Source organism: Pseudomonas donghuensis (assembly GCF_000259195.1).
Lineage (GTDB): Bacteria > Pseudomonadota > Gammaproteobacteria > Pseudomonadales > Pseudomonadaceae > Aquipseudomonas > Aquipseudomonas donghuensis.
Map to the genome: position 1 here is coordinate 32,276 of NZ_JH650765.1, position 50,419 is coordinate 82,694.

At 63.0% G+C, this 50,419-nt stretch carries 46 protein-coding genes and 3 pseudogenes; 18 read left to right on the top strand and 31 right to left on the bottom strand.

Features of this window, described 5'->3' with window-relative positions; all coding sequences use genetic code 11:
* Together UW3_RS26970 and UW3_RS0113630 are read left to right on the top strand one after the other, a co-directional pair.
* Positions 1-2,006, top strand: a 2,006-nt coding sequence (locus UW3_RS26970) for a type I secretion system permease/ATPase (protein ID WP_237716754.1), incomplete at its 5' end; no start/stop codon positions are given.
* 12 nt (positions 2,007-2,018) lie between these two features.
* Positions 2,019-3,374 carry an HlyD family type I secretion periplasmic adaptor subunit gene (locus UW3_RS0113630; RefSeq protein WP_010223051.1) on the top strand — a complete coding sequence of 452 codons (1,356 nt, stop codon included), beginning with the start codon at positions 2,019-2,021 and terminating at the stop codon, positions 3,372-3,374.
* Between the two features lie 122 nt (positions 3,375-3,496).
* Here UW3_RS0113630 and UW3_RS0113635 read toward each other — a convergent pair whose 3' ends face one another.
* The 4 genes and pseudogenes from UW3_RS0113635 to UW3_RS0113645 form a co-directional block, all read right to left on the bottom strand.
* Positions 3,497-4,096 carry a tRNA-uridine aminocarboxypropyltransferase gene (locus UW3_RS0113635; protein ID WP_010223052.1) on the bottom strand — a complete coding sequence of 200 codons (600 nt, stop codon included), beginning with the start codon at positions 4,094-4,096 and terminating at the stop codon, positions 3,497-3,499.
* Positions 4,097-4,174: 78 nt separating this feature from the next.
* A pseudogene (locus UW3_RS30235) lies at positions 4,175-5,149 on the bottom strand (methyl-accepting chemotaxis protein); the annotation flags it as partial.
* A gap of 279 nt (positions 5,150-5,428) precedes the next feature.
* Positions 5,429-5,779 (bottom strand): annotated as a pseudogene (locus UW3_RS30240) (PAS domain-containing protein); the annotation flags it as partial.
* Positions 5,780-5,876: 97 nt separating this feature from the next.
* Positions 5,877-6,770, bottom strand: a complete 894-nt coding sequence (locus UW3_RS0113645; protein ID WP_010223054.1) for a LysR family transcriptional regulator — start codon at positions 6,768-6,770, stop codon at positions 5,877-5,879.
* 222 nt (positions 6,771-6,992) lie between these two features.
* Here UW3_RS0113645 and speB point away from each other — a divergent pair, with 222 nt between their 5' ends.
* Both speB and UW3_RS0113655 read left to right on the top strand, forming a co-directional pair.
* Positions 6,993-7,943: an agmatinase gene (gene speB, locus UW3_RS0113650; RefSeq protein WP_010223055.1), complete on the top strand. Its 951-nt coding sequence runs from the start codon at positions 6,993-6,995 to the stop codon at positions 7,941-7,943.
* Between the two features lie 145 nt (positions 7,944-8,088).
* A complete protein-coding gene (locus UW3_RS0113655) occupies positions 8,089-9,468 on the top strand; it encodes a sodium:solute symporter family protein (protein WP_010223056.1) in 1,380 nt (459 codons plus the stop codon).
* Positions 9,469-9,522: 54 nt separating this feature from the next.
* Here the strand turns inward: UW3_RS0113655 and UW3_RS30085 are convergent, their stop codons facing one another.
* Together UW3_RS30085 and ptrR are read right to left on the bottom strand one after the other, a co-directional pair.
* Entirely contained in the window at positions 9,523-9,648 is a 126-nt protein-coding gene (locus tag UW3_RS30085; RefSeq protein ID WP_010223057.1) for a PA1414 family protein, read from the bottom strand.
* Positions 9,649-9,771: 123 nt separating this feature from the next.
* The gene (ptrR, locus tag UW3_RS0113665) at positions 9,772-10,665 is read right to left on the bottom strand and encodes a putrescine utilization regulator PtrR (RefSeq protein ID WP_010223058.1); all 894 of its coding nucleotides are present in this window, start codon (positions 10,663-10,665) and stop codon (positions 9,772-9,774) included.
* A gap of 106 nt (positions 10,666-10,771) precedes the next feature.
* Between ptrR and UW3_RS0113670 the strand changes: the two genes are divergently transcribed.
* Positions 10,772-11,953, top strand: a complete 1,182-nt coding sequence (locus UW3_RS0113670; protein ID WP_010223059.1) for a YbfB/YjiJ family MFS transporter — start codon at positions 10,772-10,774, stop codon at positions 11,951-11,953.
* Here UW3_RS0113670 and UW3_RS0113675 read toward each other — a convergent pair.
* The 3 genes from UW3_RS0113675 to UW3_RS0113685 form a co-directional block, all read right to left on the bottom strand.
* Positions 11,904-12,830, bottom strand: a complete 927-nt coding sequence (locus UW3_RS0113675; RefSeq protein WP_010223060.1) for a DMT family transporter — start codon at positions 12,828-12,830, stop codon at positions 11,904-11,906. The two genes, UW3_RS0113670 and UW3_RS0113675, sit on opposite strands and share 50 nt — an antisense overlap.
* 109 nt (positions 12,831-12,939) lie before the next feature.
* Positions 12,940-13,332, bottom strand: coding sequence for a hypothetical protein (locus tag UW3_RS0113680; protein ID WP_010223061.1), 393 nt, complete (start codon positions 13,330-13,332; stop codon positions 12,940-12,942).
* 234 nt (positions 13,333-13,566) lie between these two features.
* A complete protein-coding gene (locus UW3_RS0113685; RefSeq protein ID WP_010223062.1) occupies positions 13,567-14,892 on the bottom strand; it encodes a DEAD/DEAH box helicase in 1,326 nt (441 codons plus the stop codon).
* A gap of 144 nt (positions 14,893-15,036) precedes the next feature.
* Here UW3_RS0113685 and UW3_RS0113690 point away from each other — a divergent pair, with 144 nt between their 5' ends.
* Complete coding sequence (locus UW3_RS0113690; RefSeq protein ID WP_010223063.1) at positions 15,037-16,338, top strand: mechanosensitive ion channel family protein; 1,302 nt, start codon at positions 15,037-15,039, stop codon at positions 16,336-16,338.
* Here the strand turns inward: UW3_RS0113690 and UW3_RS0113695 are convergent.
* From UW3_RS0113695 to UW3_RS0113705, 3 genes are all read right to left on the bottom strand, one after another.
* Entirely contained in the window at positions 16,279-17,157 is an 879-nt protein-coding gene (locus UW3_RS0113695; protein ID WP_010223064.1) for a carboxylate/amino acid/amine transporter, read from the bottom strand. The genes UW3_RS0113690 and UW3_RS0113695 overlap by 60 nt on opposite strands.
* A gap of 213 nt (positions 17,158-17,370) precedes the next feature.
* On the bottom strand, positions 17,371-17,970 hold the full coding sequence (locus UW3_RS0113700; RefSeq protein WP_010223065.1) for an FMN-dependent NADH-azoreductase: 600 nt from the start codon (positions 17,968-17,970) through the stop codon (positions 17,371-17,373).
* A 109-nt stretch (positions 17,971-18,079) separates the two neighbouring features.
* Positions 18,080-18,394: a hypothetical protein gene (locus UW3_RS0113705; RefSeq protein ID WP_010223066.1), complete on the bottom strand. Its 315-nt coding sequence runs from the start codon at positions 18,392-18,394 to the stop codon at positions 18,080-18,082.
* A gap of 49 nt (positions 18,395-18,443) precedes the next feature.
* Here UW3_RS0113705 and UW3_RS0113710 point away from each other — a divergent pair, with 49 nt between their 5' ends.
* The 4 genes from UW3_RS0113710 to UW3_RS0113725 all read left to right on the top strand — a co-directional run bounded on the left by UW3_RS0113710 (position 18,444) and on the right by UW3_RS0113725 (position 22,642).
* Positions 18,444-19,367: a PA3225 family LysR-type transcriptional regulator gene (locus UW3_RS0113710; RefSeq protein WP_010223067.1), complete on the top strand. Its 924-nt coding sequence runs from the start codon at positions 18,444-18,446 to the stop codon at positions 19,365-19,367.
* A 14-nt stretch (positions 19,368-19,381) separates the two neighbouring features.
* Positions 19,382-20,194: an alpha/beta fold hydrolase gene (locus tag UW3_RS0113715; RefSeq protein ID WP_010223068.1), complete on the top strand. Its 813-nt coding sequence runs from the start codon at positions 19,382-19,384 to the stop codon at positions 20,192-20,194.
* A complete protein-coding gene (locus UW3_RS0113720; protein ID WP_010223069.1) occupies positions 20,188-20,745 on the top strand; it encodes a peptidylprolyl isomerase A in 558 nt (185 codons plus the stop codon). The genes UW3_RS0113715 and UW3_RS0113720 overlap by 7 nt, the downstream gene beginning before the upstream one ends.
* 64 nt (positions 20,746-20,809) lie before the next feature.
* Entirely contained in the window at positions 20,810-22,642 is a 1,833-nt protein-coding gene (locus UW3_RS0113725; RefSeq protein ID WP_010223070.1) for an ABC transporter ATP-binding protein, read from the top strand.
* Positions 22,643-22,708: 66 nt separating this feature from the next.
* On the opposite strand, the gene UW3_RS0113730 is transcribed toward UW3_RS0113725, so the two are convergent.
* The 6 genes from UW3_RS0113730 to hrpA form a co-directional block, all read right to left on the bottom strand.
* Positions 22,709-23,833 carry a GNAT family N-acetyltransferase gene (locus tag UW3_RS0113730; protein ID WP_010223071.1) on the bottom strand — a complete coding sequence of 375 codons (1,125 nt, stop codon included), beginning with the start codon at positions 23,831-23,833 and terminating at the stop codon, positions 22,709-22,711.
* A gap of 84 nt (positions 23,834-23,917) precedes the next feature.
* Positions 23,918-25,231 (bottom strand): OprO/OprP family phosphate-selective porin, encoded by a 1,314-nt coding sequence (locus UW3_RS0113735; RefSeq protein WP_010223072.1) that lies wholly within the window; start codon positions 25,229-25,231, stop codon positions 23,918-23,920.
* A 198-nt stretch (positions 25,232-25,429) separates the two neighbouring features.
* Positions 25,430-25,660 (bottom strand): anti-sigma factor family protein, encoded by a 231-nt coding sequence (locus UW3_RS0113740; protein WP_010223073.1) that lies wholly within the window; start codon positions 25,658-25,660, stop codon positions 25,430-25,432.
* Positions 25,654-26,265, bottom strand: a complete 612-nt coding sequence (locus UW3_RS0113745; protein ID WP_010223074.1) for an RNA polymerase sigma factor — start codon at positions 26,263-26,265, stop codon at positions 25,654-25,656. Before UW3_RS0113745 ends, UW3_RS0113740 begins: the two co-directional genes overlap by 7 nt.
* A 111-nt stretch (positions 26,266-26,376) precedes the next feature.
* On the bottom strand, positions 26,377-27,498 hold the full coding sequence (locus tag UW3_RS0113750; RefSeq protein WP_010223075.1) for a beta-ketoacyl-ACP synthase III: 1,122 nt from the start codon (positions 27,496-27,498) through the stop codon (positions 26,377-26,379).
* A gap of 206 nt (positions 27,499-27,704) precedes the next feature.
* Positions 27,705-31,610, bottom strand: coding sequence for an ATP-dependent RNA helicase HrpA (gene hrpA / locus UW3_RS0113755; protein WP_010223076.1), 3,906 nt, complete (start codon positions 31,608-31,610; stop codon positions 27,705-27,707).
* Positions 31,611-31,797: 187 nt separating this feature from the next.
* Here hrpA and UW3_RS28990 point away from each other — a divergent pair, with 187 nt between their 5' ends.
* The 3 genes from UW3_RS28990 to UW3_RS0113765 all read left to right on the top strand — a co-directional run bounded on the left by UW3_RS28990 (position 31,798) and on the right by UW3_RS0113765 (position 34,761).
* Positions 31,798-31,962, top strand: a complete 165-nt coding sequence (locus UW3_RS28990) for a hypothetical protein (RefSeq protein WP_162967603.1) — start codon at positions 31,798-31,800, stop codon at positions 31,960-31,962.
* Between the two features lie 96 nt (positions 31,963-32,058).
* A complete protein-coding gene (locus tag UW3_RS0113760; RefSeq protein WP_010223077.1) occupies positions 32,059-33,423 on the top strand; it encodes a glutamine synthetase family protein in 1,365 nt (454 codons plus the stop codon).
* Between the two features lie 30 nt (positions 33,424-33,453).
* Entirely contained in the window at positions 33,454-34,761 is a 1,308-nt protein-coding gene (locus tag UW3_RS0113765; protein ID WP_010223078.1) for an NAD(P)/FAD-dependent oxidoreductase, read from the top strand.
* A gap of 97 nt (positions 34,762-34,858) precedes the next feature.
* Here UW3_RS0113765 and fadD1 read toward each other — a convergent pair whose 3' ends face one another.
* Both fadD1 and fadD2 read right to left on the bottom strand, forming a co-directional pair.
* The gene (gene fadD1 / locus UW3_RS0113770; protein ID WP_010223079.1) at positions 34,859-36,556 is read right to left on the bottom strand and encodes a long-chain-fatty-acid--CoA ligase FadD1; all 1,698 of its coding nucleotides are present in this window, start codon (positions 36,554-36,556) and stop codon (positions 34,859-34,861) included.
* A gap of 306 nt (positions 36,557-36,862) precedes the next feature.
* The gene (gene fadD2, locus UW3_RS0113775; protein WP_010223080.1) at positions 36,863-38,551 is read right to left on the bottom strand and encodes a long-chain-fatty-acid--CoA ligase FadD2; all 1,689 of its coding nucleotides are present in this window, start codon (positions 38,549-38,551) and stop codon (positions 36,863-36,865) included.
* A gap of 208 nt (positions 38,552-38,759) precedes the next feature.
* On the opposite strand from fadD2, the gene UW3_RS0113780 reads away from it, so the two are divergent.
* Complete coding sequence (locus UW3_RS0113780) at positions 38,760-39,704, top strand: alpha/beta hydrolase (RefSeq protein WP_010223081.1); 945 nt, start codon at positions 38,760-38,762, stop codon at positions 39,702-39,704.
* 35 nt (positions 39,705-39,739) lie between these two features.
* Positions 39,740-40,210 (top strand): MaoC family dehydratase, encoded by a 471-nt coding sequence (locus tag UW3_RS0113785; protein WP_010223082.1) that lies wholly within the window; start codon positions 39,740-39,742, stop codon positions 40,208-40,210.
* Positions 40,211-40,213: 3 nt separating this feature from the next.
* Here UW3_RS0113785 and UW3_RS0113790 read toward each other — a convergent pair whose 3' ends face one another.
* From UW3_RS0113790 to UW3_RS0113840, 10 genes are all read right to left on the bottom strand, one after another.
* Positions 40,214-41,449: an RNA polymerase sigma factor gene (locus UW3_RS0113790; protein ID WP_010223083.1), complete on the bottom strand. Its 1,236-nt coding sequence runs from the start codon at positions 41,447-41,449 to the stop codon at positions 40,214-40,216.
* Complete coding sequence (locus UW3_RS0113795; RefSeq protein ID WP_010223084.1) at positions 41,449-41,940, bottom strand: SRPBCC family protein; 492 nt, start codon at positions 41,938-41,940, stop codon at positions 41,449-41,451. The genes UW3_RS0113790 and UW3_RS0113795 overlap by 1 nt, the downstream gene beginning before the upstream one ends.
* 19 nt (positions 41,941-41,959) lie before the next feature.
* Positions 41,960-42,304, bottom strand: coding sequence for a YciI family protein (locus tag UW3_RS0113800; protein ID WP_010223085.1), 345 nt, complete (start codon positions 42,302-42,304; stop codon positions 41,960-41,962).
* 86 nt (positions 42,305-42,390) lie between these two features.
* Positions 42,391-42,825 (bottom strand): YybH family protein, encoded by a 435-nt coding sequence (locus UW3_RS0113805; protein ID WP_010223086.1) that lies wholly within the window; start codon positions 42,823-42,825, stop codon positions 42,391-42,393.
* 654 nt (positions 42,826-43,479) lie between these two features.
* A complete protein-coding gene (gene aac(6') / locus UW3_RS0113810; RefSeq protein ID WP_010223087.1) occupies positions 43,480-43,929 on the bottom strand; it encodes an aminoglycoside 6'-N-acetyltransferase in 450 nt (149 codons plus the stop codon).
* Positions 43,926-44,411: a GyrI-like domain-containing protein gene (locus UW3_RS0113815; protein WP_010223088.1), complete on the bottom strand. Its 486-nt coding sequence runs from the start codon at positions 44,409-44,411 to the stop codon at positions 43,926-43,928. The genes aac(6') and UW3_RS0113815 overlap by 4 nt, the downstream gene beginning before the upstream one ends.
* 298 nt (positions 44,412-44,709) lie before the next feature.
* Positions 44,710-45,369, bottom strand: a complete 660-nt coding sequence (locus UW3_RS0113825) for a LysE family translocator (protein ID WP_026001317.1) — start codon at positions 45,367-45,369, stop codon at positions 44,710-44,712.
* An 81-nt stretch (positions 45,370-45,450) separates the two neighbouring features.
* On the bottom strand, positions 45,451-45,783 hold the full coding sequence (locus UW3_RS0113830; protein ID WP_010223090.1) for a type II toxin-antitoxin system HicB family antitoxin: 333 nt from the start codon (positions 45,781-45,783) through the stop codon (positions 45,451-45,453).
* The gene (locus UW3_RS0113835) at positions 45,780-46,034 is read right to left on the bottom strand and encodes a type II toxin-antitoxin system HicA family toxin (RefSeq protein ID WP_010223091.1); all 255 of its coding nucleotides are present in this window, start codon (positions 46,032-46,034) and stop codon (positions 45,780-45,782) included. Before UW3_RS0113835 ends, UW3_RS0113830 begins: the two co-directional genes overlap by 4 nt.
* 57 nt (positions 46,035-46,091) lie before the next feature.
* Positions 46,092-47,048: a threonine dehydratase gene (locus UW3_RS0113840; protein ID WP_010223092.1), complete on the bottom strand. Its 957-nt coding sequence runs from the start codon at positions 47,046-47,048 to the stop codon at positions 46,092-46,094.
* Positions 47,049-47,135: 87 nt separating this feature from the next.
* On the opposite strand from UW3_RS0113840, the gene UW3_RS0113845 reads away from it, so the two are divergent.
* From UW3_RS0113845 to ada, 3 genes are all read left to right on the top strand, one after another.
* Positions 47,136-48,479 carry an aminotransferase-like domain-containing protein gene (locus UW3_RS0113845; RefSeq protein WP_010223093.1) on the top strand — a complete coding sequence of 448 codons (1,344 nt, stop codon included), beginning with the start codon at positions 47,136-47,138 and terminating at the stop codon, positions 48,477-48,479.
* A complete protein-coding gene (locus UW3_RS0113850) occupies positions 48,479-49,108 on the top strand; it encodes a DNA-3-methyladenine glycosylase family protein (RefSeq protein ID WP_010223094.1) in 630 nt (209 codons plus the stop codon). The genes UW3_RS0113845 and UW3_RS0113850 overlap by 1 nt, the downstream gene beginning before the upstream one ends.
* Before the next feature lie 76 nt (positions 49,109-49,184).
* Positions 49,185-50,246 (top strand): bifunctional DNA-binding transcriptional regulator/O6-methylguanine-DNA methyltransferase Ada, encoded by a 1,062-nt coding sequence (ada, locus tag UW3_RS0113855; protein ID WP_010223095.1) that lies wholly within the window; start codon positions 49,185-49,187, stop codon positions 50,244-50,246.
* A 6-nt stretch (positions 50,247-50,252) separates the two neighbouring features.
* Here the strand turns inward: ada and UW3_RS29545 are convergent.
* Positions 50,253-50,419 (bottom strand): annotated as a pseudogene (locus UW3_RS29545) (lytic polysaccharide monooxygenase); the annotation flags it as partial.

The following is a 50,419-nucleotide window of genomic DNA, read 5'->3' on the forward strand; positions in this document are numbered from 1 at the left end:
GCCTGAGCCTTGAGCTGCTGCCCCGGGCAGCGGCACGGGCCGGGCTGCAGGCACGTGTCCTGCGCCGTGAGCTGGGGGCGATCTCGGCGCTCAACCTGCCTGTGCTGTTACTGCTCAAGGACGGTCGCTGCGCAGTGCTGCGCCGCTGGGGCGATGACGGCCGGGCGTTGATCCTGCCGTGTGAAGCCGAAGGTGGCGAGCAGTGGGTCAGCCGCCAGGAACTGCTTGAAGCCTACGCTGGGGAAGCGCTGTTCGCCCGCCCCCGCCACGAACTCGAAGACCTGCGTGCGCCGTTGATGCCGCGGGTCAACGCCTGGTTCCGCGACACCCTGAAGCTGTCCCGCTGGCTCTACAGCGACGCCATACTCGCCAGCTTGCTGATCAACCTGTTGGGGCTGATGGTGCCCTTGTTCGTCATGCAGACCTACGATCGGGTGGTGCCCAACCAGGCCACTTCGACCCTCTGGGTGCTCACTGCCGGCCTGCTCATCGGCACCCTGTTCGAATTGACCCTGCGCGTGGTCCGCGCCCACTTGCTCGACCAGGCCGGGAAAAAGACCGACCTGATTCTCTCTGCCACCCTGTTCGAACGCATCACCGGCATGTCGATGAAAGCCCGCCCCGCGACCGTTGGCGGTTTTGCCCAGAGCATTCACGACTTCCAGGGCTTGCGTGAATTTCTCACCGCCGTAACCCTGACCAGCGTCATCGACCTGCCCTTCGTGGTGCTGATGCTGGCGGTGATCGGCCTGCTCGGCGGCTGGCTGGTGGTCATCCCGCTGATCGCCTTCCCGCTGACCATCCTCTTCGCCTTGTTCATTCAGGTGCGCCTGCGCGATACCGTGCAAAAAAGCCTGGCCCTGGGTGCCGTGCGCCAGGCGCTGCTGATCGAAACCCTCGGCGGCCTGGAAACCCTCAAGGCCTGCAGCGCCGAAAGCGAGCGCCAATACCAGTGGGAAAGCACCCATGGCGCCCTCACCCGCCTCGACGCCCACGCCCGCAACCTGTCGGCCATCGCCACCAACGGCACCCTGTTCATCCAACAGTTTTGCGGCATGGCCACCATCGTTGCCGGGGTTTACAGCATCATTGCCGGCAACCTCAGCGTCGGTGCCCTGGTTGCCAGCTACATGCTCGGCAGCCGGGTACTGGCACCGCTGGGGCAGATCGCCGGGCTGATCACCCGCTACCAGCAGGCACAACTGACCATGCGCAGCACCGATGCGCTGATGGCCTTGCCCCAGGAACGCCAGGCCGGCCAGCAGCCGCTGGAACGCACCCACCTGCACGGCGCCCTCGACGTCAACCACGTGAACTTTCGCTACCACGGGCAAAACGCCGCCGCCCTCAACGACATCAACTTCAGCGTCAAGCCGGGCGAGCGCATCGGCATCATCGGCCGCAGCGGCTCCGGCAAAAGTACCCTGGCACGCCTGCTGATGGGCTTCTATGCCCCGGATGAAGGGCAAATCCTGCTCGACAACATCGACCTGCGCCAGCTGGACATCGCCGACCTGCGTCACCAACTGGGCTATGTCGCCCATGACCTGCCGCTGCTGGCCGGCAGCCTGCGCGACAACCTGACCCTCGGCGCCCGCTATGTCAGCGATGCGCGCATGCTCGAAGTCGCCGAACTGACCGGCGTCAGCGAACTGGCCCGCCAGCACCCGCAAGGCTTCGACCGCCCGGTGGGCGAGCGCGGTCAACTGCTCTCCGGTGGCCAGCGCCAGGCCGTGCTGCTGGCCCGGGCGATGCTGCTCGAACCGCCGATCATGATCCTCGACGAACCCACCAGCCACATGGACAACAGCAGCGAAGACCAACTGCGCCAGCGCCTGCATGGCTGGGTGCAGGGCAAGACCTTGCTGCTGGTCACCCACCGCACCTCGCTGCTCAGCCTGGTCGACCGCCTGCTGGTGCTGGACAACGGCAAGATCGTTGCCGACGGGCCGAAGGACGCGGTCATCGATGCACTGCGCAAAGGCCGCGTTGGCGCGGCACTCTAGGGGGGTCCATCCATGTCCGTAAGCCAAGGCCTGCGCAGTTACTTCCAGAGTTTCGGCAAGACCGCCGAACGCGAGTTCATGCCCGACGTGGCGGGCGCCACGCTGCAGGATTCGCCGCGCCTGTCACGCATCACCGTATGGCTGGCCGCAGCGTTGTTGCTGGTAGCGCTGCTCTGGGCCAAGTTTGCCGTGCTCGATGAAGTGACCATGGGCGAAGGCAAAGCCATTCCGTCGAGCAAGGTCCAGGTGATCCAGAACCTTGAAGGCGGCATCGTCACCGAAATCTTCGTGCGCGAAGGGCAGATGGTGAACAAGGGCGATACCCTGCTGCGCCTGGACGACACGCGCTTTTTGTCCAACAAGGGCGAGAGCGAGGCCGACCGCTTTGCCCTCACCGCCCAGGTCGAGCGCCTCTCGGCCGAAGCCGAAGGCCGGCCGTTCCAGCTCTCCGAAGAGGTACGCAGCAAGGCACCACAGGTGGCGGAAGACGAGCTGGCGTTGTATCAGTCGCGCCAGCGCCGCCTGAACAGCGAGAAGCAGACCCTCAACGAACAACTGCGGCAGAAAACCCAGGAACTGGCCGAGTTCCGCTCCAAGGTCGAGCAGTACCGCTCGGCCCTGGCGCTGCTGCAGCAAGAGCTGAACATGTCCACGCCCCTGGTCGGCACCGGGGCAATCTCGCCGGTAGAGATCCTGCGCCTCAAGCGCAGTACTGTGGAAGCCCGCGGCTCGCTCAACGCCACCAGCCTGGCGATCCCCCGCGCCGAAGCGGCAGTGGCCGAAATCAAGAGCAAGATCGAAGAGTCTGAAGCCGGGTTTCGCTCGGAGGCCGCCAAGGAGCTCAACGAAAAACGCACCGACCTGTCGAAGATCACTGCCTCGAGCATCGCCATCGACGACCGGGTGACCCGCACCACGGTGGTTTCGCCAGTACACGGGATCATCAAGCTGCTCAAGGTCAACACCATCGGCGGCGTGGTCCAGCCCGGCAGCGACCTGCTGGAAATCGTGCCGCTGGAAGACAACCTGCTGATCGAGGCCAAGGTACGCCCACAAGATGTTGCCTTCCTGCACCCCGGGCAATCGGCGATGGTCAAGTTCAGCGCCTATGACTACACCATTTATGGCGGCCTCAAGGCCAAGCTCGAGCTGATCAGCGCCGATACCGTCACCGATGACAAGGGCAATGCCTTTTACCTGATCCAGGTACGTACTGACCGCAACCATCTGGGCGGTGACAACAAACCGCTGCTGATCATCCCGGGCATGACGGCCACGGTGGACATCATCACCGGGCACAAGAGCGTGCTCGACTACCTGCTCAAGCCGGTGCTCAAGGCACAGACCGAGGCGATGCGCGAACGCTGAGGCGTTCGGGAACTGCTGAGTGCAGCTCATCGCCGGCAAGGCCGGCTCCCACAGTGAGTGTGTCTACCGGTCTTGTGGGAGCTGGCCTTGCCAGCGATCGAGCGCGAAGCACTCGCAACAGGTCAGCGCAAATGATTACGCTCGTACGTCTCGCGCCCCATCGCCGCGATCTGCCCCTCGATCAGCGCCTCGAACGGCTTTAACAACGCATCGAAACCCTGCGGCGCCTCCAACACGTTCAATGCCTGTACCACCGCCTCCAGGGTCGACAACGCGCCCGGCTGCGGTGCCTTGCGCAGGCGATAACGCGACGGCAGCACTTGCGCCAGGGTCACCCGCGGCAATCCGCCCAGCAACGGATTCAAATGCAGCAACTTGCTCGCCTTGCGCCAGGTGCCATCCGGCACCACCAACTGCCACGGGCGATCATCCTGGCCGTCGGCATAAGCCTCCAGCGGCAACGCCTCATCCCCCGGAAACAACAACGCACTGCGATACCCCGGCGCCTCAAGCAGCTCAGGCAGGTCCTCGAACACTTCCCCCACCCGCAACTGCGCATTACGCAAGCCAAGCGCCGCCAGCTTGGCGGTATTGAGGGCATGGCGCACTTCACTGGGATGCTGCAGCAACAGCACGCGGGTGCGGCTGCCCAGGGACGGGATCAACGGACAAAGACAATGAGCTTGTGGGCGCAAACAGCGCTCGCAGTGGATTCTGGACATCGGGTTCTCCTGAGCGGGCAAAGTGTGCCACAGCAGCCCCGAAAAAAGCCCACTTCCCTGTGGGAGAGACGCAAAGCGTCAGCGGTTGAAACGTTCAGCCAGGCTGTACAGGTAATCGGCCATGCGTTCGAGGTCCTGGCTGATTTCGGCGCCCTGCTTGGCCTGCCCGGCGCTGTGATCGCAGAGCTGGGCGATGCGGGTGATCTGTTGGTTGATGTCCTCGGCGACATGGCTCTGCTGTTCCGAGGCGGTGGCCATCTGCTGACTCATACCGGTGATGCGGCTGACCGCCTGGGTGATGCCCACCAGCGCCGACTGCACCGCCTCGACGCTGTGCACACTGTCGCGAGAAATCTGCTCGCCTTTGCTGGCACTGGAGACCGCCCGCTCGGCGCCGGCGCGCAACGAGGCGATGATCTGGTGGATCTCCTCGGTCGAGGTGCGGGTACGCTGAGCCAACGAACGCACTTCGTCAGCGACCACGGCGAAGCCCCTGCCCTGCTCGCCGGCCCGCGCCGCTTCAATGGCGGCATTGAGCGCCAGCAGGTTGGTCTGCTCGGCAATCGAGGTGATGACATCGACCACGCTGCCGATCGACTGGGTCTGGTCGGCCAGGGCATTGACCGCCTGACCGATGTCGCTGACCGCCTCGGCCATGCTGCCCATGGCGCGCAGGCTCTGCTGCGCCAGGTCACTACCCTGCTGAGCCAGGTGGTCGGCGTCAGAAGCGGCGGTGGCGGTGTTCTGCACATTGTGGGTCACTTCCTGGATGGTCGCCGCCATTTGCGCGATGGCCGTGGCCGACTGGTCGGTTTCGCTGCGCTGGCGGTCGAGCATCTGCGCCTGGGCGCCAGACAAATCGGACGACTGCGCGGCACGCGCCTTCACCCCCACGCCAGCATCCACCAGCCGGGTCAGTGCCGTTTGCAAGCGCGCTTCTTCACTGAGGATTGCCAGGTCCAACTGGCCCTGCAGGCCGCTGCTGTCGCTATAGGTCAGGGCCACCAGAGGGCTGGTGAAGGCTTTCGGGTGCTCGCCCAGGGTACGGCGGATCACCCGGTTCTGGCGTGCCTCGATCAGGTACCAGGCGCTGAGCAAACTGGCCATCAATACGCCCAGCGCAGCGTACTGCGGTAGCCACAGGTAGCTGATCGCCGAAAGCACACCCGCCGCCACCAGTGGCCAGCCATGTTCCAGGCTAGCGCCAAGTCGCGCCGCCAGCGGTACCGGGCTTCGCCCCTGGCGCAACCGCGCATACAGACTTGTCGCGCGGCGGATCTGCTCGCGGCTCGGTACCGAACGCACCGACTCGTAGCCGCTGATCCGGCCGTTCTCGTAAATCGCCGTGACGTAGGCACTGACCCAATAAAAATCGCCATTCTTCGAGCGATTTTTCACCACCCCCATCCAGGGTTTGCCCTGTTTGATGGTGTCCCACATGTGGCCGAACACTGCAGGTGGCATGTCCGGATGACGCACCAGATTGTGTGGCTGACCGAGCAATTCCTCGTAGGTAAAACCGCTGATGGCGACAAAGGCATCGTTGCAATAGGTGATACGGCTGTTGAGGTCGGTGGTGGAAATCAGCCGTTGTTCGCTCGGAAAGGTTCTTTCATGCTCAGTGACGGGCAAATTCATGCGCATCTGGGCGATCCCTGCAAAGGAAATGATGGGAAATTTCATCAAGCCAATACAGGTTTAGCAGAGCAATTACGGGGTTGCGGCCGATACTTTCAGGATTTTTTGCAGCAGTGACTAAATTTTTCAGTGACTGTTTCGTTCAGGCAGACGTGAGTTGCGCCTTGAGCAGATCGCGGAAGGTCTGAATCAAGGGTTCGCGGCTGCGGCCACGGCGAATGATCATGGAGAACGGCGCCTGATAGCCGAAGGTCGCCGGCGATAGTACCCGCAAATCGCCCTTATCGGCCCAGGCCTGGGCGTAGTGCTCCGGCAGGTAGCCGATATAGGCGCCCGACAACACCAGAATCAGCTGCGCCTCCATACTTTCCACGGTCGCCGCGCTGTGCTTGAAACCGTGGCGGGCAAGCTCTGCCTGGCTCCAGTAGCCGCGACCGACCATGCGCTGCTGGGTGATCACCTGCTCGGGAATGCGCCGCTCGTTGAACAGCGGATGGCGGTTGCTGCAATACAGCCAGTGCTGCTCACGGTACAACGGCTGATACACCAGGCCGCTCATGCGCGTGGAAAAGGCGCCGATGGCCAGGTCCAGGCGGTTGTCCTGTACCCCCAGTTGCAGCTCGTAGGGGCTCGATACCGAGAGGTGCAAGTGCACCGCCGGGTGTTCCTGGCTGTAGGCGCCAATGGCTTCGGCCAGGGGCAAGGCCCGATCACCCACCGTGGAGTCGATCACGCCCAGGTTGAGGGTGCCGCGCAATTCGCCCTTGAGCGCCGCCGCGTACTGCTCGAAGCCGTCCATTTCCGCCAGCAGGCGCAAAGTCTCCTGGTGGAACAGTTCGCCCTTGCTGGTCAGGCTGAAACCACCGCGGCCGCGATGGCAGAGGACGATGCCCAGCGCCGCCTCCAGCTGGCTCATGTAGGTACTGATCGCCGAGGTCGACAGGTTCAGCTCGCGCTGGGCATTGGCGAAACCCTGATGACGCACGACGCTGACAAAGATGCGCAGGAGTTTCAGGTCAGGCAAGGCAGAGGCCATCTGATCGCGGTCCGCTGAGTGACAGATGGCCGGATTCTAACCCCAACACTGGCATTAGTTCAGAAAAACCTGAACTAAGTATTTGCCTGTAGCGATTCTTTTCATCCACTACCTTTTGCAGACTCTGCCGCAATGCACCTGCTTGCCGGCATTTCAGGGGTTGCCCCGGGCCAGCCAGACAGGTTCCAACAACTAGAACAATCGAATCGATGAGGCCCGACCGTGGACAAGATTCTGCACCAACCACTGGGCGGCAACGAAATGCCGCGCTTCGGCGGCATCGCCACCATGCTCCGTCTCCCTCACCTGCAAAGCGCCGAAGGCCTGGATGCCGCGTTCATCGGCATCCCCCTGGACATCGGCACCTCGCTGCGCTCCGGCACCCGCTTCGGCCCACGGCAGATCCGCGCCGAATCGGTGATGATCCGCCCGTACAACATGGCCACTGGCGCTGCGCCCTTCGATTCGTTGTCGGTTGCCGATATCGGTGACGTGGCGATCAACACCTTCAACCTGCTCGACGCTGTGCGAATAATTGAAGAAGCCTACGACGAAATCCTCGAACACAACGTCATCCCCATGACCATGGGCGGTGACCACACCATCACCCTGCCAATCCTGCGGGCGATCCACAAGAAGCACGGCAAGGTCGGGCTGGTGCACATCGATGCCCACGCAGACGTCAACGATCACATGTTCGGCGAGAAAATCGCCCACGGCACCACTTTCCGCCGCGCCGTCGAAGAAGGCCTGCTGGACTGCGACCGTGTGGTGCAGATCGGCCTGCGCGCTCAGGGCTATACCGCCGAAGACTTCAACTGGAGCCGCAAGCAGGGCTTTCGTGTGGTTCAGGCCGAAGAGTGCTGGCACAAGTCGCTGGCGCCGTTGATGGCCGAAGTGCGCGAGAAAGTCGGCGGCGGCCCGGTGTACCTGAGCTTTGACATCGACGGTATCGACCCGGCCTGGGCGCCCGGTACCGGCACCCCGGAAATCGGCGGCCTGACCACGATCCAGGCGATGGAAATCATCCGCGGTTGCCAGGGCCTGGACCTGATCGGCTGCGACCTGGTGGAAGTCTCGCCACCTTACGACACCACCGGCAACACCTCGTTGCTCGGTGCCAACCTGCTGTACGAAATGCTCTGTGCACTGCCGGGCGTGGCTCGCCGCTAACGGTTGCACACCAGGAGTTGCAACAGGGCAGGAGCCATGACAGTCGGGCCGCAACGACGGCCCACTGAGTGGACGAATGACCCGGCGCCAGGCTTGCCTGGCGCCGGGGTCGATCTCACCATAATAAAGATAATTGGAGACACCCATGGCCTTGGACATATTCGTTGTTCTGATCTACGCGGCCGGCATGCTCGCGCTTGGCTGGTTCGGCATGCGCCGGGCAAAAACCCATGAAGATTACCTGGTGGCCGGGCGCAACCTGGGCCCAAGCCTGTACATGGGCACCATGGCCGCCACGGTCCTGGGCGGCGCTTCGACCGTCGGTACCGTACGCCTTGGCTATGTACACGGGATTTCCGGCTTCTGGCTGTGCGCCGCCCTGGGCCTGGGCATCATTGCCCTGAACCTGTTCCTGGCCAAACCACTGCTGCGCCTGAAGATCTTCACCGTCACCCAGGTGCTGGAAAAACGCTACAACCCCATGGCCCGCCAGGCCAGCGCGGTGATCATGCTCGCTTACGCGCTAATGATCGCGGTGACCTCGACCCTGGCCATCGGCACCGTCCTGCAAGTGCTGTTCGACCTGCCGTTCTGGGGCGCGGTGCTGCTCGGTGGTGGCGTGGTAGTGGTGTACTCGACCATCGGCGGCATGTGGTCGCTGACCCTGACCGACATCGTCCAGTTCGTGATCAAGACCGTCGGCCTGATGTTCGTCCTGCTGCCCATCTGCCTGTACAAGGTCGGTGGCTGGGATCAACTGGTGGCCAAGCTGCCCGCCAGCAACTTCAGCCTGACCACCATCGGCTGGGACACCATCATCACCTACTTCCTGATCTACTTCTTCGGCATCCTGATCGGCCAGGATATCTGGCAACGGGTGTTCACCGCCCGTGACGAGAAGGTCGCCAAGTACGCTGGCACCACCGCTGGGGTTTATTGCGTGATCTACGGCCTGGTGTGCGCAGTGATCGGCATGGCGGCGCATATCCTCCTGCCGGATCTGGACAACGCCAACAACGCCTTTGCCGCAATCGTCAAATCCGCCCTGCCTGACGGCATCCGCGGCCTGGTGATTGCTGCTGCGCTGGCGGCGATGATGTCGACCGCCAGTGCCGGCCTGCTGGCAGCGTCCACGGTACTGACCGAAGACCTGCTGCCGAAACTGCGTGGCGGCAAGCAGTCGAGCCTGGGCATCAACCGCCTGTTCACCCTGCTGACCGGTATTGCCGTGCTGGGTATCGCCCTGGTGGTGACCGATGTCATCAGCGCGCTGACCCTGGCTTATAACCTGCTGGTGGGCGGCATGCTGATTCCGCTGATCGGTGCCATCTACTGGAAACGCGCCACCACCGCAGCGGCGATCACCAGTATGAGCCTGGGCTTCGTCACCGCTCTGGCGTTCATGATCAAGGACGGGATGGATGCCAACACGCCGATCTACTACAGCCTGGCGATCGGCCTGGTGAGTTTTGTGCTCGTCAGCCTGATGTCGCGCCGCCCGGTAGGCGCCGTCAACCTGGCCTGACCTGCAGATGCAGCACGGCCGTCGCATCAGCAATGATGCGGCGGCCGACGTGTTTTAGCGACGTGGCTGGCGCTTGCGCTGTTCTTCGTCGGTTGGAATCGGCACCGGCTGTAGCGGTGGCGGGATCAGGCCCAAGGCAGCGGCCAGGTCGTGGAGCCAGTTGAACAGATGGTTTCTCATAACTCCCCCTTACGGGTCAGCCTGCACGGCGAACAAATCCTGCGATGCTTCATACAGATCATAGCCCGATGTCTTACATTGCGCATGTTGAAAACATACGACCAAAGCCAAGTTTGATATCCCTCAAGCACTGACCGCCAGCCCCGGCGCCTGTGCAACTGTTTCCCCTTGTTGCAAATCGATCCAGGCACTCAGGTTCGCCCCGCGCATGCCCTTGCGCCACATCAGCCAGGTGGTGGCCTGACCGAACGGCGCCTGCAGGCGATGCACCGCCACCCGCTCCCTGCCCGGCAGGCTGTCGAGCATCGACTGGGCCATCAGCGCCACCCCTGCCCCGGCGATTACGCAGGCGAGCATGCTTGGATATGACTCGATCTCCATGGCCCGGCCCATGGCCGCATGATCATGGGCATACCAGGCTTCCAGGCGCATCCGGTAGGAACAACCCTGACGAAAGGTGAACACCGCCCGCCCGGCGACATCGCGGGCACTGCGCACTGGCGCATGGCCGGGCTCGGTGATCAGCACCAGGGTTTCATCGCACAGCGGTACCCCATCGAGCCCGGCCAGGGCTAGCGGTCCATCAACCAATGCCGCGTCCAGGCGGCCACTGAGCAAGCCTTCGAGCAACTCGCCGCTGGGCGCCGCCTGCACCTGCAGGTTCACCGCCGGATAAGCGCTGTGGTACCGGGCCAGCAGCTCCGGCAGGTGAATCGCCGCAGTGCTGTACATCGAGCCGAGGACGAACTCCCCGGCGGGTTGCCCGCCCTGCACGGCGGCAAAAGCTTCATCATGCAGGGCAAGCATGCGCCCAGCGTAATCGAGCAGCACCTTGCCCGCCGGTGATAGCTGCAAACGCTGGCGTTCACGGCGGAACAGCTCGACGCCCAGTTGCTCTTCGAGCTGGCGCAGGCGGGTCGACAGGTTCGACGGTACCCGGTGCAGGCGCTCGGCAGCGCGGGTCACCGAGCCCTCCTCGGCCACCGCCTGAAAAATCCGCAACTGGCTGAGCTCCATGAGCCATTCTCCAAAACAGAATAAGTTTCTCATCATTATTCAATTTTATTGAAAGTCAACCGGCTTTAGCCTGACGGTCATCCACGCTTGTGCAGGAATCGCCGCCATGTCGCCACTTGCCCGCCTTCTCGCCTGTGCCGTTGCCCTGATGATGGCCATGGGCATTGGCCGCTTCGCCCTGACCCCGCAGTTGCCGCACCTGATCAGCGAAGGCCAGATCAGCCTGACCGCCGCCGGCCTGATCGCCGCCGCCAACTACCTGGGGTATTTCCTCGGTGCGCTGGACGCCATGTTCGCCCGCCGCCCGGGCCAGGTCAGCGCGCGCCTGCACGCAGGGCTGTGGCTGTGTGTAGTGCTGACCCTGGCGTCGTTCTGGGCCAGCGGCTTCTGGGCCCACCTGCTGCTGCGCTTTGGCACCGGCGTGGCCAGCGCCTGGGTGCTGGTCATGCTCACCAGCCTCAGCCAGCAAGTGGCGGCGGCCAGCAACCGGCCACGGCTGGGCGCCCTGGTATTTGCCGGGCCTGGCGTGGGAATTTTGCTTACCGGCATGCTGGCGCTGGTCGCCAACCTCAAGGGCCTGGGTTCGGCACCTTTGTGGCTGATCTACGCGGCGGTTGCGCTGCTGATGCTGCTGGTCGTGCTGCCAGCGCTGCCACGTCCGCAGCCAGACATGCCTGCTGGCAGCCCGGCGCTCGCCCAGCCCGCCGCACAAGGGATGGGCCGCTTGGGCGGGGTGTATGCGCTGTACGGTATCGGTTACATCATCCCCGCGACCTTCATGTCGCAGATGGCCAGCGCGCGCTTTCACGGGCACTGGCTGGCTGATCTGTTCTGGCCCGGCTTCGGCCTGGCGGCAGCGCTGGGCGTGGTGCTGGTCAGCCTGCGCCGCCCGGGCATGGGCAGTACCTCACACTGGCTGATCGCAACCCTGTGGCTGCAGGCCGCCGGCGTGTTCGCTTGTCTGCTGGGCAACGGCCTGGGCCTGGCACTCGGGGTGGTCCTCTGTGGCGGCCCGTTCCTGGCCTGTATGCAACTGGTAATGCAACGCTCGCGGGAGCTGGCGCCGCAGGCAAGCCAACGCAATGCCGGGTTGCTGACCGCCTGCTTTGCCCTCGGCCAGCTCAGCGGGCCGTTGCTGGCGGCGCTGAGCAATCAGTTTGCCGGCAGCCTGCAAGCCGCGCTGGTCATCGCGGCCAGCGGCCTGTTACTCGCAGGCATGCTGCTGTTGCGCGCGCAGGCTAGCCGAGCAGGCTGCGCAGACGTCGGCGCACCCACTGCTCAGCGCTGACCAGGGTCACCCCGAGCAGCACCATGATCGCCCCGAGGACGAAGTTCAGGCTCAGCGGCTCGCCGAGCAGCAGCACCCCGAAGGTCACCCCGAACAACGGGGTAATAAAGGAGAACACCGCCAGGTTCGAGGCCAGGTAGCGGCGCAGCAGCCAGAACCAGGTCAGGTAGCTGAAGAACGACACGATCAGGCCCTGGAACAGCAGGCTGCCGATCGATAGCGGGGTGAACTGCACGTGGGTAACCTGACCACTGGCGACGGCTATCAGCAGCAAGCCGACGAAACCGACCGCCAATTGATAGAACAGCGTCAGAGTCGCCGGGGCTTCAGACAACCGCGAAGCACGCACCACCACGGTGGTTGCGCCCCAGGCCAGGCCCGCCAGCACACCGAAGGCATCACCGAGCAACATGCGCCCGTCCAACTGCGCCAACGAGATACCACCTGCAAAAGCAAAGGCAATGCCGCCAAACGCCAACAGGATGCCCAGCCACTGCAAGGGCCGCAGCCGCTCGCTCGGCAGCATGAAATGCAAGCCCAGGGCAGTGAACACCGGTGCGGTGTAAAGGAATACCGACATGTGCGCCGCCGAGGTCAGCTTCAGGCCTTCGGCGATGAACAGAAACTCCAGGCCGAACAGCGCACCGGCCAGCAGACCACCACGCCAGGTGCTGGCTACCTGATCCCAGCCGCCGCGAAAGCACATCAGCAGGCCGACCAGCACCGCCGCCATGCCCGAGCGCATGGCCTGTTGCATGACCGGGGCGATATCCGGCGCGGCCCACTTGATCATGACCTGCTGGATACCCCAGATCAGGCACAGTACCAGCATCACTTGCAGGGCAAAGGCATCGGTATTGCGGCGGCTGACGCTCATCGGGCGCCCCCGGAATCAGGCATCGACATGGCAGGTTCTCGGCAGAAGTGGATCCATCGCCGATTATCAGCGGCAGCGGCCGCTCAATGCCAGCCTTGTGTTGCCTGCTTCAGGCAATCTGCGCCCTGGAGGCCAATTGATCGAAGGTCGTTTCGTCCAGGGGATCGTCCTGTTCATCCAGTACCTGACGCGGGTGAGCGTTGCCCGGAATGCTGCTGTCCAGCAGGCTCAACAGCCGCGAGCCGCGTTCGGTGAGGATGAAGTTCTCGCCGTTGCCGCCCTCGTCTTCCGGGCGTGACGCAAAATAACCGCGCTCGAACAGCAGCTTTTCGTACTCACATGCCTTGGTTTTCAGATGATCGAGATCGCCAGGGGCCGCACCCTCGGCCGCCAGCTGGGCCGCATGCTGCTCGGCGTAGGGCCTGGGGGTAAAACTGTGCCCGGCGCTGTTCTGCGCTTCGTGCAACAGGCGTTCGATCAGGTCCCAGTCGTAGGTGGTCATTGGCATAGCCTCAATCAGGGTAAGTAAGATTGTGACCGGTGCGCGGGGCTGCGGTTCGACTGATTTTAAGTGTGCCGCCAGCCTGCTGCCCGCTGATCGACAAGCGGTTGCAGGAGCTGAAGGCAGCGGAGAAAAAGACCTGAAATCGGGGTGAAGCTATCGCTGGCAAGCCAGCTCCCACAAGGACGACAAAGAACCTGTGGGAGCCGGTCTTGCCGGCGATGAGGCCGGCGCTTACTCCGCAGCCGGCGCCGGCTTGCGGCGCTTGAGCGGTGCCAGGCCATCGGCGCTGGCCAGCGGGGCGTTAGGCTTCGGCTTGGCGGTCGGCTTGCGCTTGGCTACGACCTTCTTGTCGCCTTTCTTGTCAGCTTTTTTCTTCTTCACACCGGCCGCCTTGCCCGAGGCCTTGACCTTCTTCGGCCCGGTGTACGTACCTTTGACTTCCTTGATCACCCGACGCTCGAAGCTCTGCTTCAGGTAGCGCTCGATGCTCGACATCAGGTTCCAGTCGCCGTGGCAGATCAGCGATACCGCCAGGCCTTCGTTACCGGCACGGCCGGTACGGCCGATGCGGTGCACGTACTCGTCGCCACTGCGTGGCATGTCGAAGTTGATCACCAGGTCCAGGCCGTCGACGTCCAGGCCGCGGGCGGCGACGTCGGTGGCAACGAGGATCTTGGCGCCGCCCTGCTTCAGGCGCTCGATCGCCAGCTTGCGGTCCTTCTGGTCCTTGTCGCCGTGCAGCACGAACGCCTTGTAGTCCTTGGCCACCAGGTGCCCGTAGATGCGGTCGGCCATCACCCGGGTGTTGGTGAAGATGATCGCCTTGTCGTAGGTCTCGTTCTGCAGCAGCCACTGCACGATCTGTTCTTTGTGCTGGTTATGGTCGGCGGTGATGATCTGCTGGCGGGTGCCTTCGGCCAGCTGGCTGACGCTGTTGAGCATCAGGTGTTCAGGGGTTTTCAGCACTTTGCCGATCATGTCGCGCAGGCCGGCACCGCCGGTGGTGGCGGAGAACAGCATGGTCTGTTCACGGTTCGGGCATTCGTTGCACAGGCGCTCGACGTCTTCGGCAAAGCCCATGTCGAGCATGCGGTCGGCTTCATCGAGCACGATGACCTGGACATGCTCCAGGTGCAGGTTGCCGGCATTGAGCTGTTCGAGCAGGCGACCCGGGGTGCCGATCAGCACGTCCGGCACCTTGCGCAGCATCGCTGCCTGTTCCTTGAAGTCTTCACCGCCGGTGATCAGGCCGGCCTTGATGAAGGTGAACTGGGAGAAACGCTCGACTTCCTTGAGGGTCTGCTGCGCCAGCTCGCGGGTCGGCAGCAGCACCAGGGCGCGAATTTCGACACGTTTTTGCTTGAGGTCAACCAGGCGGTTGAGCATCGGCAGGACGAAGGCTGCAGTCTTGCCGCTACCGGTTTGCGCCGTCACCCGCAGGTCACGCCCTTGCAACGCCAATGGGATGGCCGCTGCCTGCACCGGCGTCGGCTCGACAAATTTCAGCTCGGCCACGGCTTTGAGCAGGCGTTCGTGCAGGGCGAATTGGGAAAACACGGGTGTACCTCGGGCATGTGCAAAAAATTCAGTTGCATAGGGTAACGTTTTCCGGCGTCGGAGCCGAATTTCTTTTGGCAACTTCTTGCCAATACGCGCTCTAATGGCCTTGTTTTCGACTTGCGGACCCTCTACGACACCGTTATGGACATTCAACAGCTGTGGCAAAACACCCTGGACCTCTGGGGCACCCTCGATCAACACCCGGTGCTGCACGCCGGTATCGGCCTTGGCGTCCTGTTGGCGATTGCCCTGGTGCTGGGCCGGGTGGCGCGTTTCCTGGTGCTGCACGCCGCCCGCCTGCTCGGTCGCCAGCCGGCCCTGCACTGGGTCAACGACCTGCGCGAGAACAAGGTGTTCCAGCGCCTGGCCCAGACCACCCCGTCGCTGGTGGTGCAGTTTGGCCTCAAGCTGGTGCCGGAGCTCAGCGCCACCAGCCAGCATTTCCTCGGCAACGTTGCCCTGGCCTTCACCATCCTGTTCCTGACCCTGGCCCTGAGCGCCCTGCTCGACGCCCTGCTGGACATTTATGCACGCACCGAGCACGCCCGTACCCGCTCGATCAAAGGTTACGTGCAGTTGGCCAAGATGGTCCTGTTCGTGTTCGGCGCCATCGTCATCGTCGCCACCCTGATCGACCGCTCGCCGCTGTTGCTGCTCTCAGGTCTGGGTGCGATGTCGGCCGTCATCCTGTTGGTCTACAAGGACACCCTGCTGTCGTTCGTCGCCAGCGTGCAACTGACCAGCAACGACATGCTGCGGGTCGGCGACTGGATCGAGATGCCCCAGGTCGGCGCCGATGGCGATGTGGTGGACATCACCCTGCACACGGTCAAGGTGCAGAACTTCGACAAGACGATTGTTTCCATTCCCACCTGGCGCTTGATGTCCGAGTCGTTCAAGAACTGGCGCGGCATGCAGCAATCGGGCGGGCGGCGGATCAAGCGCAGCTTGTTCATCGATGCCGGCGGCGTGCGTTTTCTGACCAGCGCCGAAGAGCAGCGCCTGTCCGAGGTGCGCCTGCTGACCGACTACATCGCCCGCAAGCGCAACGAACTGCACAGCTGGAACGAGGCCCAGGGCCCGGTGGCGGAGCTGTCGGCCAATCGCCGCCGGCTGACCAACGTCGGCACCTTCCGCGCCTACGCCCTGGCTTATCTGAAAAGCCACCCGGACATCCAACCGAACATGACCTGCATGGTCCGCCAGATGCAGACCACCGCCCAGGGCGTGCCGCTGGAAATCTACTGCTTCACCCGCACCACGGCGTGGGCCGAGTACGAACGCATCCAGGGCGACATCTTCGACTACCTGCTGGCGGTGTTGCCGGAGTTCGGCCTGAGCCTGTACCAGCAACCCAGCGGCAACGACCTGCGCGCCGGCCTGTTACCCTCGACCTTGCCCAGCCAGCAGCGGGCGCTGAGTGCCGAGACGACTGAACCATAGCGACGCCAGGATCACCGCCCCGCCGATGAACAACCGGCCCAGCGGCTCGTGCTGGTTCCAGATCAGCAGGTTGAGCAGCAACCCGACCGGTACATGCAGGTTGTTCATCACCGCCAGGGTGCCGCCTGAAACCAGGCAGGCGCCCTTGTTCCACCAGTACAAACCCAGCGCCGTCGGGCACAGCCCCAGGAACAACAGCACCAGCCATTGCACGTCGGTGCTCGGCAGGTGCTGGGTGTTGCCGAACAGCAGGAACGCCGGCAGCACCACCAACAAGGCACCCAGGTAGAAGTAGCCGAAACGCCGGTAATGCGGCAGGTCGCTGGGGTTGCGCGCGATCAGGTGGCGGTACAGCACCTGCCCGGCGGCATAGGTGAAGTTGGCCAGTTGCAGGAGCAAAAAGCCCATGAAGAAGTCCGGGCTGATGCGGTCAAAGCGAATCACCGCCGCGCCGGCAACCGCCACCAGCGCCGCCACCAGCGCCCAGGGGTTGAAACGCCGGTTCAGGGCATCTTCGATCAGGGTCACGTGCAAGGGCGTGAGAATGGTGAACAGCAGCACCTCCGGCACTGTCAGCACGCGAAAGCTCAGGTACAGGCAGACATAGGTGATGCCGTATTGCAGCGCACCGATTAGCAGCATCGAACGCATGAAGCGCGGTTCGACCTGGCGCCAGCGAGTCAGCGGCAGGAACACCAGCCCGGCCAGCAGCACCCGCGCCAGCACGGCGAAGTAGCTGTCGACATGGCCGGCCAGGTACTCGCCGATCAGGCTGAAGGAAAACGCCTGGATCAACGCGACAATCAATAAATAGCCCATGTGTGCCCCTAGCTGTGGAGGCGGCGACCTTAGCGGTTCGCGGGAGGCCCGGCAACTGCTGAAGGCCCTGCGGGCCTTATCGCTGGCAAGGCCAGCTCCCACAGTGCTTGCATGCAATCGCGAAATAAAAAAGCCCGGTCCTGCACAAGGCAGCGACCGGGCAGGCACACCCAAAGGAGCAACAGGTGTCAGGCGGGAAAATTCATTGCCGGCTCATGCCACCGCAGCAAGCTGCGCCTTGGCCTGGTTCAGGCCCTTCTCGTGGAAATCGCCGCCCATGTTCAGGCCTTCGGCGTGGATGAAGGTCACGTCATGGATACCGATAAAGGCCATGACCTGGCGCAGGTAAGGTTCCTGATGATCGCTGCTGGCACCGGCATGGATACCACCACGGGCGGTGAGGATGTAGGCGCGCTTGCCGGTCAGCAGGCCCTGCGGCCCGGTTTCGGTGTACTTGAAGGTGATGCCGGCACGCAGTACATGGTCCAGCCAGGCTTTAAGGGTGCTGGGAATGGTGAAGTTGTACATCGGTGCGGCCAGGACCAGCACGTCGGCCGCCAGCACTTCATCGGTCAACTCGTTGGAGCGGGCCAGGGCCTGCAGCTCTTCGGCATTGCGCTGGGCTTCGGGCTTCATCCAGCCACCGAGCAGGTTGCCATCCAGGTGCGGCACCGGGTTGACGGCCAGGTCGCGCAGGGTGACCTGGTCGGCCGGGTGGGCGGCTTGCCACTGGCTGACGAAGTCACGGGTCAGTTGCCGGGAGATCGAGTCCTGCTGGCGGGCGCTGCTTTCGATGACGAGTACACGGGACATGGGGCTTGCCTCCATCGGCGAGTTCGGTAAGTCGATGGAGGCAAGATTAATGATTGACCTATCGATAAAAAAGCGTAAAAACTGGGTCCAACCTATCAGTTAAATTGTTTTATTCCGGTTTGCAGCTCAAGGCGATACGCAGCTTGATGATTTCCCGGTTGAACTTGGCCGTGGCATCGACGCTTTTTTTCGCCGGCACCAGTACGCGGCGCACCCGTGGCGCTTCCGGACCGTTGCGAAAGGACACCTTGCACTGCGCGGCAACGTCGCCATAGTTGTTCAGGGTGATCGAGCCAATGTCACGGTCGGTGTCGTAGGTGGTGTAGTCGACCTTGACGCCGTCGATGTCCTTTTCCACGTCGATGGGATAGGCCAGGGCCGTGAGCGGAAGCAGGGCCAGCAATACAGCACAATATTTCTTCATACGACGCTCTCCATGAAAGAGCGCCAGCTTAGGACAACAGGAGCCGAAGATGAAAGCGCCGCGCGTAACCCTGGACCAGTGGCGGACCCTGCAGGCGGTGGTCGATCATGGTGGCTTTGCCCAAGCCGCCGAGGCCCTGCACCGCTCGCAATCCTCGGTGAGCTACACCGTGGCGCGCATGCAGGACCAACTCGGCGTGCCGCTGCTGCGCATCGACGGGCGCAAGGCCGTGCTGACCGAGGCCGGCAACGTGCTGCTGCGCCGCTCGCGGCAACTGGTCAAGCAGGCCAGCCAGCTCGAAGACCTGGCCCACCATATGGAACAGGGCTGGGAAGCCGAAGTGCGCCTGGTGGTCGATGCCGCCTACCCCAACGCCCGCCTGGTCCGCGCCTTGAGTGCGTTCATGCCGCAAAGCCGTGGCTGCCGGGTGCGCCTGCGTGAAGAGGTGCTGTCCGGGGTCGAGGAAGTCCTGCACGAAGGCGTCGCCGACCTTGCCATCAGCGGCTTCAATATTTCCGGCTACCTGGGCACGGAGCTCAGTTCGGTCGAGTTCGTTGCCGTTGCCCACCCCGAACACAGCCTGCACCGCCTGGGTCGGGAACTGAGCTTCCAGGACCTGGAAAGCCAGTTGCAGGTGGTGATCCGCGACTCCGGCCGCGCGCAGCCACGTGACGTTGGCTGGCTGGGCGCCGAACAGCGCTGGACGGTCGGCAGCCTGGCCACCGCCGCGACTTTCGTCAGCAGCGGCCTGGGCTTTGCCTGGTTGCCCCGCCACCTGATCGAACGCGAGCTGCGCGAAGGCCTGCTCAAGCCTTTGCCACTGGATCAGGGTGGCAGTCGCCACCCACTGTTCTACCTTTACTCGAACAAGGACAAACCCCTGGGCCCGGCGACGCAGATCCTCGTCGAATTGCTGCGCAACTTCGACACCGCACCGCTGGATGTGCCCTTCGCCGCGCCCGCCCAAGCCTGACAGGAATCACGCCGATGGCCTACTTCGAACATGAAGGTTGCTCGCTGCACTACGAGGAATACGGCCAGGGCGAGCCGCTGGTGCTGCTGCACGGCCTGGGTTCCAGTTGCCAGGACTGGGAAATGCAGGTGCCGACGCTTGCCCGCCAGTACCGGGTGATCCTCATGGACATCCGCGGCCACGGCCGCTCCGACAAGCCCCGCGAGCGCTACAGCATCGCCAGCTTCAGCGCCGACCTTCTAGCCCTGCTCGAGCAACTGCAGACCGGCCCGGTGCACCTGGTCGGCCTGTCCATGGGCGGCATGGTCGGCTTTCAGTTTGCCGTCGATCACCCCGAGTGGCTGCGCAGCCTGTGCATCGTCAACAGCGCCCCGGAGGTCAAGCGCCGCAGCCGCAGCGACTGGATCTGGTGGGCCAAGCGCTGGGCCCTGGCGCGGCTGCTGAGCCTTGAAACCATCGGCAAGGGCCTGGCCGAACGGCTGTTCCCCAAGCCACAGCAGGCCGACTTGCGGCGCAAGATGGCCGAGCGCTGGGCCAGGAACGACAAGCGTGCGTACCTGGCCAGTTTCGACGCCATTGTCGGCTGGGGCGTGGCGGAACGCCTGGGGCAGATTCGCTGTCCTACCCTGGTCATCAGCGCCGACCAGGATTACACCCCGGTACAACTTAAAGAGCGCTACGTGGCCCTGATTCCACACGCACGGCTGGCGGTGATCGAAGATTCCCGGCACGCTACGCCCCTGGACCAACCTGACCTCTTCAATCAGACGCTGCTGCAGTTCCTGGCGGCGTCCACCACCTCTCAAGGATCATTGAGCCCATGCTGAAAAAACTCCTGCTCGCCACCTGCTCGGTCGTCTTCGCCACCAGCCTGATGGCCGCTGAAAAAGCGCCTCATGTAATGCTGGAAACCAGCTTCGGTCAGATCGAAATCGAACTGAACGAAACCAAGGCGCCGATCAGCAGCAAGAACTTCCTGCAATACGTGGACAGCGGTTTCTACAACAACACCATCTTCCACCGGGTGATCCCGGGTTTCATGGTCCAGGGTGGTGGTTTCACTGAGCAGATGGTGCAAAAAGACACCAAGGCGCCGATTCGCAACGAAGCCAGCAATGGCCTGCAAAACGTCCGTGGCACGTTGTCGATGGCACGCACCTCCAACCCCAACTCGGCCACCAGCCAGTTCTTCATCAACGTTGCCGACAACGCCTTCCTCGACCCGGGCCGTGACGCCGGTTACGCAGTGTTCGGCAAGGTCGTCAAAGGGATGGATGTGGTCGACCAGATCGTCAACTCGCCGACCACCGTCAACAAAGGCATGCGCGATGTACCGGTCGACCCGGTGTTCATCAAGTCGGCCAAGCGTATCGACTGACCCAGGGCTTCACAGGGACGTGAACCAGGCCTGCGGGTCGAACTGAACAGGAGTTACCGTTTTCATGCTGTTTCGCCGCTTCGAAAAGCTCATCGACATCTTCCGTGAGGCGCCTACTGCGGCGCCGCCCACCACGGTATGGCCGTTCTATGTGTACTACCTGCGCCAGGTGTGGCCAAGTTTTGCCGCGCTGCTGGTGATCGGATTCATCGGCGCATTGATCGAAGTGGCCCTTTTCAGTTACTTGAGCCGGATCATCGACCTGGCTCAAGGCACCCCTTCGCTTGATTTCTTCAGCGATCACGCTGCCGAACTGCTGTGGATGCTGGTAGTGGCGCTGATTCTGCGCCCGGTGTTTCTCGGCCTGCACGACCTTCTCGTACACCAGACCATCAGCCCGGGGATGACCAGCATGATCCGCTGGCAGAACCATACCTTCGTGCTCAAGCAGAGCCTGAACTTCTTCCAGAGCGATTTTGCCGGACGCATCGCCCAGCGCATCATGCAGACCGGCAACTCGCTGCGCGACTCGGCGGTGCAGGCGGTAGACGCGCTGTGGCACGTACTGATCTATGCGATCAGCTCGCTGGTGCTGTTTGCCGAGGCAGACTGGCGGCTGATGTTGCCGCTGATGACCTGGATCGCCTGCTACATCGGCGCACTCTGCTACTTCGTGCCACGGGTCAAGGCCCGGGCCGTGATCTCCTCCGATGCCCGTTCCAAGCTCATGGGCCGCATCGTCGATGGCTACACCAACATCGCCACCCTGAAACTCTTCGCCCACACCGACTTCGAGCAGCAATACGCTCGTGAAGCGATCAGCGAGCAGACCGAAAAAACCCAGTTGGCCGCCCGCGTGGTCACCAGCATGGACGTGGTCATCACCAGCCTCAACGGCCTGCTGATCGTCAGCACCACGGGCCTGGCGCTGTGGCTGTGGACCCAGTCGCTGATCACGGTCGGTGCCATCGCCCTGGCCACCGGCCTGGTGATCCGCATCGTCAACATGTCCGGCTGGATCATGTGGGTGGTCAACGGCATCTTCGAGAACATCGGCATGGTCCAGGATGGCCTGCAGACCATCGCCCAGCCGGTGAGCGTCACCGACTCGCCGAGCGCACCTACGCTCAAGGTCGATCGCGGCGGGGTGAAGTTCGACAACGTCAGTTTTCACTACGGCAAGGGCAGCCGCATCATCGACGGCCTGAACCTGGACATCCGCCCAGGCGAGAAGATCGGCCTGATCGGCCCGTCCGGCGCGGGCAAGTCAACCCTGGTCAACCTGCTGCTACGCCTGTACGACCTGGAAAGCGGGCGCATCCTCATCGATGGCCAGGACATCGCCCAGGTGACCCAGACCAGCCTGCGCGCGCAGATCGGCATGATCACCCAGGACACCTCGCTATTGCACCGCTCGATTCGCGAAAACCTGCTGTATGGCCGCCCCGACGCCACCGAAGAAGAGCTGTGGGAAGCGGTACGCCGGGCCCGGGCCGACGAGTTCATTCCGCAACTGTCCGATGCCCAGGGGCGCACCGGCTTCGATGCGCATGTGGGTGAACGCGGGGTCAAGCTCTCCGGCGGCCAGCGCCAGCGCATCGCCATTGCCCGGGTGCTGCTCAAGAATGCGCCGATCCTGATCATGGACGAGGCGACTTCAGCACTGGACTCGGAAGTTGAAGCGGCGATCCAGGAAAGCCTGGAAACCCTGATGCAGGGCAAGACCGTGATCGCCATTGCCCACCGGCTGTCGACCATCGCCCGCATGGATCGTCTGGTGGTCCTGGAGAAAGGCCGGATCGCCGAGATGGGTAGCCACGCGGAGTTGCTGGCGCATCAAGGCTTGTATGCGCGCTTGTGGCATCACCAGACCGGGGGGTTTGTCGGGATCGACTGACAGTAACCTCATCGCGGGTCAAGCCCGCTCCCACAGTGGGAGCGGGCTTGCCCCGCGATGAAGCCCTCAGCCTTGCCGATAAGGCAACGCTAAACGCGCCTCCTCGGCATACGCCAACACCCCCGCCCGCTCCTGCTGCAGGAACTCCTCCACCGCCCGGCGCAAGCCCGGGTGCAGCAGGTAATGCCAGGAACGGGTGATCACCGGCTCAAAACCGCGAATCAGCTTGTGCTCACCTTGCGCCCCGGCATCGAAACGCTGCAGGCCTTCGGCAATCGCCAGGTCCATGCCCTGGTAGAAACAGGTCTCGAAGTGCAGCCGGTCGAACGCATCCAGGCAGCCCCAATAACGGCCATACAGGCTGTCGCCACCGACCAGGCTGAAGGCCATGGCGACATCGCGGCCGCCCTGACGGGCGATGACCACACGAATCGCTGCGGGCATGCGCTCAGCCAGCAGACTGAAAAACGCTCGGGTCAGATAAGGTGCACGACGGCGTACGGCATAGGTATTGGCATAACAGGCAAAAACGAAATCCCACTGGGCCTCGCTCAGTTCATCACCGCGAAACCAATGAAACTCGATGCCGTGCCCCACGACCTGCTCACGCTCCTTGCGCATCTGTTTGCGCTTGCGTGAACTCAAGGTGTCGAGAAAATCCTGGAAGTCGCGGTAGCCCTGATTACGCCAATGAAACTGGCAACCCAGGCGTTCCATCCAGCCTTCACGCTCGCGCATCAGCGCATCGGCGCGCTCATCGGTGAAGTTGATATGCGCGCCGGACATCCCCTGTGCAAACAGTTCGTCCGTCAGTTGATCGACCAGCTCGGCCGCCGCATGCGGGTCGCCCAGCAAGCGCGGGCCGGTCACCGGCGAGAACGGCACGGCGCAGAGCAGCTTGGGATAATAGGCAATCCCCGCCCGCTCGCAGGCATCGGCCCAACCGTGGTCGAACACGTACTCGCCGAATGAGTGGGTCTTCACATAGGCCGGCAAGGCCGCGCGCAGTTGGCCGGCACTGTCGGTGAGCAACTGATGCGCCGGGCTCCAACCGGTGTGGCGGCTGACGCTGCCGCTGTCCTCCAGGCTGGACAGAAACGCGTGGCGCAAAAACGGCTGCTCCTGTGGCACCAGGGCATCCCAGGTGGCAGGCGTGAGTTCGGCAAGGTGTTGCAAGATGAGCTTGGGCATTGACGCAGTCTGCCTCGTCGCGCAGACGAAAAAAAGCCCCGCACAAGCGGGGCTGAAGATCTAACGGATGAGGAGCGGTATTGCTTAGAACACGTACTGCGCGCGCATGACGAAACCGTCGCCGCTGTCGTCGCCGACAGCGTTCTCGGCATTGTCGACCTTGGCTTTGACGTACACGCCGCTGAGCTTGATCGACTCGTTGGCGTACCAGTTCAGACCAACGTTATGCACCTTGCCTTCGATATCGCTGACGTTGGCGAACGCGCCATTGTCGTCATCGACGCTCAGGTGGTCATAGCGGTAGAACACTTCCCAGGCACCGATCTGCTTGTTCGAGGGTTTGATGCTGTCGAACTTGCCGAGCTTGTAGCCACGGGCTTCACCGGTGATGGTGTAGGCCAGCTGACCGTAGTAGCCGTCAGCCTTGATGTCGGAGAACGCGGCGCTGTCGGCCTGGACGTCACGCTTGACGTATTCGCCCTGAACCGAGAACGGGCCCATGGCCCAGGCCGCTTCCAGCCCCCAGGCCTTGTCGGTGTCATAGGCACCGGCCGGGGTGTTGTTGCGGCCGCCCAGGGTCAGGCGGTTGCCGTTGGTACCGGCATCCTGGCCGCCGTCGGTGCTGACGCCGCGCATGCCCAGGCGGCTGCGGATACGGCCGTCGAACGCGGTGTCGGAGAGGTCGCGCTGGGCATAGTTGATACCCAAGTGCAGGACGTTGCCGGCTTCGTGCATCGGTGCGAAGACGCCACGCAGGTTGAACTGCTTGGTGCTGTCGCCGTCCTTGTCCTGGTTGGTGGCGTCCTTGGCGAAGGCACCGACCGAGCCATACAGCGAGTCACCGGCGTTACCCGAAACCTGCAGGCCCAGGCCGCCGTTGTGGGCGTTGGTCCAGTCGACCAGGTCGTAGGCAGCGGTACGTTCCTGAGCGGTTACCCACTTGGAGCTGGTGGCTTTTTCCAGGCCGAACTCAGGGTCGAAACGACCGAACTTGATCGATACCGGGCTGAAGCCGTTGTAGGCCAGCGAGGCTTCATCGAAGTAACCGTCTTCGGAACGGTTGTCACCGCCGGAGTTGTGCGAGAAGTCGTAAGCGATCTGGTAGGCCCAGTCCTTGTACATCACGCCGCCCAGTTCCAGGTAGGCGCGGCGGAAGTAACCGGCGTCAGCGGTGTTGCCGTTGTTGGTGTAGAAACCGTCGAAACGGCTGTAGTCGGCCTGAATCCGACCGCCCAGCTTGAAGCTGAACTCTTTGTCGGTGGTAGCGACCTCGAGGCCACCCTTGGTCTTGACTACGATATCGGCGCCGTCGGTGGTCACGGTACCCGCGAAAGCCTGGGCGGTAACGGCCATGGCCAAGGCGCTGGCTGCGAAACCTGCGAAGTGCTTACGGATCATCGAAGAAGCTCCCCTACTTTATGGTCTTGATAATGTTGGAAAAACACGCGGCTCAAGCCACTTGTGCTGGGGAGGAATCTTGGCGGGGGCTTATGTCAGATCAGTGGCTTTTAGATAAATGTTTTGTGACAAGGGAACTTTTTTACTTCGAAATGAAATAAGCCGGAAAGCTCCGTTGCAGAGCCTTCCAAGCGTGATTCAGGAGTTTTTCAGCTCCCGGGCCAGACGCTCGGCCAGGGCATCGCTGTCGACCACCGGCGCCTCCGGCAAGGCCCGTACCGTCGCCTGGGCCACGCGCATCTGCTTGAGAAAGCGCCGGCAGTGGCGACAGAACAACAGGTGCTGACGCACCATCAGGCGCTCGCCCAGGGTCAGTTGTTCATCCAGGTAGTCGCTTGAGCGGGCGACGAGTTGCTTGCAGCTCAGCATTGGCCGGTTTCCTCGAAATGTTCCAGGGTCGCAAAGACCTTGAGGCGCGCCCGGTGCAGCAGCACGCGGACATTGGAGAGGGAAATCTCGAGAAGATTACAGATCTGCTCAAGCTCCAGGCCCTGCCGCTCGCGCAACACCAGCACACTGCGTTGCAGTTCCGACAGGCTCAGCAAAGTATGTTCAAGGCATTCGCGCAACTGCTCACGGCTGAGCATGGCCTCTGGCGTGTCTTCGTGCCAGGCCGAGGGCCCGTGCAGCCAGTGCCCGTCGGTGGCGAAGCGCTCGTCGCCGACCGTGCCATGAGGGCCAGGCAGGTCATCGAGCAGCACTTCGCGGCGATTCTGCTTGTAGCGGGTCTTGGCCGCGTTGGCGGTAATGGTGAGCAGCCAGGTCTTGAGGCTCGAACGCTGCTCGAAGCCCTTGAGGTTACGCACCACCGCCAGCCAGGCATCCTGTACCGCCTCATCGGCGTGCCGGCTGCCGACAATCGCGTAGGCGACTGCGCGCATGGCGCCCTGATAGGTGTCGACCAGTTCCTTGAACGCTTGTTGCTCACCCTTGAGCAGCCTCTCCAGCAAGCGGGCTTGTTGTTCGCCAGTCATCGCCATCCATCCATCGTTCTGCGGGTAGAGTCCGATTAGGCGGATTTGTTACAGCCAACGCCATCAGCGAAGTGCACCAGCACGGTGGGACACTTCGCCCTTAACTGAAGCTCAGCGCTTGCGCAGGATCACGCTACCAATCGAATAACCGGCGCCGAACGAGCTGAGCACGCCCAGCGCGCCCTGTGGCAGGTCATCCTGATGCTTGTGCAAGGCGATCACCGAGCCTGCCGAACTGGTGTTGGCATAGCTGTCGAGGATCACCGGTGCCTCTTCTTCCAGGGCATCACGGCCGAGCAGTTTCTTGACGATCAAGTGGTTCATGCTCAGGTTGGCCTGGTGCAGCCAGAAGCGCTTGACGTCGCTGACGTTGAGGTTGTTATCGGTCAGGTGCTGGCCGATCAGCTCGGCAACCATCGGGCAGACCTCGCGGAACACCTTGCGGCCTTCCTGGACGAACAGCTTGTCGGGGGCGCCGATGCCCTCTTCGCCCGCGCGGTTGAGGAAGCCAAAGTTGTTGCGGATGTTGTTCGAGAACTGGGTCAGCAGCTTGGTGCTGACAATGTCGAACTGATGCTTGGAGGTCGCCAGGTCGGCGCGTTCGACCAAGACGGCGGTGGCCGCATCACCAAAGATGAAATGGCTGTCGCGGTCACGAAAGTTCAGATGGCCGGTGCAGATTTCCGGGCTGATCACCAGCACCGCGCGGGCCTGGCCCAGTTGCACGCTGTTGCAGGCGGTCTGGATGCCGAAGGTGGCCGACGAGCAGGCCACGTTCATGTCGAAACCAAAGCCGTTGATGCCCAGGGCCTGTTGCACTTCGATGGCAATGGCCGGGTACGGGCGCTGCAGGTTGGAACAGGCAACGATGACCGCATCGACGTCCGCAGCCGTACGGCCTGCGCGTTGCAGGGCCTGTTCGGCGGCGGCCACGGCCATCTGGCAGAGGATCGACGGTTCGTCGTTGGCGCGCTCCGGCAGGCGCGGCTTCATGCGCTGCGGATCGAGGATGCCGTCCTTGTCCATGACGAAGCGGCTTTTGATCCCCGAGGCTTTTTCAATGAAGGCGGCGCTGGACTCGGCCAGGGCCTGGACCTCACCGCGCTCGATGGCGGCGGCGTTGTCGCGGTTGAACTGCTGCACGTAGGCGTTGAAGGACTCCACCAGCTCTTCGTTGGAGATGCTGTTGGCCGGGGTGTACAGGCCGGTGCCGCTGATGACGACGTTATGCACGGTCGTTCCTCTGTTCGGGGCCATTGCCAGCCCGGCAACGGCCTGTTCGGTCGGTTTGAGTTGGCACCAAAGTACCAACTTTGACTGGTAATGACCCTGACGTGCAGGGCCCCTGCGCAGTGCTGCATTCGAGAGCCGCGCACGCCCGGCAGGTAATTCCGGGGTACGCGGCGAATATCAGCCAAGTGTGCCACAACTGCAGGGGTTTAGGCTTCCACCTGACTCCACTGCTTGCTCAGTCGTTTGTCGGAAACCGGCACCTTGGTACCCAACTGCTGGGCGAACAACGACACCCGGTATTCCTCCAGCCACCAGCGGTACAGCTGCAGCTGCTCGTCGCGCTTGCCTTCCTGGGCGTGCTTGTCGAGGCGGGTCTGGTACTGGCTCCAGAGGTTGCCCAGCTCACCACTCCAGACCCGGTCCTTCTGCACCTGGGCACCGAGTTTCTCCAGGCGCAATTCGATGGCCCTGAGGTAGCGTGGCAGTTCCTTGAGCCACAGCCCCGGGGTTTCACGGACAAAGCCCGGGTAGACCAGGTTAGCCAATTGCTGCTTGATGTCGTTGAGGGCCACGGCCTGAGCCAGGTCGATCTTGCCCTTGAAGCGCTTTTGCAGGCCGTGCCAGAGCTTGAGGATCTCCAGGGTCAGGCGCGCCAGGCGTTCGGCGTGCTCGGCCCAGCTTCCGCGCTTGCGCTCGGCCAGCGAGGCCAGGCCTGCGCCATCGCGCGGCAGGGTGCTTTCGCCGTCAAGGATGCAGCTGTCGAGGCTGGCCAGGAGGATATCTTCGACCAGCGCCTCGACCCGGCCCAGTTCACGGTACAACAAGCCAAGCTCGGTCAGCCCCGGCAGCTTGCTGCGCAGGAACTTGGCCGGCTCCGCCAATTGCTGCAGCAACAAGCGCTGCAAGGCACGGCGGTGCTGGAATTCGGCTTCGGCCTGGGTCGAGAAACGCCCCTCCTTGACCGTGCCGTTGTCTTCCACCAGCGCCGGATACACCGTCATCGACAGCCCGGCAAACTTCTGTTGCGCGGTCTCGGCCACCTGGGTAAAGGCCTTGGCCTGCACCGGCTGCTGGCTTTGCGCAGTCTGCGGCACCGCCAATGCCGCCTGACTGGCAGCGGCGAAGCGTGCAGTCAGTTCAGCCAGGTCGCGGCCTTCACCAAGGAACTTGCCCTGGCCATCGACCACTTCCAGGTTCATCTTCAGGTGGCTGTCGACCTGCGAAGCGGCTTCGGCCCAGGCTTCATCGCTGACCCGCGCACCGGTCATGCGCAGCAGCTCGCGACCCAGCGCCTGGGGCAACGAGCCTTCGCCAAAGCTCATGCGCTGCAACGCGGCCTTGACGAAGTCCGGCACCGGCACGAAGTTCTTGCGCAGCGCCTTGGGCAGGTTGCGCACCAGGCCAATGCACTTGGCTTCCAGCAGGCCCGGCACCAGCCACTCCAGGCGCTCGCCCGGCAGGCTCGGCAACAGGGGCGCCGGCACCCGCACGGTGACGCCGTCTCGCGGATGGTTCGGCTCGAAGTGGTAGCTCAGGGCCAGGCTCAGGTCGCCCAGGCGCAAGGTGTCCGGGTACTGCGCGGCGGTGACTTCACTGGCCTCGCGGGCCAGCACGTCTTCCTCGCGCATGATCAACAACTGCGGGTCTTTCTGGCTGTTGACCCGGTACCAGCTGTCGAACGTTGCGGTCTGGTGGATCTCGGCCGGCAGGCGCGCTTCATAGAAGCCGTACAAGGTTTCTTCATCGGCGAGGATATCGCGCCGACGGGCCTTGGCCTCCAGCTCGTCGAGCTGCTCGAGCAAGCGCCGGTTGGCGCTCAGGCATTTGGCTTTGGACTGGATCTCGCCACCGACCAGCGCCTCGCGGATAAACAGCTCGCGGGACATCACCGGGTCGACCGGGCCGTAATGCACTGGCCGACGGCCGACCACGATCAGGCCATAGAGGGTGACCTGCTCGAAGGCCACCACCTGGCCGCGCTTCTTCTCCCAGTGCGGTTCGAAGTGGTTTTTCTTGATCAGGTGCCCGGCCAGCGGCTCGATCCAGTCCGAATCGATCTTGGCCACCATGCGCGCATAGAGCTTGGTGGTTTCCACCAGCTCGGCGGTCATCAGCCACTGCGGGCGCTTCTTGCCCAAACCGGATGACGGGTGCACCCAGAAGCGCCGCTGGCGGGCACCGAGGTAGTCACCGTCTTCGGTCTTCTGGCCGATCTGGCTGAGCAGGCCGGACAGAATCGCCTTGTGCAGGCGCGGGTAGTCAGCAGGCTCTTTATTGATGCTCAACTGCAGATCACGACAGATCAGGCTCAACTGCCGGTGAGCATCGCGCCATTCGCGCAGGCGCAGGTAGTTGAGGAAGTTTTTCCGACACCAATTGCGCAGCGGGCTGGCGGTCAGGGCCTGGCGCTGCTCCTCGAAGCCGCGCCACAGGTTGACCAGCGCGGCGAAGTCGGAGTCGGCATCCTTCCATTGCGCATGGGCCTGGTCCGCCGCTTGCTGGCGCTCCGGTGGACGCTCGCGCGGGTCTTGCACCGACAGCGCACTGGCGACGATCAACAGCTCGTTGAGACTGCCTTGCTTGGCGCCTTCGAGCAGCATGCGGCCCAGCCGCGGGTCCACTGGCAGGCGCGCCAGTTGCCGGCCCAGGGGCGTCAGCTGGTTCTCGCGGTTGACCGCCGAGAGCTCCTGCAACAGGTTAAAGCCGTCGCTGATGGCCTTGCCATCCGGTGGTTCGATGAACGGGAACGCGTCGATCTCGCCCAGGCGCAGGTGCAGCATCTGCAGGATGACCGCAGCGAGGTTGGTGCGCAGGATTTCCGGGTCGGTAAAGGCCGGCCGCGCGTTGAAGTCTTCTTCGCTGTACAGGCGCACGCAGATGCCCGGTTCGACCCGGCCGCAGCGGCCCTTGCGCTGGTTGGCACTGGCCTGGGACACGGCTTCGATCGGCAGGCGCTGGACCTTGGCCCGGTAGCTGTAGCGGCTGATCCGCGCGGTGCCGCTGTCGATCACATAGCGAATGCCCGGCACTGTCAGCGAGGTTTCGGCGACGTTGGTGGCCAGCACCACACGCCGCCCCGGATGGGACTGGAAAATCTTCTGCTGCTCGGCCGGTGACAGGCGCGCGTACAACGGCAGGATCTCGGTGTGGCGCAACTGGGCCTTGCGCAGCATCTCGGCGGCGTCGCGAATTTCGCGCTCGCCCGGCAGGAACACCAGCACATCGCCCGGGCCTTTGCCCAGGCTGCGCTCGTGGGCGGCAATCTCGTCGAGGGTGGCGAGGATCGCCTGGTCAACGGTGAGGTCGTCCTCGACGCGGTTGCCCTCCTCGTCCTGCTCACTGGTCAATGGCCGGTACCAGGTTTCCACCGGGTAGGTGCGACCCGACACTTCGATGATCGGCGCATCGTTGAAGTGCTTGGAGAAGCGCTCAAGGTCAATGGTCGCCGAGGTGATGATGACCTTGAGATCGGGACGGCGTGGCAGCAGGGTCTTCAGGTAACCGAGCAGAAAGTCGATGTTCAGGCTGCGCTCGTGGGCTTCGTCGACAATGATGGTGTCGTAGCGCTCAAGAAAACGGTCGTGCTGGGTTTCGGCCAGGAGGATGCCGTCGGTCATCAACTTGACCAGGGTGTTGGCATCGCTCTGGTCTTCAAAGCGCACCTGGTAGCCAACCAGCGCCCCCAGTGGCGTGCCCAGCTCTTCGGCGACCCGGGTAGCGACACTGCGCGCAGCAATCCGCCGTGGCTGGGTATGGGCGATCAGGCCATGCTGGCCGCGGCCAAGCTCCAGGCAGATTTTCGGCAACTGGGTGGTTTTGCCCGAGCCGGTTTCACCGGCGATGATCAGCACCTGGTGCTCGGCCAGGACCTTTTTGATCTCGTCACGCTTGGCCGCAATCGGCAGGCTGTCGTCGTAACGGATGCTCGGCACGCTGGCCTTGCGCGCAGTGACCTGGGCGCAGGAGGCCTGAACCTTGTCGACCCATTGCGCAAGCTTGGCCTCGTCCGGGCGCTTGCGCAGCTCGTGCAGCTGCCGGCGCAGGCGGTGACGCTCGGCAATCATGGCGTGGTCGAGGTTTTTCAGCAGTTGATCAATCGCGTGGTCAGTCATGGGGGCTTTTTAGTCGTGCAGGTGAGCCTGCTTTTGCATGATCGGCTTTTTCAAGGGCTGCGATTGTCGCAGATTTGCCGACGCTCGGCACGGTTGCAGGCGGCCCGGGCATTGTTTAGTCAAGACTTACCTGAAGTTGCACAAAGGCTTATTTAATGAACCTTCCCCGGCATGGGAGTATCCAGGCATGACTTCGTCTCCCGGTTTGCCCCGTCCGCTGCTGCGTCCTTCGTTCCCGAAGGTGCGGGCACGCTCTGGGGAAAATCCGCTGGTGCACATCATTCTCGCCTTCTGGGCCTTGTGGCACTGCCGCCATGCCCGCCCACCGGACGCCCGCTTCGCTCTGCACTGAACCGTGCGGCCAGCTTCTGGCCGACCTTCCTTGTCGAAGACTGCCGCCTGACCGGCTAGGCAGTCCTGTGCGCCTGACGGCGCGAGCGAGCGCACCATGCAATTTGCCCCCATCGAGCAGGCCCGAACGTTTCTGGCCGCCAACCCCGATATCGAAATGATCGAGCTGTTCATCCTCGACGCAAACGGCGTGCCGCGCGGCAAGCTGCTGCACCGCGAAGAGCTGCTGGCGGTGTACGAAAGCGGTCGGCCATTGCCCAGCACCATCCTCGGCCTGACCCTGAACGGCGACGACGTGGAAAACTCCGGGCTGGTCTGGGATGTCGGCGACATTGATTGTCGCGCCTATCCCCTGGAAAACAGCCTGGTGCGTCTGCCGTGGCGGCAGATTCCCACAGCGGCGCTGCAGGTCAGCATGCACCCCAGCGAAGGCCTGCCGGCGAGCATTGCCGACCCGCGCCATCTGCTGATCAAGGTCATCGATGCGCTCAAGGCCGACGGTTACTACCCGGTGATGGCCTGCGAGCTGGAGTTCTACCTGCTTGACCAGAAGCGCGACAGCCAGGGCCGGCCGCAACCGGCGCTGGACAGCGACGGCGGCCGCCCGCGTGGCACCCAGGTCTACGGCCTGCGCGAACTGGAACAGATCGAGCCGTTTCTCGCCGACCTTTATGCTGCCTGCAAAGCCCAGGGCATTCCGGCGCGCACGGCGATTTCCGAGTACGCCCCGGGCCAGGTGGAAATCACCCTGGAGCATGGCGACGCGCTGCTGGCCATGGACCAGGCAGTGCGCTACAAGCGCCTGGTCAAGGGCGTGGCACACAAGCACGGGATGCAGGCCTGCTTCATGGCCAAGCCGTTCGATCACCTGGCCGGCACCGGCATGCACATGCACGTGAGCCTGGCCGATGCCCTGGGCAACAACCTCTATGCCAGTGAAGACAAGGCCGGCACGCCGCTGCTGCGCCAGTCGGTGGCCGGCATGCTCAAGCTGCTGCTCGATTCGCTGCTGCTGTTTTGCCCCAACGCCAACTCCTATCGACGCTTCCAGGCCAACAGCTATGCGCCGCTGGCGCCGACCTGGGGGGTGGATAACCGCACCGTCAGCCTGCGCGTGCCAGGCGGCCCGGCCAACAGCCGGCATATCGAGCACCGCATCTGCGGCGCCGATGCCAACCCTTACCTGGCCGCGGCGGCGATCCTTGCCAGCCTGCATCACGGCATCCGCCAACAACTCGACCCTGGCGCACCGGTCGAGGGCAATGGCTATGCCCAGGCCACCGAACTGCTGCCCACCGACTGGCTGACGTCGCTGACTGCGCTGGAGCGTTCGAGCTGGGCACGGGAGGCCTTCGGCGCCGAGTTCCTCGGCGTGTACCTTGCGGTCAAGCGCGCCGAGTACCGCCAGTTCATGGCCGAAGTCGGCGAGCAGGACTGGCGCTGGTACCTGACCCAGGCCTGACTCTCTCTTTTTGCGCCAAGGATTTTTGTCATGAATGCAGCCGTAAATCCCGGCCCTGCCCAGCGCAGTGCCTCCTACTACACCGCAAGCCTCAATGACGCCACGCAGTACCCGACGCTCAAGGGCACAGTGAAGGTCGATGTGGCAATCATCGGCGGTGGCTTTACCGGTGTCGCCAGCGCCGTGGAGCTGGCCGAACGCGGTCTGAAGGTCGCCATTATCGAAACCAATCGCATCGGCTGGGGCGCCAGCGGGCGCAACGGCGGCCAGGTCACCGGCAGCCTCTCGGGCGATGAAGCGATGCGCAAGCAGATGCGCGACAAGCTCGGTGATGACGTCGATGACTTCATCTGGCACCTGCGCTGGCGCGGCCACCAGATCATCGAGCAAAGGGTGGAACGCTACGGCATCGACTGCGACCTCAAGCGCGGCCACCTGCACGCGGCGATGAAAGCTTCGCACATGGGCGAACTGCGCGCCTTTGCCGCCGAGGCCGAGCGCCACGGCATGGGCGATCAGGTCGAGCTGCTCGACCAGCATGCCATGCGCGAACACCTGCAAAGCCCGCTGTACCTGGGTGCCTTGAAGAACCGCCGCAACCTGCACCTGCACCCGCTCAACCTGTGCCTGGGCGAGGCCCGCGCCGCGCACAGCCTGGGCGCGTTGATCTTCGAGAACTCCGAGGTACTGGACATCATTCACGGCGACCAGCCGGCGGTGGTGACGGCCCACGGCCGGGTCGAAGCCAAGCAGGTTTTGTTGGCCGGCGACGTCTATCACAAACTGGAACAGCGCCAGCTCAAGGGCAAGATCTTCCCGGCCATGGGCGGCATCGTCACCACCGCGCCACTGGGTGAGCTGGCCGCGCAGATCAACCCGCAGGACCTTGCGGTGTACGACTGCCGCTTCGTCCTCGACTACTACCGGCTGACCGCCGATGGCCGCCTGCTGTTTGGCGGTGGCGCCAACTATTCCGGGCGCGACTCACGGGATATCGCCGGTGAACTGCGCCCGTGCATCGAGCGCACGTTTCCGGCGCTCAAGGGCGTGCCGATCGAGTTCCAGTGGAGTTGTGCGATGGGGATTGTGGTCAACCGTATTCCGCAGCTGGGCAAGCTGTCGGATAACGTCTGGTACTGCCAGGGCTATTCCGGACACGGCATCGCCACCAGCCATATCATGGGCGAAATCATGGCCGAAGCACTGACCGGGACACTGGAGAAATTCGATACCTTTGCCGGCTGCAAACACATCAAGGTGCCAATGGGCGATGTGTTGGGCAATCCGTTGCTGGCGGCGGGGATGTGGTACTACCAGATGCTCGAAAAATTGCGCTGAAACCATCGCTGGCAAGCCAGCTCCCACAAGGGCCAATTACACCGTACCTGTGGGAGCTGGCTTGCCAGCGATCGAGCGCGAAGCGTTCGCCTGAAACTCAGGCGATCTTCTTAAGGCCCAGCTTCTTCAGCTCTTCATCACGCAGTTCACGGCGCAGGATCTTGCCAACGTTGGTCGTCGGCAACGCATCACGGAACTCGACAAAGCGTGGCACTTTGTAGCCGGTGACATTGGCGCGCATATGCTCCATCACCTGCTCCTTGGTCACGGTCATGCCCGGCTTGACCACGATGAATATCTTGATCACTTCACCGGACTTCTCGTCCGGCACGCCGATGGCCGCACACTGCAGCACGCCTGGCAAGGCCGCCAGCACATCTTCGAGCTCGTTCGGATAGACGTTGAAACCGGAGACCAGGATCATGTCTTTCTTGCGGTCGACGATACGCATGTAGCCGTCCGGCTGGATCAGGGCGATGTCACCGGTCTTCAGCCAGCCTTCGCTGTCGAGGATCTCGTTGGTGGCATCTTCACGCTGCCAGTAGCCCTTCATCACCTGCGGCCCCTTCACGCACAACTCGCCGACTTCGCCCAGTGCCAGTTCCACACCGGCGTCGTCGATGATCTTGCACAGGGTCGAGGGCATCGGAATACCGATGGTGCCGATCTGGTTCTGCTCGGCCGGGTTGACCGCTGCCACCGGGCTGGTTTCGGTCATGCCGTAACCTTCGCAGATGGCGCATCCGGTCACTGCCTTCCAGCGCTCGGCGACACTCATCTGCAGCGCCATACCGCCCGACAGGGTGATCTTCAGGCCGGAGAAATCCAGCTTGCGGAAATTCTCGTTGTTGCACAGGGCGACGAACAAGGTGTTCAAACCGACAAAGCCGCTGAACTTCCACTTCGACAGTTCCTTGACCATCGCCGGTAAGTCACGCGGGTTGCTGATCAGGATGTTGTGGCTGCCAATCAGCATCATCGCCATGCAGTGAAAGGTGAACGCGTAGATGTGGTACAGCGGCAGCGGTGTGATCAGGATCTCGCAACCTTCGTTGAGGTTCGAGCCCATCAGCGCCCGGCATTGCAGCATGTTGGCCACCAGGTTGCGGTGGGTCAGCATCGCGCCCTTGGCCACCCCGGTAGTGCCGCCGGTGTATTGCAACACGGCCACATCATTACTGCCCGGATTGGCTTCCTGAACAGTCTTGCCGCGGCCTTTGCTCAAGACATCGTTGAACTTCACCGCTTTGGGCAGGTGATAGGCCGGGACCATTTTCTTCACGTACTTGATCACGCTGTTGATCAACAGGCGTTTAACCGGTGGCAACAGATCGGCCACTTCGGTGACAATAACGTGTTTGACCTGGGTCTTGGGCACCACCTTCTCGGCCAGGTGCGCCATGTTCGCCAGGCAGACCAGCGCCTTGGCGCCGGAATCGTTGAACTGGTGTTCCAATTCCCGCGCGGTATACAACGGGTTGGTGTTGACCACGATCAGGCCCGCCCGCAGGGCACCGAACACGGCAACGGGGTATTGCAGGACGTTGGGCAGCTGCACGGCAATACGATCACCCGGCTGCAGGTCGGTATGCTGTTGCAAGTAGGCGGCAAAGGCCCCCGACAACTCATACAACTCGCCGTAGGTAAGGGTTTTGCCCAGGTTGCTAAAGGCCGGTTTATCGGCAAAGCGTTGGCAAGACTGCTTCAATACCGCCTGAATATTCGGATACTCATCAGGATTGATTTGCGAGGCAATCCCGGCTGGGTACTTATCCTTCCAAAAATTTTCGATCATGGAAGCCCACTCCTCCAGCAGCAGCGAATTCTTCACCGCAGTCGATGCGATTATTATTGATATAAGATTACGGTTTATTGCAAACCTGATAATCCGAAGCGGGCCGAGAGTAGCAGCTTTGCCAAGGGCCGCCTAGAGCTAAAGTAGCCCAAACAGTCACGGAAATGACTCTTGATTATCACGTAGTCATTTTTAGAGTAAAAATTCTAAAGCGCACTGTGGGAGCGGGCTTGCCCCGCGATAGCGCCCTGTCTGGCACAGCACATCGCGGGGCAAGCCCGCTCCCACAGTGACTCAGCGCCGCCGTCAGGCTATATCCCGAAGCTCCCTGCGCAAAATCTTGCCCACCGCCGTCATCGGCAACGACTCCCTCAATACAATGTGCTTGGGCACCTTGTAGCCCGTGAAATTGGCCTTGCAATAAGCCTTCAGCTCTTCAAGGGTCACCCCGCCCTCGCGCGGTACCACGAACAGCTTCACCGCCTCGCCCGAACGCTCGTCAGGAACGCCGATCACCGCGCAACTGGCCACCTGCGGATGGCCCATCACCACCTCTTCGATCTCGTTCGGATACACGTTGAAACCCGAGACAATGATCATGTCCTTCTTGCGGTCAACGATGCGGGTAAAGCCATCCGGGTCGATCACTGCAATGTCGCCGGTCTTGAACCAGCCTTCGCTGTCCAGCGCCTCGGCGGTCGCCTCAGGGTGCTGCCAGTAGCCTTTCATGACTTGCGGGCCCTTGATGCACAACTCGCCGCGCTCGCCAAAGGGTTGCTCGACGCCCTCGTCGTCAATGACCTTGAACGCCGTGCCCGGCACCGGAATGCCCACGGTCCCCAGGCGCGCCAGCTGGCCATAAGGGTTGGTACTGGCGACCGGCGAGGTCTCGGTCAGGCCGTAGCCTTCGACAATGCGGCAACCGGTGATGCTCTCCCAACGCTCGGCGGTGGCGCTGACCAGTGCGGTACCACCGGAGTTGGTGACTTTCAGCGCCGAGAAGTCGAGGTTCTTGAACTCGGGGTGGTTCATCAGTGCCACGAACAGGGTGTTGAGCCCCAGCAGCGCAGAAAACTTCCACTTCTTCAGTTCCTTGATAAAGCCAGGAATGTCCCGCGGATTGGTAATCAGCACGTTGTGGTTACCGGTCACCATCATGCACATGCAGTTCGCGGTGAAGGCATAGATATGGTAGAGCGGCAGCGGTGCAATCATCACCTCCTGCCCTTCCTTGATCAGGCGCTGGCCATCGGGCCCATGCTGGGAGAAACACGCCAGCACCTGGAGCATGTTGGCCACCAGATTGCCGTGGCTCAGCATCGCGCCCTTGGCCAGGCCCGTGGTGCCACCGGTGTACTGCAGCACGGCGATGTCGTCCAGGCTCTGCGCCACCGGCTTGAGCGACTGGCCCTGGCCCTGGGCCAGGGCGCTCTTGAACGGCACTGCCTGGGGCAGACGGTAGTCAGGGACCATCTTCTTGACCTTGCTGACGATGGTATTGACCAACCAGCCTTTGGCCGTCGGCAGCATGTCGCCCATCTTCGCTTCGATGAGAAACTCGATGCCGGTGTCGGGCAGCACTTCCTGCACCAGCTTGCCGAACATGTTCAGGTACACCAGGGCCCGCGCGCCGGAATCCTTGAACTGGTGGCGCATTTCGCGGGCGGTATACAGCGGGTTGGTATTGACCACGATCAGCCCGGCGCGCAAGGCGCCGAACACGGCGATGGGGTACTGCAGCACGTTGGGCATCTGTACCGCGATGCGGTCGCCCGGCACCAGGTCGGTGTGCTGCTGCAGGTAAGCGGCAAAGGCCGCAGAATAGCGTTCGAGCTCAGCGTAGCTCAGGGTTACCCCGAGGTTGCTGAACGCCGGACGGTCAGCGAACTTCTTGCAGGAGCGTTCGAAGACTTCGACCACGGATTTGTAAGCATTTACGTCAATTTGCGAAGGAACGCCTGCCGGGCGCTTGTCATTCCAGAAATCAGCTTGCATTTATTCTTGTCCTCATACCTGAGCCGTTCCGGCCCCCTTGCCTGCTTGGCGAAGAAGGTGCTCTGCCGACGTTAGCAGGTATGTCGCAGGTGGCAAATACGCCAAGCGCTGTCATTAACATTGTGAATCTTATTGCTGAGGACCCTGCGATTGTTCGCCTGGGTTATACACTGAGCTGATTCTCCGACTTGTGTGACAAGGACTCGCCATGCACCACGACGCGTTCTGGCTTGCGGCCAGCGATCACTGCAGCCTCTACGTTTACCAATGGCTGCCGGACACGCCGATCAAAGCGGTGGTGTTGCTCGCCCATGGCATGGCCGAGCATGCCGGGCGCTATCAACGCCTGGGCGAAGCCCTGACCAACGCCGGCTATGCCCTGCTCGCCCACGACCAGCGTGGCCACGGACGCACCGCCGAACTTGGCACTTTAGGCCTGTTCGCCCGACACAATGGCTGGAACAGCGTGATCAATGACCTGGGCCTGCTCAGCCAGCACATCGGTCAACAGTTTCCGGGCACGCCGGTATTCCTGTTCGGCCACAGCATGGGCAGCTATATCGCCCAGGCCTACCTGATGCACCATGGCGCCAGCCTGCAGGGCGCGATTCTCAGCGGCTCGAACTTCCAGCCCCCGGCCCTGTACCGCACCGCGTGCCTGATCGCCCGCTTCGAAGCCTGGCGCCAGGGCCCGCTGGGGCACAGCGCGCTGATCGAATGGCTGTCGTTCGGCTCGTTCAACAAAGCCTTCAAGCCCAACCGCACGGCCTTCGACTGGCTCAGCCGCGACAACGCCGAAGTCGACAAGTATGCTGCCGACCCGTTGTGCGGCTTTCGCTGCAGCAACCGTTTGTGGATCGACCTGCTGATGGGCCTGGAACAAATCAGCCAGCCCCGCAACCTGGCGCAGATCGATCCGAACCTGCCGATCCTGGTAATGGGCGGCGAATGTGATCCGGTCAGTGCCGGCAAGCGTCTCAAGGATCTGGCCGGTGCCTTGCGCCTGGCCGGCAATCAGCACGTACAGTTGCAGCTCTACCCCCAGGCGCGGCATGAGCTGCTCAACGAAACCAACCGTGACGAGGTCACGGCCGCGATCATCGACTGGCTGCAGCAGGCGCTGACCATTGCTCGCCCCGCCCGCAGCGAATGACCGGCCGGCCGCCACGATAGAAGGAAAAACAAGTGATGACCCAGGTCACCAACACGCCGTACGAAGCCCTTGAAGTCGGCCAGACCGCCAGCTTCAGCAAGACTGTCGAAGAACGTGACATTCAGCTGTTTGCTGCGATGTCCGGTGACCACAACCCGGTGCACCTGGATGCCGAGTTCGCCGCCAAGAGCATGTTCAAGGAGCGTATCGCCCACGGCATGTTCAGTGGCGCGCTGATCAGCGCCGCGGTGGCCTGCGAGTTGCCTGGCCCTGGCACCATCTACCTGGGCCAGACCATGAGCTTCCAGAAACCGGTCAAGTTCGGTGACACCCTGACCGTGCGCCTGGAAATCCTCGAGAAACTGCCGAAGTTCAAGGTGCGCATCGCCACGCGCGTGTTCAATCAGAACGACGAGCTGGTAGTCGACGGCGAGGCCGAGATTCTCGCCCCGCGCAAGCAGCAGACCGTCGACCTGGTCAGCCCGCCACCCATCACCATCGGCTGAGCCTCACAGCTCGCGCAGACGGCGCTCGATAAAGCGCCGCTCGGGGCCCTGGCGGGTCAGTTCAAGGGCGCTGCGATAGGCCTCGCGGGCTTGATCCAGCCGGCCTAGCTGGCGGCACAGTTCGGCGCGGGCCGAATGGGCCAGGTGATAGTCCTGCAACTGCCCACGAGCCAGAATCGCCTCCACCGCCGCCAATCCCGCCTGGGCACCATCGCGCCGGGCCAGGGCGGCCGCGCGGTTGAGCTCGACCACCGGCGACGGCCAGTGCTGCAGCAGCACATCGTACAGACCGACGATCTCATGCCAATCGGTTTGCTCGGCACTGTCCGCCTGCGCATGCACGGCGGCAATCGCTGCCTGCAAGCTATAGACGCCGAACTGCTGACTGCGCAGGGCCTGCTGCACCAGTTGGCAGCCTTCGGCAATCAGCTCGCGGTTCCACAGGCTGCGGTCCTGTTCATCGAGCACAACAAGCTCGCCCTGGGCATCGCTGCGCGCTTGCTGCCGCGAGGCCTGCAACAGCATCAGCGCCAGCAGGCCGAGCACCTCCGGATCGGGTAGCAATTGCTGGAGCAAACGCCCCAGGCGGATGGCTTCATCGCTCAAGTCATGGCGCATCAGGCTCTCCCCCGAAGACGCCGAATAGCCTTCGTTGAACACCAGGTAGATCACCCGCAGCACGCTATCAAGCCGCTCCGGCAGTTCGGCCAGCGACGGCACCTGATAGGGAATCCGCGCATCGCGGATCTTGGCCTTGGCGCGGACAATACGCTGGGCGATGGTCGCCGGGCTCTGCAAAAACGCGCGGGCGATTTCTTCGGTGGTCAGGTCGCAGACTTCGCGCAGGGTCAGCGGTACCTGGGCATCGGCGGCCAGCGCCGGGTGGCAACAGGTGAAGATCAGGCGCAGACGGTCATCCTCCAGCTCTTGGTCATTCACCTGAACCTCCTCGAGCGACGCCAGCGCCTGCATCAACTGCGCCTGAGAACGGTCGAAACGCGCCCGCCGGCGCAGGCTATCGATTGCCTTGAAGCGCCCGGTGGACACCAGCCAGGCCCTGGGGCGTGCCGGAATGCCGTCGCGCTGCCAACGCTCGACAGCGATGAAGAACGCCTCATGCATGGCCTCTTCGGCGAGGTCGAAGTCGCCGAGCAGGCGAATCAGCGTCGCCAGGATACGCCGCGATTCCTGCCGGTAAACGGCCTCCAGTTGCGCCCGTACCTGTGCCAGCGCGGCCATCAGTCGGGCATCTGCGTGGTCACCACCGCCACCAGGCGATCCAGGCTCTCACCCCAGCCACGGTGAAAACCCATCTCTTCATGGGCCTGGCAATCGGCAGCACTCCAGTGCCAGGCGCGGGCGGTGTATTGGGTCTTGCCATGGACGTCGTCGAAGGTCACCACCGCCGTCATGAAGGCTTTGTTCGAAGGCACCCAGCCTGGGCCAAAGGCATCGGTGAAGACGATCCGCGCTGGCGGCACGATCTCCAGAAACACCCCCTGATTCGGGTACTCGCTGCCGTCGGGGGCACGCATCACCGTACGAAACAAGCCGCCCACCCACAACTGCATCTCACATTCCGGTGTGGTCATGCCGTTGGGGCCCCACCATTGGGCAAGCAGTTGCGGCTCGGTCCAGGCCCGATACACCTTGCTCCGCGGCGCGTCGATCAGGCGTGTCAATGACAGCTCGTGCTGCGCCTTGGGCTGCTCGGGGGGTAGAAGGCTCATGGTGTTGTTCTCCTTCGCTTCAGGGTTGCAACTCTCGGATCGGCCGCACCTCGACACTGCCGACCCGCGCAGCGGGAATGCCCTTGGCAATGTTCAAGGCCTCGTTCAAGTCTCGCGCATCGACCAGATAGAAGCCGGCCAACTGCTCCTTGGTTTCGGCAAAGGGGCCGTCGGTCAGGCTCATCTGCCCGCCGCGCACGCGCACGGTAGTCGCGGTCTGCACCGGCTTGAGCGCCTCGGCGGCAAGCATGCGACCACTGCCCTGGATCGATTCGGCGTAGGCCATGCACTCGGCGTCGGCCGGGCTGTCGGGCAGGCTGTGCAGCAGACTTTCATCACAGTAGACCAGGCACAGGTATTTCATCGTCGTCTCCACAGCTGGGGATACTATGGCGGCAGATCGCACCGCCTTAGAAAGCGCGATTCGGCATAACTCTCGGGTTTTTCAGCTCAAGGCTTGAGCGAGAACAGCGCGGCACCGGACTCCATGTCGAACGGTGCCGACCAGTGCTCATGAATGACCTTCCATTGCCCGCCGATGCGCTGGTAGCCGACGGTAACCCGCATGTAGCAGCTTTGATCCTCACCGCCTTCGCTGTTGGCCGGGCCACAACGGTTGAGCCAATGCGCCAGTGCCAGCTCCGGGGTAGCCTGGATCTGCAATTGCTCGACCTCGAAGACCATCTCGCCCGGGCAATGCTCCATACAGGCCTGCCAGTGGGCGCGGTAGGCAGCCTTGCCCTTGAACTGCAGTGCCTTGACCGCATCGAAGGCACGGATGTCATCGGCGTAAGGGGCGGTGATGGCCTCGATGTCACGGGCGCGAACAGCCGGAATCCACTGTTCGATGAGTTGGCGGATTTCGTTCTCGGCGGCACTGTTCATGGTCGTGTCCTCTGCGCGATCAGGCGCCGAACCATTCGGCGCGTTCACAGATGGTCGAATGGCAGCGGCTGAAATCGACAGACAGGGAAAATGGTTGTTCACGGAATCCTGGGGCTATGATTCTTGGGTTGGGATGTTGCAGGCTGCGGGCTTATCCATTTTGTGTGGCGCTGCTGCCGGCCCCTTCCGCCTTTACGGCGGCGCCTTGAACTACGCGCATCAAGATCAAGCAAGTCGGTGCTCGCTTTGCCAGCGAGCTTGTCCCGCTCCGGCGTCAGCTTGGCTGCGCCATAATCTGATTTCGCAGATACGCCAGTGCAGGCGCCGCCCGTAACTTCGCGACTTCAGGAGGCTGAGCGTAGGTGTCTGGAGGGGGCTGGTGCGCAGCACCCTTCGGCCCAAGCCGAAGTCGCGAGACGTAGACTTGGCGTAGCAAGTCGTAGGCCGCGATGCCCCTGGAAGGCACCGAAGCGAAGGAACCCGGAGCGAAGCGTAGGGCCGTATGCAGGAGCGAGCGGTTTTGGTTCCTTTTGCCAAGAACAAAAGGGACCCGCCGTAAGGGCGGAAGGGGCCGGCAGCAGCGCCACAGCGAATGGATTAGCTCACAGCCTCAAAAACCAACCCAAGGATCGCATCCGCGAAGCCCCCTAAAGATCAGCCCTTGGCCAAAGGCTTGAGAAAGTACACCACCCGCTCAGTTTCACTAAAGCCCAATGCCGCATGCATCGCGTGACTGCTGTGGTTGTCCAGGGCAGCATCCGAGGCCAGCTCGCTGCAACCCAGGCTGGCGCCCCACTGCTCAACCGCCGCAATCAGGTGCCCGGCAACACCCTGGCCCCGAGCCTGGGGCGCGACGAACACGCCTTCGAGAAAGGCCACCGGCGAACTGTTGCTGCCATTGACGTAATCACTGCGGATCGAGGCTTCGGCAAAACCCAAAGCGCGCCCGGCGCGGTCACGGGCCAGAAAGGCCACCAGGCGCTGGGGCTGCTCGATGATTTCGCGCACTGACTGGCGGTGTTCCTCCAGCGGGCACTGGGGCCACAGCGCCTGGCGCAGCACAAGCCAATCGTCTTGCTGTACATCGGTGCAGGTTTCGATCATTTGCTTTCCAGAGGCAGCCATATTTCCATCACGCTATTGCGGTCATCGGGGTTGAAGTCCTGGCCATAACGCTCGAACTCAGGCGCGTTGGCCACGGTTTCGCCGGACACCGGCACCCAGTCCTTCCATATGGCCTGAAAGGTGGCCTTGAGATTGTCGAGGCTGCCGTGGTGCTCAAACACTGCGTAACGTCGGGCCTTGAGTTCGACATGCTGAAAACCGGCCGGCAGCGAATCGGTGTCCTGCACCCGGACCCCGGCGATATAGTCGAAATTGCCTTGGCCATCACCGTTGCTGCACACCCCGTAGGTTTCCCCGCCTATCTGCCCGGGAACCCGGCCAATGTGCTGCTCGAAGCGTTGCCACAGGGTGGGGATTTGCTGGAGGGTGGCCTGGCCATAGCGCTCACCAAGTCCGGCAACCGTGAAGGTACGACCGTCTTCGAAACGCGCGGGTTTGATCGGGGGAGTCTGCAGAGTCATGTCCTTTGCCTCGTTCGCCAGGGTAATGGGCACAGCGTATCCGTACCCAGCGCTAGGGTAGCGGCAATTACCCATTCTCGGAATCTGCTCGAGGGCCCGCCCCTGACGAAAAGAGCCCCTTGCGGAGCTCTTGGCATTATTGCGAAAGAAAACTGCCGCCTGAGCGTTTGGCGCGTTTGGCGGCGTGTTTTTCTTTGGCGGTTTTCAGTGGTTTTTTCTTCGTCGCCTTTTTTGCATCCAGACCTTTCATCGAAGCTCCTCCTGCCTGACGGCACCTGCGCACCGGTGTCTCGAATCATTATAGACCCGGCGCGGCCGCAGGCACGGCGAGGATGAACTCGCGGTAACCGGAAAGAATCACGTAGCCGGCGAAATAGCAGAAAATGCCCGCCGACAGCAGGTACGACCAGGTCAGCAAGCGATCCCCCAACAACCGTCCGCCATGGCTGGCAATGCCGCACAACGACAGGCACCAGATCAGCCCGGCGGCAAAAAAACCGGAGAGAAACAGCCCGGCTTCGAACAGGCTGCCGCCACCGGAACGGGAAATCAGCACCCCGCCGACCGCGGCAAACCAAAGGATGGCGCTGGGCGACGACATGGCCAGGAAGATCCCGCGCATGAACTCGCGCCAGCCCGATTCCACGACCACCTCGCCACGGGTCTCCAGGTGGGCGTTGCCACGCAGCGCCGCCAGCAGCATCTTGATGGCAAACCACACCAGCAACACCGACCCGCCCAGCCACAACACCCAGCGTACCGTTTCAAATTGCAGCAGCACGGTCATCCCCGCCAATGCCGCAATGGCATACAGCAGGTCACCGACACAGGTGCCCAGCCCCAGCCAGAAACCCTGCAGGAAGCCTCGCTGCATGGCCAGGGTGATCATGGCGATATTGGCAATGCCGATATCCAGGCACAACGACAAACTCAGCAGAAATCCATTTGAAAAAGGCATCGACGTTCCGTAACCGCTGTTGAGGGCAGGCGCTATTTAAACGGTTTTTCGCCGGGCTGTATTGGAAGAAATTGCCTTTACTCAGGCTTGTGCTGCACGCTCAAACACTTCATCGGCCCATTGGTTGAGGCTCTTGCCTGCCGATTGAGCTGCGATGGTCGCCGCGGCATGGACTTCTGGCCTGATACGCAGCATGACTTTGCCGGAAGCGGGTTTTTCCGGCTTGACCCCACGCTCGGCGCAATCGGCCAGGTAGTCATCCAGCGCCAGGTGAAACGCCTCGTGCAACTGCCTGACGGCGCTGGCGTGGAAGCTGATGATGTCACGCACACCCAGGACACGACCGACGAAAATATCGTCCCGTGGATCGTATTCGACTCGGGCGGTGTAGCCCTTGTAGCTCATAGTGTTCATGGTTGAACTCCTGCCCGTAGAAGAAACTCGCGGGCTTCTTCCACCTGATATCGCTTGGCCTCTTTGCCCGGGTGCGGCCGGTGACAGCGCCAAAGCTGATCACCCAGGATCAACTTGACCCTGGAGCCCTCACGTTCCTGCACTTGCCCGCCCAGATACAGCACTAGCGCCTCGATGTCGGTAAACACCAGGCTGGCGCTGGTCGGTGTGCGGAAGATGCTGTCGAGGATCTTTCGATATCGATTGTTCATCGGAAAATGCTATCAAAATAAGATAGCACTTTTTCCAATGCTTCAATTCAGGATTTTTCAATCACCCGCCAATACCTGCGCATACCGCTGCCGATCAATATTCGCCCCGCTGAGAATCACCGCCACCTTGCGCCCCTGCTGGCGCTCGCGCTCCTGGATCAGCGCGGCAAGCCCGGCGGCCCCTGCGCCTTCGGCGGTGTTGTGGGTGTCTTCGTGGTAGATGCGCATGGCCTGGGCCACTTCCTCATCGCTGACGCGCACGATGCGCGCGGCATGCTGGCGGATGATTTCGAACGCTTCGGGCAACGGCATGCGGCAGGCCATGCCGTCGGCGAAAGTATTGGCCGTGGCGGTGGTGACGATGCGGCCCTGCTCCAGGCTCTGGGCAAATGCGTCCGCAGCACTGGACACCACGCCGACGATTTCTGTGCGCAGGCCAAGCAGGTTGCGCGCCTGGATCAGCCCGCAGATGCCCGAGCCCATGCCGATCGGCACGTAGACGCAATCGAGCGCATGCACCGCCTCCAGCAACTCCAGGGCATAGGTGGCGACGCCGCGAATCAGCTCGGGGTGAAACGGCGGCACGCTCTCAAAGCCGTGCAACTCGGCCAGGCGCGCGGCCTCTTCGCGGGCCTGGTCAAAGTCGGCGCCGTGCTCGACCAGTTGGGCGCCAAGGGCGCGCATCGCCGCATTCTTCTCCCGCGAGTTGCCCTCGGGAACCACGATGATGATCGCCAGCCCGGCAGTGCGCGCGGCCAGGGCCATGCTCTGGCCGTGGTTGCCACGGGTCGCGGTGACCAGGCCACGTACCGTGGGCTTCTGTTCCCGCAACCACTGCACATACATCAGACCGCCGCGCACCTTGAAGGCGCCAGTCGGCGCGTGGTTCTCATGTTTGACCCAGACCTCGCAGCCCAGCCGTTCGGCCAGGCGCGGCCAGGCGTATTGCGCGGTGGCGGGAACGCTGGCATGAACCAGGCGGGCAGCATCTCGCAGGGCAGGCAGGTCGAACATGAAACACCTCGGCAGGATCGGATTTGACCTGATCCTAGTCGCCGCGCATTGTATGGGTAAATTCTTATATTGCATGGCCAACAATAAATGTGGACCCCTACCCTCAGCGCCGATGCCCAGCCGCGCTACCTGGCCCTGGTCGACGCCATTGCCGCCGCCATCGAGCGCGGCGAACTGAAAGTCGGTGAACGTCTGCCGCCACAACGACGCCTGGCCTGGAACCTGGGGCTCAACCCCAGCACCACCCAGCAGGCCTACCGCGAAGCTGCAGCCCGGCATTTGGTTTCGGGGGAAGTCGGGCGTGGCACTTATGTGCTGGCCGGCAGCAAGGAGGCCACACTGTTTCGCCTCAAGCAGAAGGACCTGCAGCCGAGCCTGATCGACCTGTCGACCAATGTACCGGTGATCGACCCGGCCAACCGCGACAGCGAAACCACCTTGCAGGTGCTGTTGCAGGACGGCCAGGCGGGTTGCCTGGACCATTACCTGAGCGCCGAAGCGTTGCTGCGCGGCCGTGTGCACGGTGCCGCCTGGCTGGCCAACCGTGGCCTTGAGCTCAATGACCGGCAGTTGCTGCTGTGCGGTGGTGCCCAGCAGGGCTTGTTCACGGTGTTGCTGTCGCTGTGCCAGCCGGGTGAAGCGGTGCTGGTCGAAGCCCTCACCGCACCCGGTATCAAGGCCGCCTGCCGGCAGTTGCGCCTGCCGCTGCATGGTATCGCCCTGGACGATCAGGGCATTGTGCCAGACGACCTCGATCGGGTCGCCCGTGCCACCGGCGCGCGCATCATGGTGCTGACCCCGAGCCTGCACAATCCTACCGGTGCGTGCATGAGCAGCGCACGCCAACAGGCGATCGCCGAGGTGGTCGAGCGCCATGACCTGCGGGTGATCGAAGATGATGTCTACGGCGCGCTGACCGACCAGCCACCGCTGTGGCGGTTGCTCGGGCACCGCGGCGTGTTGATCAGCAGCCTGTCGAAAACCGTTGGCGCCGGCCTGCGCCTGGGCTGGATCGTGGCTGATCCAGCCCTGCTGGCACAGGTCGATCCCCATGCCCAGGCCACCCATTGGCAGGTGTCGCCACTGAACCTGCAGATCGCATGTCGCTGGATTGCCGATGGCACGGCGCAGCGGCGCCTGGCCTGGCAGCGCGAGGAAGTCCTCCAGCGCTGGCGCCTGGCCTGCAGAATTCTGGGTAGCCACCTGGTCAATAGCCAGCAGCCTTCCCCACACATCTGGGTCAAGGCCGGGCACAGCGCCGCCCGCTTGACCGAGGCCTGCCGGGCCAGCGGCGTGGCGGTGGTGCCAGGCGACGTGTTTGCGGTAAAACAGCATGACCTGGAGGCGATCCGCATCAGCCTGTCGGCGGCTGGCAGCCGGGCCGAACTCAAACAGGCACTGGAGCACGTGGCAAAGGCGCTGGAGGCCTGATGAGCAAGCACGCTTTGTATGCCGAGGCGCAAACCTACCTCGCCGCCCTGGACCGACGATGGGCCGCGCACATCGAGGCAGTCGGTCCTTGCCTGCATCAACCCAAACCCACCCGCGACCCGTATCAGGCGCTGGTGCGGGCCATCGCCTACCAGCAACTGCACGCCAAGGCCGGCGATGCGATTCTCGGGCGCTTTCTGGCGCTCTACCCGGACACCGGGTTTCCCAGCCCCGAGCAGGTGCTGGCAACCACCCCTGAGCAATTGCGCGGTTGCGGCTTCTCGGCGAACAAACTGGCGACCATCCAGGGCATCGCCCGGGCACGGGTCGAAGGGCTGGTGCCGGACTATCAACAAGCCTCGGCACTGGCAGATGAAGCGCTGATCGAGCGCCTGGTCAACCTGCGTGGAGTAGGCCGCTGGACTGTCGAGATGCTGCTGATCTATACCCTGGAACGCATGGACATCCTGCCGGCCGACGACTTCGGCGTGCGCGAGGGCTATCGCCGCTTGCAGGGCCTGGAGAAGCAACCGACGCGCCGGCAGATGATCGATCTGGGCAAGCGCTGGAGCCCTTACCGGACCGTGGCCGCCTGGTACCTGTGGCGGGTACCGGCCAAGCGAGTTTGAACGCAAGACCCGGAGTTCTTCCCGTGAGCCGCAGCCGTAGCCTGAACCCATCGATCAACGCCAGGAGCACCCCGTCATGAGTACAGGCAAACCACGGATCAGCGAATCCGACCCGCGCTGGCAGGCCATACTGGCCCGCGACCCGGCCGCTGACCAGGCCTTTGTCTACGCCGTGCGCACCACCGGTGTGTACTGCCGGCCGAGCAGCACCTCGCGCCTGCCGCGCATCGACAATGTCGAGTTCTTCGACAGCGCCGAACAGGCCGAAGCCGCCGGCTACCGGCCGAGCAAGCGCCGCGGCGCCGACCAGACCCATGTCGCCGAACAGCACCGGGCCCAGGTCACCCGCGCCTGTGCCTTGATCGAAAGCGCCGACCCGGCGCCGAGCCTGAACCAGCTGGCCGAACAGCTGAAGATGAGTCCGTTCCACTTTCACCGGGTGTTCAAGGCGGTGACCGGGCTGACGCCCAAGGCCTACGCCTCGGCCCACCGCGCGCGCAAGGTACGCGTTCAATTGCAGCAGTCGGCAACGGTCACCGACGCCTTGTACGAGGCCGGGTTCAACTCCAACAGCCGCTTCTACGAATCGAGCAATGCCCGCCTGGGCATGACCCCGGGCACCTATCGTGACGGTGGCGCCAACACCGACATCCGCTTTGCCATCGGCCAGTGTTCGTTGGGGGCGATTCTGGTGGCGCAGAGCGAACGGGGGATCTGCGCAATCCTGCTCGGTGACGACCCGCAGGCGCTGCTCAATGACCTGCAAGACAAGTTTCCCAAGGCCAACCTGATCGGTGGCGACGCCGGGTTCGAAACCCTGGTGGCCAGGGTCGTGGGCTTTATCGAGGTGCCGGGCATCGGCCTGGACTTGCCACTGGACCTGCGCGGCACAGCGTTCCAGGAGCGGGTCTGGCAGGCTTTGCGGGCGATCCCGGCCGGCAGCACTGCCAGCTATGCCGAGATCGCCCAGCGGATTGGCTCCCCCAGGGCTGTGCGCGCCGTGGCCCAGGCCTGCGCGGCCAACGCCCTGGCTGTGGCCATCCCGTGTCACCGGGTGGTGCGCAGCGATGGCAACCTCTCGGGCTACCGCTGGGGCGTGGAGCGCAAGCGTGAGCTACTGGCGCGCGAGAGCCAGTGAGGCGGGTTACTGGAAGTTGACGTCGAAGGCCTGGTAGAAGGCGTTGCCGGTATCGGCGACCAGCCACAGCAGGACGATCACATGATGGCCGTGCTTGTTGCTGGGTAGCTTGACCTCATGTTCGACCTTGGCCTTGAGCTTGTCCTTATGCTCGTAATACGGCGTGTAGGGAT

Excerpts from the sequence above, each read along its gene's own strand:
- UW3_RS0113630 (WP_010223051.1), top strand. The coding sequence starts at position 2,019 with ATGTCCGTAAGCCAAGGCCTGCGCAGTTACTTCCAGAGTTTCGGCAAG.
- UW3_RS0113635 (WP_010223052.1), bottom strand. The coding sequence starts at position 4,096 with ATGTCCAGAATCCACTGCGAGCGCTGTTTGCGCCCACAAGCTCATTGT.
- UW3_RS0113645 (WP_010223054.1), bottom strand. The coding sequence starts at position 6,770 with ATGGCCTCTGCCTTGCCTGACCTGAAACTCCTGCGCATCTTTGTCAGC.
- UW3_RS0113655 (WP_010223056.1), top strand. The coding sequence starts at position 8,089 with ATGGCCTTGGACATATTCGTTGTTCTGATCTACGCGGCCGGCATGCTC.
- UW3_RS30085 (WP_010223057.1), bottom strand. The coding sequence starts at position 9,648 with ATGAGAAACCATCTGTTCAACTGGCTCCACGACCTGGCCGCTGCCTTG.
- ptrR (WP_010223058.1), bottom strand. The coding sequence starts at position 10,665 with ATGGAGCTCAGCCAGTTGCGGATTTTTCAGGCGGTGGCCGAGGAGGGC.
- UW3_RS0113670 (WP_010223059.1), top strand. The coding sequence starts at position 10,772 with ATGTCGCCACTTGCCCGCCTTCTCGCCTGTGCCGTTGCCCTGATGATG.
- UW3_RS0113675 (WP_010223060.1), bottom strand. The coding sequence starts at position 12,830 with ATGAGCGTCAGCCGCCGCAATACCGATGCCTTTGCCCTGCAAGTGATG.
- UW3_RS0113680 (WP_010223061.1), bottom strand. The coding sequence starts at position 13,332 with ATGACCACCTACGACTGGGACCTGATCGAACGCCTGTTGCACGAAGCG.
- UW3_RS0113690 (WP_010223063.1), top strand. The coding sequence starts at position 15,037 with ATGGACATTCAACAGCTGTGGCAAAACACCCTGGACCTCTGGGGCACC.
- UW3_RS0113695 (WP_010223064.1), bottom strand. The coding sequence starts at position 17,157 with ATGGGCTATTTATTGATTGTCGCGTTGATCCAGGCGTTTTCCTTCAGC.
- UW3_RS0113700 (WP_010223065.1), bottom strand. The coding sequence starts at position 17,970 with ATGTCCCGTGTACTCGTCATCGAAAGCAGCGCCCGCCAGCAGGACTCG.
- UW3_RS0113705 (WP_010223066.1), bottom strand. The coding sequence starts at position 18,394 with ATGAAGAAATATTGTGCTGTATTGCTGGCCCTGCTTCCGCTCACGGCC.
- UW3_RS0113710 (WP_010223067.1), top strand. The coding sequence starts at position 18,444 with ATGAAAGCGCCGCGCGTAACCCTGGACCAGTGGCGGACCCTGCAGGCG.
- UW3_RS0113715 (WP_010223068.1), top strand. The coding sequence starts at position 19,382 with ATGGCCTACTTCGAACATGAAGGTTGCTCGCTGCACTACGAGGAATAC.
- UW3_RS0113720 (WP_010223069.1), top strand. The coding sequence starts at position 20,188 with ATGCTGAAAAAACTCCTGCTCGCCACCTGCTCGGTCGTCTTCGCCACC.
- UW3_RS0113725 (WP_010223070.1), top strand. The coding sequence starts at position 20,810 with ATGCTGTTTCGCCGCTTCGAAAAGCTCATCGACATCTTCCGTGAGGCG.
- UW3_RS0113730 (WP_010223071.1), bottom strand. The coding sequence starts at position 23,833 with ATGCCCAAGCTCATCTTGCAACACCTTGCCGAACTCACGCCTGCCACC.
- UW3_RS0113735 (WP_010223072.1), bottom strand. The coding sequence starts at position 25,231 with ATGATCCGTAAGCACTTCGCAGGTTTCGCAGCCAGCGCCTTGGCCATG.
- UW3_RS0113740 (WP_010223073.1), bottom strand. The coding sequence starts at position 25,660 with ATGCTGAGCTGCAAGCAACTCGTCGCCCGCTCAAGCGACTACCTGGAT.
- UW3_RS0113745 (WP_010223074.1), bottom strand. The coding sequence starts at position 26,265 with ATGACTGGCGAACAACAAGCCCGCTTGCTGGAGAGGCTGCTCAAGGGT.
- hrpA (WP_010223076.1), bottom strand. The coding sequence starts at position 31,610 with ATGACTGACCACGCGATTGATCAACTGCTGAAAAACCTCGACCACGCC.
- UW3_RS28990 (WP_162967603.1), top strand. The coding sequence starts at position 31,798 with ATGACTTCGTCTCCCGGTTTGCCCCGTCCGCTGCTGCGTCCTTCGTTC.
- UW3_RS0113760 (WP_010223077.1), top strand. The coding sequence starts at position 32,059 with ATGCAATTTGCCCCCATCGAGCAGGCCCGAACGTTTCTGGCCGCCAAC.
- UW3_RS0113765 (WP_010223078.1), top strand. The coding sequence starts at position 33,454 with ATGAATGCAGCCGTAAATCCCGGCCCTGCCCAGCGCAGTGCCTCCTAC.
- fadD1 (WP_010223079.1), bottom strand. The coding sequence starts at position 36,556 with ATGATCGAAAATTTTTGGAAGGATAAGTACCCAGCCGGGATTGCCTCG.
- fadD2 (WP_010223080.1), bottom strand. The coding sequence starts at position 38,551 with ATGCAAGCTGATTTCTGGAATGACAAGCGCCCGGCAGGCGTTCCTTCG.
- UW3_RS0113780 (WP_010223081.1), top strand. The coding sequence starts at position 38,760 with ATGCACCACGACGCGTTCTGGCTTGCGGCCAGCGATCACTGCAGCCTC.
- UW3_RS0113785 (WP_010223082.1), top strand. The coding sequence starts at position 39,740 with ATGACCCAGGTCACCAACACGCCGTACGAAGCCCTTGAAGTCGGCCAG.
- UW3_RS0113790 (WP_010223083.1), bottom strand. The coding sequence starts at position 41,449 with ATGGCCGCGCTGGCACAGGTACGGGCGCAACTGGAGGCCGTTTACCGG.
- UW3_RS0113795 (WP_010223084.1), bottom strand. The coding sequence starts at position 41,940 with ATGAGCCTTCTACCCCCCGAGCAGCCCAAGGCGCAGCACGAGCTGTCA.
- UW3_RS0113800 (WP_010223085.1), bottom strand. The coding sequence starts at position 42,304 with ATGAAATACCTGTGCCTGGTCTACTGTGATGAAAGTCTGCTGCACAGC.
- UW3_RS0113805 (WP_010223086.1), bottom strand. The coding sequence starts at position 42,825 with ATGAACAGTGCCGCCGAGAACGAAATCCGCCAACTCATCGAACAGTGG.
- UW3_RS0113815 (WP_010223088.1), bottom strand. The coding sequence starts at position 44,411 with ATGACTCTGCAGACTCCCCCGATCAAACCCGCGCGTTTCGAAGACGGT.
- UW3_RS0113825 (WP_026001317.1), bottom strand. The coding sequence starts at position 45,369 with ATGCCTTTTTCAAATGGATTTCTGCTGAGTTTGTCGTTGTGCCTGGAT.
- UW3_RS0113830 (WP_010223090.1), bottom strand. The coding sequence starts at position 45,783 with ATGAACACTATGAGCTACAAGGGCTACACCGCCCGAGTCGAATACGAT.
- UW3_RS0113835 (WP_010223091.1), bottom strand. The coding sequence starts at position 46,034 with ATGAACAATCGATATCGAAAGATCCTCGACAGCATCTTCCGCACACCG.
- UW3_RS0113840 (WP_010223092.1), bottom strand. The coding sequence starts at position 47,048 with ATGTTCGACCTGCCTGCCCTGCGAGATGCTGCCCGCCTGGTTCATGCC.
- UW3_RS0113845 (WP_010223093.1), top strand. The coding sequence starts at position 47,136 with ATGTGGACCCCTACCCTCAGCGCCGATGCCCAGCCGCGCTACCTGGCC.
- UW3_RS0113850 (WP_010223094.1), top strand. The coding sequence starts at position 48,479 with ATGAGCAAGCACGCTTTGTATGCCGAGGCGCAAACCTACCTCGCCGCC.
- ada (WP_010223095.1), top strand. The coding sequence starts at position 49,185 with ATGAGTACAGGCAAACCACGGATCAGCGAATCCGACCCGCGCTGGCAG.